Raw genomic sequence first — 41,037 nt, 5'->3', positions numbered from 1 at the left:
AAGTATTAATAGATAAATTCCATTATATTAAGACTAAACTTTTTTTCCTTTAATAGTAAACCTTCTTTCTACTTAGTATGAACTATAAATGAAACCTTTGACTATATAACCGGAGCTTTCGGTTATACAACCGGAGGTTTTGATTATATAATTGAAACTTGCAAATATAGATTTGTCTTGAGTGATACTAATTTTTCTATTAAGACAGAAGCAGTTTATTAATGGGCAAGAAGAAGTTTGCTATTGATAGATTGAGTGGGAACTAATAATACTTGTCGATGATATTCTAGGTATTGTTACATACATTATTAAAAGAAATCGTTTAATCAACAGAATTTAGGAAATTACGACTAACTAATAATCTTATCAGTGATCCGGACTTTTTAGATGATTTCAACTGCATAAATTCTCTTTTGTCAGATATAATATTCCGCTAGATCTACAATCCCTGCTCGCATTGCATATTTGGTAGCTTCATGTACATTGTTTACTCCTAATTTCCGGAAGATATTTTTTCTGTGACTATTGATGGTGTGGAAACTAAGATTCTTGTCAGCAGCAATTTCTTTGGTTGTTTTACCTAATGCAATTTCTTTTAGAATGATTTTTTCCGTTTGGGTTAATAGATGATCTTCTATAGCTGTTGCAGCGGGAGTGTGATTGCCTGAAAGTAGTAAATTACTGACATGATTACAGATATACCTCTGTTTACGCGTGGCGCATTGGATAGCAGTCATGATTTCCTCTTTGGAGTTGTCTTTCATTACTACTCCGAAAGCCATACTACTGAATAATATTTGTCGAAGGAAGTTTATACTTAACTCATCAGAAAATAAAATCCAGTCTACTTCTTTGAACCGTTCTTGTAAAACAATTAACTCATCCGCTCCTGCAAAATCGAATAAGGTATAGTCCAGAATAATCACTGCTTGTGGATGCAATCGTAGCAGTTGAATCAGTTCAACTTTATTGTCAGCTTCCAGAAGGGTGGTTACATCCTTCTGTTTGCTTAATAGGAACATCATTCCTGCCTTACTGATATCCTGGTTATCTGCAATGATATATTCTCTCATAGGAATCGGATAAATTAAAAACTCCGCTACAAATGTACACATTTTGCGTGATTTGTAGCGGAGTAATTATAAGATTCTTATACTTGTATTACCAAGAACGTCCTTTGAAGATATTAGATTGGTTCAGGGGAATAATGTTTCCGTTCAATGTCAGATTGTTATTATTAAAGTTTGGACTGACGGTAACTGAAGCATTGTTGCTACCACTGCTCATGTTTATAAATACTTGAGCCGAGATACCTATACCCTGAACATTGAATGAGCAGAATACATTTCCTTTTTTATCAATATTCATTTTCACATCTGCTGAGTTACCATCTACTGTCACACCACCGATACCATTAGGGCCAGGATATGAGGTGTTGAAAGCCGTTTGTACAGTAGCTCTGTTACCATTCATCAAGACAAAGTTGGTATTGGGGGTAACAAATGCAGTCATACCATTTTTGAAAACAACCTGATTGGCTTCCAGAACAAATTGTTTGTTTTTTAAAGCCTGTATAGCCTCTTGATAGGAAGCCATATCCTGAACTTGTTCTTCAGCACGGAGTTTTGCTCTTTCTGCGTCTCTTTGAGCTTTTCTTTCTGCGCGGCGTGCGGCTGCGTCACTTTGTGCATACATCATTGTGCTTGCACTCACTAATACTAATGCTAATAATGCAATAAACTTTTTCATAACTTTTTTTTGTTTAGGTTTAATACGTTGTCCGTTTATTGCAAAAACAAAGTGTATGCCAGATTGTTCACGAACGTCTTGCTATTTTATATCCGATAGCAGCGACAACGATACTCATTAACGGGCTGATAATGTTGAAAAAACAATATGGAAGATACACAATTGTAGGGACACTCAAAATGGTTGCTTGTGTCATTCCACAGCTGTTCCAGGGAATCAATACGGATGTAACAGTTACTGAATCTTCGGTAGTCCGACTTAACAAACAACTTTCGTATCCTTTTTTATAATATATATTGCGGAATATGTTTCCAGTTAGAATAATACTAATGTATTGGTCGGCAGTTGCCATATTCAGGAAAAGGCCGGAACATACGGTTGAAGCTACTACACCGACAGTATTCTTCATAAACCGAATAAAAAGTGAAGTGATACTTCCCAACATTCCACTTGCTGTCATAGCTCCACCAAAACACATTGCACATAAAATCAACCAAACAGTATTCATCATTCCGGACATACCTCGTGTAGAGATTAAATCAGACAAAATGACATTATCTGTTTGCAAATTTGTTTTTCCGTAGATGGTCATCATAAGTCCTTTATATAAGGATTCAAAATTAGATGTTGTAGCTCCTGTAATTTCGTGTAGTAAATTGGGCTGGAGAATCAATGCAAAAATACCGGCTAGTAAGGTTGATAAGAATAAGGTGATGATGGAGGGAACTTTCCGGGCGATCAAGATTCCTGTTGCTACAGGAACAATCAGTAACCAGGGAGTGATCAGGAACTTTTCTTTCAAGGCAGCTGCTACTTCTGGGATATGTTGAGAGTTGCCTGCATCATGTGAGAAACCGGCTACTATAAATATAATTAAAGTAATGACAATCGAAGGAACCGTTGTGATCATCATATAGCGGATATGCCGAAAGAGAGGTGTATCTGTGACGGATGCAGCTAATATGGTTGTTTCTGATAAAGGAGAAACTTTATCACCGAAGTATGCACCGGAGATAATAGCGCCCGCAATCCATCCTTCTTCGAATCCCTGTGCTTTTCCAATTCCCATCAATGCAATACCAATAGTGGCAATGGTAGTCCATGAACTTCCCGTCATAACAGATATTAGAATGCAAATGATACAGGTAGAAGCAAGGAAGAAACTGGGATGGATAATTTGCATACCATAATAGATCAGGGTCGGTACAACTCCACTGATCATCCAGGTTCCACTTAATGCACCAATAATTAGCAAGATAATAATAGCTGTTGCAACTCCGGCAATGTTATTTGTTATGGCTAGTTCATAATCTTTCCAAGGTATTTTATAAATCGCCATACCTATGAAAATGCAGACAGCAGTAGTGGTGAGCAGCGATATTTGGCTTCCACCATTTAAGGCATCACTGCCAAATGTGTGGATAGTACCAAAAAGTAATATTACCAGAACGATGATGGGTAATAGAGAAACGAGAGGGGAAGGAATCTTCTTCATTCTATTTTTATATCGCTTTATTAATTGAAATTATCTTTGAATTATTTGATATATATGAAATCACTTGTTATTAAGCTTCTATACCGGTGAAAGTTTTCAAGGCATAACCGATCAGGAAACTGATACCAGCCACACTAAAGCTAAGTACGGCCATTTCGGTAAAACGCTTTCGGAAGCTTTCACCACGAGCTACTGAATAATAGTAATTGAATAATGCAATGATAATAAGTGCCATTGTAAGCATAACTCCTAAGGCTAGAATTACATTGTTGATAAGCATGAAAGGAGCAACTAAAGCTGCTACAGTTATCAGGTATGCAATACCAGTATATACAGCAGCTTTTACCGGACGTTTTTTTACATCTCCTTCAGACTTCGTAGAAAGATATTCGGATGAGGCCATGGATAGAGCCGCAGCAATACCTGTTATACTACCTGTCAGTGCAATTAACCGGTGATCACTGAGTGCTAATGTGAACCCGGCTAATGCACCTGTAAATTCTACTAGTGCATCATTCAGACCTAAGACAACAGAGCCCATATATTCCAGCCGTTCTTCATTAATTAGGGAGATTAACTTCTGTTCATGTACTTCTTCGTCACGAGCGAGACGTTGTAGGTCGGGAATATTGGTATATTTATCGTAGTTGTGATGCGCATTTTTTTCGCTTGACTCCATTAATTTAATCGTAAATGTAATGCCCAATATTTGTGCTAGAAAATAAAAGCGGGCAACACGCTTGCGGTCAGGTATCACATCTTTTCCTGTATATTTTTTTAAGATTTCATAATGTGATTTTTCTTCGACCGCAATTTGATGGAGAATTTTACGATTGTTTTCATCCTTTTCGATAGAGGCGAGTCGTTCGTATACTATGCTTTCTGTTATCTCATTTCGTTGAAAGCGGATAAACTTTTCAATGTCTTGTTTGGATACGTTCATCTTATTATGATTTAGTTGTGTAATAACTTACGCTTTTGCCACCAGTAGCATATAAAAAGTATTCCGGTCAGAATCAGCGCTATGGATAGTCCAGTATAAAAGACAGATATGAAACTGTCAGGCAATAAATGCAAACTGCGGATAGTTATGCCTAATGCAATCATGAATGTCATCATAATCCAGCTTTTTACATCGAAAAAAGAAAAAGGGCAGTTTTTATCTTCTTTCTTTTCTTCAATTCGACGGGTATGTTTATAATAAAGCTTTCTGAAAATAAATACAAAGAATAATAAAAAAATGACTGTTGCTTCGCCTATTTTAAACATCCAATCTTGTGTACTATTCATCCAGGTGACAATTCCTATTCGCAATATATTAGTGCCGGCTATAATCCACACAATGCCTGCGGTGATAAGTAAAAACTGTCTATTCACTCCGTATTTCATAGCTTACTTTTATTTTCTTATTAAACGGTTTGATCATCTGTTTTGTTGAGTCATTTCTTTGATACAATCGTAATTAGTAACGAGATACAAGTCAGAAAAGCTCCGATACCAATAACACCATGCCATCCATGAAGTTGCCAGAATGTGCCTGCTAGAAAAGTTCCTGTTGCTCCCCCAATAAAGTACGTGGTCATAAAGATCGTGTTTATTCGGTTGGAAGCACGAGGATTTAGTTCGAAAATACTGGTTTGGTTACTGAGCTGGATACATTGCATACCTATATCGATAATAATAATTCCGGCTATAATACCTATATAACTGTTTTCTCCGATAAAGAATAACAACCAAGAGAATAGAATCAGTCCGCAACCTATAAAATTAAAACGGTGTACGCCTACTCGTTTTACATATTTTCCAACGAAAGAGGCTGTTAATGCACCAGCGATTCCACAGAGTCCCAAAAGTCCAATAGTGTTACTGTTTGCATAAAATGGTGCTCTTCCCATTTTAAAAGCCAGACATGACCACATAGCGAGAAAAGAACCGAAATTTAATGCAGCACGTATGGAATAAATGCTTAGCTGGGGATATTCTTTCAGTAAGGAGAATAGAGATTTCATCAAATCGCTATACTTTCCTTTGAAATTCGGTTGGATATCTGGAAGGATTTTCAATACAATGATTGCACAAACAAGCATCATACCGGCAGCAATGTGGTACATTTCCCGCCACCCGAACAACTCTCCGATAAATCCACTGATAACGCGTGAGGCTAGGATTCCGGTTAAAAGCCCGGAAACAACTATTCCTACGTTTCTACCTTTATTTTCAGGACGGGAGAATTGAGAGGCAATCGGTATAAATATCTGAGGTATCACTGAGCAGATTCCGGTAAAAAAGGAGGCAATGAGTATCAGATGAATATTTTTCCCAAATGCGATGGATAATAGTGAGAGAATAAGAATGGCAAAATTAGTGAGTATAATTTTCTTACGTTGATATAAATCAGCGAGAGGGACGATAAATAATAATCCGATTGCATAACCAATTTGTGTAACCATGGCAATCAGATTCGTTTTGAATTCCGATACACCTAATTCTTGGCGTATCATATTTAGTAAAGGTTGGTTATAATAGAGATTGGCTACCGATATGCCTGCAACAATAGCTAGGGTCCACAGGATAGAAGCCGGTAATCCTCCGTTTTCTTTTAATAGCTGTTTCATTTTGCAAAGATAGTAAATCTGTAGGTCACTCAATAAAGAATGTTGTGGAAACTGTATTTCCTTTGCTATCTACAGCTGTCAATAAATGTTTGCCGGGTGATGGTTGTAACGAGATATTGTGGAAATTTTGTGTCTGAGTTATATAACTGTTGTCAAGATGCCAAAAGATAGTTTCATTAGCATTGGCATGTGCTAATTCTACAGTCATGAATCCTTTACTACCATCCATTTGTTTCGGAAGCTTGATATGCGCATTCATTGATGGATAAATGAACTGCATTGTTTGAATAGCGTCTTCACCACAACCAGCTTTGAAAGGAGGCAACGGTTTGTATTCAGGATGGTGTTGTTTGTAATACCATTCCCATACAGGTGGAAGAGTAAACCATGATTTCTGAATAGTTGGCTCTGTATTAGCACAGTTTTCGTAAACACGGTGACTTTCATCCGTAGATAAGGTGATCTGATGATGATACGGACAAGCTTCTGTTCGTAATCCGATGGGGAGAATTAGGAGAGTATCTGTTTCTTCACAGAATCTTCCTTTCAAATGGCCGGATTGCTTGCACACTTCTGCTTCGACGAAGATTCCGGTAGGACTTGCAAACCAGGATGAAGAAGGAAGAAGGTTAAATATATCGAATAAAACGGGACCGGCAGTTTGTGCACCGACCAAACCGGGTTTTCCTTCTCCGGTAGCATTCCCAACCCATACACCCACTGCATAACGAGGAGTAACACCAACAGCCCATGCATCTCGGAATCCATAACTAGTGCCAGTTTTCCAGGCGATTGTCTGCATAGAGGGTATGGATTTCCAATCAATTTCTTCTGGACGATTTACTTCTGTTAATGCGGATAGTGTTTGCCAGGCAGCACCGGAAGCTTCTTTTAATCCTTCCTTTTGTATGATGAATGGACTTTGCTTATTTTTAGTTTGGTGATTGAATAGTTCGTAAGTGTTTGTTTCTTCTTCACCATTCATTGCAAGTAGAATATGTGCTTTTTCATTTTGGGAAAGTATATTGTATGCATCATCTTTTTGTACAAGTAATATCCGTCCCATTTCGGCATACGCATTCGTCACATCCCATAAAGTAGCTTCTGCACCTCCCAGAATAAGTGATAAACCGTAATGGGAGGAAGGTTTATTGATAGTTTTAAATCCTATTTGTTGCAGAAAATGGTGAAATTTAGGTACTCCATATTTTTGTAACATAGTAACTGCCGGTATGTTTAATGAACGCGCAAGAGCTTCTGAAGCTGGTACAGCGCCTTCAAATTGCAAGCTGAAATTTTGAGGAGTAAATCCATTGATATTGATAGGGATATCCGGTAAAAGTGTGTGTGGTAACAGACTACCTTCTTTTAACATTGCATAGTAGAGGAAAGGTTTTAGTATGCTGCCCGTACTTCTGGGGGCTTGAATGATATCGACCTGATATCCTCCTTTCTGTTGCTCAAAGTGTACATTGCCACAATAAGCGATAACCTGATTGGTGGGAATGTCAATAATTAGAATTGCAAGATTCCGGATATCACTTCGACTGAATTCATTACTCCATCGTTCTGCCATGTCCTCTATTTGAGTCTGGATACCTCGGTCGATGGTTGAACGGGAATATGCTCCATTTCGTTCTTGATAGAAGCGACTAACCAGGTGAGGTGCTATTTGAGGTAATGGGTGTGGTTCGTCCGGAAGCGGTTCACTGATAGCCAATTCGTAGGTTGATGAATCAATTATTTTTTTCTCAAACAGTTGTTTTAATAATCGGTTACGTTTGGCTAACAGAGTGGTTCTTCCTTTTGATAAGTGGATCATGGCAGGTGCATTGGGTAAAACGGCCAACATAGCCGATTCTGCCCATGATAAATCTTCGGCAGAATGTCCGAAGTAACGCCAGGAAGCTGCATCCAGACCTACTACATTACCTCCGAATGGTGCATGTGATATATACATGGATAGAATTTCCTCTTTAGTAGCTCGAAACTCCAGCCGGGTAGCTAAAACCACTTCTATGAACTTTTCGCTGACGGTGCGTGATTTGTTTCTGGCTAACCGGATTGTTTGCATGGTAAGAGTACTTCCTCCACTTACTACGCGTTTGTTTTTTGTATTCTGATAGAACGCTCTTCCGATAGATAACGGATTCACTCCCCAATGATGATAAAAATGTTTATCTTCAAAAGTGATAAGACATTGCTTTATTTTCTCCGGTGTTGTTGCACGTGGAGGAAAACGCCATTGACCGTCAGATGCAATACGGGCTCCCAACAGTTCTTCGTTTCGATCTGTAACGACTGTGGAATAGGGGACATGGAATAATTGTCTGGGTAGGCAGAAGATATATCCGATCACCAGAAGAGTAATGCAACTAAGCATTACTTTCCGAGTGATGGATAAATGTTTTAAGAATTTTATTAGCTTACCTCCCATAAACTACATGTTAGCGGCTGACAGTCGTTCTTCCCGCTTTGGTACGTGCTTGCACAGCTGCGTCGTACATCGCTTCGCATTGAATCGCAGGAAGGATAAAGTTACCTGCATAGGTGGCTTGTAATTTTACAGTAAATGTTTTCTGTTCGCCACGACGCAAATTGAAATAAGTGAGTACCCGGTCATCACGAATATCCTGATAGGTAAATGGACGATTCTTATTTTCTGGGGTACCAGCTGATTCCGTAGTTGCCGGCTCTTCAGGAATAAATATACGCTCATTATATATTTCCCATCCGGATGGTATAATATGTGTCAGGGCTAGATTGTTATAGTCGGAAGTACCACTAATATTAGATACGGAAGTGATAGCCATAAAGTCAGTTCCCTGTTTAATGTTTTCAATGGAAATAGGTAGTCCTTCTGTGCTGACGTATCTCACATCCAGACGAATGTTGTCTGATATAGTAGGTAAAGTATCGTTTACGAGTTGGATACGTGTGATAATATCTGCATTCAGAGCTCCTTTGCCCAGATTTTTGATAGAAACAGTTCCGGACTTCGAAGAAGTAGCAAGCTCTTTCTCAAATACAGCTTTAGCCGATTTTACAGCAGGTTGTTGTTGGCCATTCCATTTCCATGCAAAATCCAGAGTTCCGGATAACTTTTCGGCGAGACGTCCCATTGCCATGAGAGCAAAAGCTGTTGATTGGGTGCTGAACCAATTTTCTTCTGCCAGATTTTGAGATACTTTTTTTGCTTGTTGTAAAGCTTCTCGTTCACGATTCATCAGAAGCAATGTTTCTAGAATCATAGCTTCGTCTCTATCATACGAACCATAAATCTGGTTTGCAGAAGAATAGGGGATTACTGTAGTTTCTGCATTGTATACCAGTTCTTCTGCTGGTTTCATCTTCCGGTTAATGCATAAGCTGCTGCCAGTCTCCATTTTGCCTGAAGAGATATCCCTTTTTGTTCCTTCATTCGGTTCATAGCTCCATACTCCGGTGCATCGGCTAACGCAAGGGTGTATAGCCGGAATGCTTGTTTCAACTCAGATTGCCATAATTGCCATTCACTGGCATCCTGAGGTATTCGCCAATTTTGTGCGGCTGCTCGTTGGAATCGTTTCCATTTGTTAATTACATTTGGATGAACAGCATATCCTTTTTCTTGTGCAAGCGTCAAGAACATTCCAGTGTAAGAAGTAATCCATTCGTCGGCGACAGCATTTCCTGGCCAATACACAAATCCTCCGTTAGGAAGTTGACGTGCGTAAATCTGGCGGATAGCTTCCTGAATATTTGTTTTTATCTTTTCAGTCTCTTTCTCATCCACTGTTTTGAATTGGGAAACAAATAAGAGAGGCAATGCTTTAGATGTTAATTGCTCCGTACATTGGTGTTGATAATTATACAGAAAATCGAATCGACGGCTGATGTCTACTGATGGTATACGAGATACTTCCAGTTGTACATGATTGTTGGCGGATGAAGAGCCTTCTAAGTTATAAGATAGTTCAGCTTCTTTTCCTGTTTCAATCCATTGGCTATTACGTAATGACACCACCGGATTCGGATTTCGTACTTCTATTTCAATAGTCTCCTGAGTCTGTTGCCCTCCACCACTTGCAGTCAGATGAATGGTTGCTTTTCCTGTTTGATTACCTGTTTTCAGTGTGAAGAAGGTTAGTTGATCTCCAGGTTGATTGAATGTAAGTGTTTGTTGCTGTGGACCGCTAATCTGTACACCTCCACCAGAAACTTTTAATGATACGGTTACATTCTTTACCTGATTCTCCATTGCAAAGATATTTACCGGAACGGTAATTTCCTCCTGCGTACTGAGTACTCGTGGCAAACTGGATAGCAACATCAGAGGAGTTCGGACAGATGATGTCTTTTCCGTATTGCCATATGCACCGTCTTGTCCGGCAATCACCATTGTACGTACGGAACCTACATACATTGGAAGTTTCAACGTATGTGTTTGTTGCTTGCTTTTTCCTAAATAGAATGGGCCGATAAACTTGACTACTGGTTTGAAACGATTTGCTTTGGTATCTGCTGGTTTCAGTGTTGCATCACCACCTGTACTGAATAATGAATTGTACTGACCTGCTGAGACTCCCAATACATTATCATACATATCCCAAGTACGGATACCGAGTGCTTCACGTGCATAAAAATCATTCCAAGGATCGGGAGTCTTGAAGTTGGTTAGATCCAGTAATCCGTCATCTACGATGGCTAAAGTGTATGTCATCGGTTTACCTGTTTTCTCACTAATTGTTACATTGAAATCAGTTTCTGGACGTAATACATCCGGCATTTTGATCTGTGGTTGCAGTATGGTTTGACTATTGGTAACGAATACCGGCACAATTCCATACATCCGAATAGGTAGGTCATTGACTGTTTGTGCATGTGGCTGCAACAAACTAATATGTAGATATACATTCGGAGCCATTTCCGGAGTTGTTTTGAAAGTAATTTTGGTATCTCCTTCATTAGATACTTCCGTCCATTTCTGTTGTAAAACCGTAGAACCATTTTCTATGGAAACCAATGCGCGTCCTCCTGCAGAAGCCGGAATAATGGCTGTAACTGTTTCTCCTATTTCATAAGAATTTTTGTCCAATGAGAATGCCAGCATTTTGACTCCACTTGGATTACTTCTATTGGAACGACCCCGCCAGTCGGGCCAATCTACATAGATAGTACCTCCTGTTGCATGTCCGCTTTCTTTGTCTTGTACATATACCAAATAACGTCCCCAATCCGGATAATTGACACGAAATTTAAAGGTTGCTTTTCCTCTTGTCGTTTGTAGATTGCCACTGGCAACAGGAGTAAAAGAACTGCTATTGATGTAGGTCCCAATTGATGCTTCGCTGTTATCCCACCACCAACTCCAGTCAATTCGATATATTTTATATTCCAGATTAGAACGATCCACTAATTGTCCTTGTTCATCGACAGTTACAATATCAAATATATGGTCTTTATCTGTTTCGATATATTTCCCTTTAGGCTGGTTAAGATTAATTCCTACATATGAGTCAAATGGGGAAAATGGAACGCTATGTGTGTAAATACTTGCGTCTCCTCCTGGTTCGAAAACACGAGCGATGAAGGTGGCATTCAACATACCTGGCGCTTGAGTTGCTGCCGGAAGATTTATAGTGAATCCTACCATTCCTTTCTCGTCCAGTACACCGCTGAATACATCAGATTTCATTGTCGTAAAATCTGTTGCTGGATTATTAAAAATATACTGGTTGTAATTCTTGAATTGAGTATTAACCTTAGATAAGGTCATTTCAACTTTGGTTTTTAGCTGGGACGCCTTAGCACCAGTTAGCCATGCAGAGGTAAGAATTGCATAAACTTCCTTATAGGTAGCTTGCAAAATGGTAGGCATAGACAGGTCGATCTTTAATCGGTTGGGCTTTACGGTTTCAATCAACAGGCTCTTGTGAAAGGCAGTTCCTCCCACTTTGACATACGCATTCCATCTTCCTGTCGGATCACTTGTTTGTGTCGGTACATCAAATGTATAAAAACCATTCATACCTTTAGTTGAAACCATTTTGGTGTAAAACTGTCCTTTGGGATTGTAGATTTCCAATGCTACAGGATGTCTGTCAGGGATTCTTTTTTCACGATCTTCCAGAATAAAGGAGATGTGAAGCGTATCCCCTGGTCGCCATACTCCTCTTTCGCCATATATAAATCCTTTTAATCCTTTTTGAATATCTTTGCCTCCTACGTCAAAACGACTGACAGATTGTTCTTCTCCATCTACAACGCGGACGTATGCCTTTTGCTTATCAAATTCTGCAACAGCAATAAAAGGTATTCCTTTTGGAGAAATTTCTACGAATCCTTCCCCGTTTGTTTCTCCTTTCCCTATTGGCTGTAATTGGAAGTTGTATATGGTTACTTCCGCTTTCTTGATGGGGTTAGTGTCTAATATGTTGTTTACAGCAATCCATAATTTATTGAGTGAATTCTTTTTCACAATCATTCCTAAGTTGGAAGCGAAAACGTTACAACTAGCTACACGGTCAGAAATCATATAATAGGATGGGTGACAAGGATTATCACGCTCATTCCATTTATATTGACTCCAATCCATAGGTACACTGCCGTTATAGTAGTAATATGCCTCCGGAGTATCCCAAACAGCTTCTTCTTCGTCGGATAATGTTTCGCTACTGATCCTAGTCAAATCGTTTGCTGCATCATTGTTTGTAAACTGTAATTCTTTATTTTCTCCTCCACAAGGATACGCTGAATACTCCTGGCGGAAAGATAGAATAACCCGATAAATAGCTCCCGGTTCTTGCCGAATCAGTCCGGCAAGATCAATAGAATAGTCTTCCCAACGATGAATGTCTTTCGAAGAATCTTTAGCGAGCCATAGTGTCTTTTTGTAGACCAATCTTCCTGAACGGCGTAATTCATTAGCTGATGAAAGCGAATTTGTCTGCATGAACATTAATACATTATTCTCAAAAATGCGAATAATGTTAATGTCTACTGCGTATAGATTTACAGCACGAAATGGAATAATCAGACTTTTGGAATTGGGTAGGATAGCAGCAGAAGTGCCCATTTCTACCTGTGGTTTTAGATTCTGCTCGCTGAATGAGATCGATTGAGATGTATTTAATGTCTTTCCTTGACTGCTTTTTACTCCTTCATGAATTTTTAAAGTTAGTTGATTTAGTTGATTGGCATCGAAATATATAAAGACTTTATTGTCTTTAATTTGCGAGATAGAAGATGAGATTTTCGGTACTTCAATTAACCCTTTTAAGTCTTGTGTATTGGAAACGGGATCGGAGAAAATAACTTCAATTCCATTTTCCGGTTGGTTGATACGCTTAGCAGAAAGAAAGAGGAAATTACCTTTAGCGGGAATTAATATCTCTTCTTCTTGCATCTGGTCTATGTCGGCTACTTTTCCATTGGCTGTTATTTTTAACTGATAGTCTTCTTGTCTTCTTGGAACTTGGTTAATGACAAATTCGTAGCGGGTAGGATTATCTGTTGCTGTTATTTCAATTGGAGTATTCCCACCATTGCCGATAGTCAGCATTTTATTAACTTCTTCTTTTTTTATAACGTCACTGAAACAGATCGTTCCATTTACGGTGACTACATCCGGTTGAGTAGCGGTGATCGTTATTGATTCTGTATGTAAAGTAAAGTTGCGTTCTTGTACCCGGAATGAAAAATTGAATTTTTTCAAGCGTTTATCCACTTCTACAAAGTTTCCTAATTCAAATATTCCTTCGTAAAATTCTCCGGGTTTTAAGGCTCCTTCTTCGGGAACGAATTCAATGGTATTATTATTAATCCAATATGCTTTTCCTTTTATGGAAGGAGAAAAATGAAAAGGATCATCTTTCAACTCGTTGTTAAGCTCTACCATTGGCAGATCTTGGGTTAGTTCAATTCGTATGGTAGAATTTTGTGAAATTACTCCTCCTGTATATGCATTCACATGCGGAGCATACTCAGCAGAAGGTATAATGTCTTTCTGACTGCTACTTGAACATGAAGATAGGACTAAAATTATCGAAATAAGAAAGAATAGTCCGGCAGTTTTGCTGCATCTAGTTCTGATTAGTTCCATAACGAAGGTGTTTTTAAGATTCAATAAGCAAATATACAGATTTTATGGAAGTTTCTTCTTATTTTTGTATAAAAATAAATTTTGTAATGGGAAGAAAAGAAGAGTATAAAGAAAAGAATCTACAGTTTATTAGTGAACTTTCCCGGCAAGAAGGTATTTGTTCATTGTCGTGTAATATATATTATAAAATATTGGAGAGTAGTACGGCAAATATTTCACCTAATGTACGTAATATTGTAACAGTACATTATAAAGGCAGTTTGATAAATGGCAGAGAATTTGATAATTCTTATGAACGTGGTTGTCCGGAGGCTTTTCGTCTTAGTGATGTGATAGAAGGCTGGCAATTAGCTCTTCAGCAAATGCACATAGGGGATAAATGGGTTATTTATATTCCGTATACGATGGGATATGGGGCGCGTACTTTAGGCCCGATTCCTGCTTTTTCAACATTGATATTTGAGGTTGAATTGTTGGGAATTGCTTGATAGGCAATAAATACTTTTAAGTCTTGGAGTTTTTTAATTGTAAATTGTACTTTGGGCTGAACTTAGGGTGTTGATTGATTAAAATCAGGAGTTGGTAATATAAAGAAATAGTCTGCTTTTTATTAAATATTAAGTAAATGGTTTTATTTCAGTGATAATAATAAGATGTTAATGCTTTTTTGTGTTATTTTTATATTTCTTTATATAAGTAGACTTTCATTTTCTTACCAATTGCCGTACATTTGTTGCGTAGCTACTAATAGGCATAAAAGTATGAAACACGAATTTGCTAAGATATTTAAAAAAGACCACATATTTCTAGGATTGTCTGGAAGTTCAATATTGAATTTTATACCTTATTATATATAATACTTTGAATAACTAAATAGAAGTAATATGAAAATTAAAGTTGGACTGATCGGTTTCGGTCGCATGGGACGATTTTATTTAGAAGAAATGCTAAAGAGTGGTCGATGGGAAGTTGCATACATTTGTGATGTAAGTGCTGATTCCCGTGAACTAGCTAAAGTACTCTCACCAGAATCTAAAGTTGTAGCTGATGAACAAGTTATATTTGATGATGAAAGTGTGCAAGTAGTTGGACTTTTTGCATTAGCAGATTCTCGTAAGAAGCAGATTGAACGTGCTATTCGTAGTGGAAAACACATTATTTCAGAGAAACCAGTTGCAGACACGGTTGATAGAGAATGGGAGGTTGTAGAACTTACGGAAAATACTGACCGTCTTTCTACCGTTAATTTATATCTTCGAAATTCCTGGTATCATCGGGAAATCAAACAATTTATAGACAGAGGTGAAATCGGTGAATTAGCAATTTTACGTGTTTGCCACATGACTCCCGGATTAGCACCGGGTGAAGGACATGAATATGAAGGGCCTGCTTTCCACGATTGTGGTATGCATTATGTAGATATCGCTCGCTGGTATGCTGGTTGTGATTATAAAACATGGCATGCTCAAGGTATCAATATGTGGAATTATAAAGATCCTTGGTGGGTACAGTGTCATGGAACTTTTCAGAATGGAGTAGTTTTTGATATCACACAGGGATTTGTATATGGGCAGTTGTCTAAAGATCAAACCCATAATTCATATGTGGATATCATCGGAACAAAAGGCATAGCCCATATGACTCATGACTTTCAAATGGCAAAAGTTGATCTTCATGGGGTTCATGAGACTATTCATTTGGAGAAACCTTTCGGTGGGAAAAACATCGATGCTTTATGTGATTTATTTGCAGATTCTATAGAAACAGGAATACGTAATCCTCAATTACCGTTCATGCGTGATTCTGCCATTGCTTCAGAATATGCCTGGACTTTTTTGGAAGATGCTCAAACACATGACTTGCCTTCTATTGGTAATCTGAGGACACTGGAAAAAATTCGCGAACGTAGAAAGAATATGAAAAATGGATATGGATTATTGCAGAATAATAATCTAGAATCTATAATTAATCCTTAATACTATAAATTATGTCAAACATTTCGAGAAGACAATTTATCAAAACGGGAGCTGCAGCGTTAGCAGGTATATCTATTGCTCCTAACATTATTTTAGGTAAGAGTCATGGCCATGTGTCGCCAAGTGATAAAATTAATATTTTAGGTGTCGGGATCGGAGGTCGCGGTGCTAGTGTGCTGAATGGTTTGTCAAGTCAAAACATTATTGGCCTTTGCGATGTAGACTGGAACTATAGCGGTCATGTATTCAAGAAATATCCGAAAGCAAAACGATTTCGTGACTATCGTATTATGTTCGATAAGTTAGGAAAATCTGCGGATGCTGTAATGATAGCAACACCTGATCATACTCATGCTATCATTGCGTCGGAAGCTATTATGATGGGGAAGAACGTTTATTGCGAGAAACCACTAACTCATACGGTATATGAATCACGCTTATTGACAAAATTGGCTGAAAAATATAATGTAGCTACACAAATGGGTAATCAGGGCTCTTCTGCACCGGGTGTTCGTAAAGTCTGTGAATGGATATGGAATGGTGAAATTGGAGAAGTCACTAAAGTAGAAGCGTTTACAGACCGTCCTATCTGGCCACAGGGACTCAATCGTCCGGAAATAAGTCAAGCAGTTCCTGAATCATTGGATTGGGATTTATTCCTTGGCCCGGCTCAATATCGTGATTATAATTCATGTTATACTCCATGGAACTGGCGTGGTTGGTGGGATTTTGGAACAGGTGCATTAGGTGATATGGCTTGCCATATCCTTCATCCTGTATTCAAAGGATTGAAATTAACTTATCCTACTAAAGTACAAGGTAGTTCTACATTATTGTTATCTGATTGTGCACCAAGTGCTCAGATGGTGAAATATACTTTCCCTGCTCGTGATAATATGCCGAAGGTAGCAATGCCGGAGGTTGAAGTTATTTGGTATGATGGAGGTTTAAAACCAATGCGTCCTGAAGGATTGCCTGCACACAAAGATCTGAATGATCATGGTGGTGGTGTCATTTTCCATGGAACAAAAGATACTCTTATCTGTGGTAGCTACGGTATTAATCCATGGTTGTTGTCAGGAAGAAATCCAGATTCTCCAAAGGTGTTACGTGAAATTCAGGAATCTCACGAAATGGATTTTGTACGTGCATGTAAGGAAAGACCGTCTAATCGTATACAGACTGCATCTTCGTTCAGCGAAGCAGGTCCTTTCAATGAAATGGTAGTAATGGGTGTACTTGCTATCAGATTGCAGTCGCTCAACCAAGAGTTGCTGTGGGACGGACCGAATATGACATTTACCAATATTGATCCGAATGCTACTGTTCGTTCTGTCATTAAGGATGGTTTTACTATTAAGAATGGTCATCCAACCTTTGATAAAACTTGGACAGAACCAGTTAATGCGCAGGCTTTTGCTCAAGAACTGATTAAACATACATATCGTGATGGGTGGAAATTACCTGATATGCCTAAATAATAAAAAAACTAACTCAAATATTAATTTAATAAATTGAATTCATGAAAAATCTGTTTTATCCTTTAGCTTGCTGCGTAATTGCCGGTGCATTGACATCTTGTGGCAGTGGCAAGAAAAATGCTAATACTCAAGAAGAACAATCATCAGATATGGTGACCCTTGGGTATTCAAAATCATTGAAAGCTGCTGATACTGACAGTCTACAATTGCCGATAGATAAAGATGGTTATATTACTATTTTTGATGGAAAAACTTTTAATGGCTGGCGTGGCTATGGTAAAGATAGAGTTCCATCTAAATGGGTTATCGAAGATGGTTGTATTAAGTTCAACGGTTCTGGTGGTGGAGAAGCTCAGGATGGCGATGGTGGAGATCTTATCTTCGCTCATAAATTTAAAAACTTTGAATTGGAAGTAGAATGGAAAGTTTCTAAAGGTGGTAACTCTGGTATCTTCTATCTGGCTCAGGAAGTAACTTCTACTGATAAGGATGGTAATGAGAATTTGGAGCCTATTTATATTTCAGCTCCTGAATATCAGGTGTTAGATAATGCAAATCATCCGGATGCAAAACTTGGTAAAGACAACAACAGACAATCGGCTTCTTTGTATGATATGATTCCTGCTGTTCCTCAAAATCAAAATCCATTTGGTGAATGGAATAAAGCGAAAATTATGGTATTCAAAGGAACTGTAGTTCACGGTCAGAATGATCAAAACGTTCTTGAATATCATTTATGGACTCCGAAATGGACTGAAATGCTTCAGGCAAGTAAGTTTAGTGAAGAAAAATGGCCTTTGGCATTCCAATTGCTGAATAATTGCGGCGGTGATAATAGAGAAGGATTTATTGGGTTCCAAGATCATGGTGATGATGTTTGGTTCCGTAATATTCGCGTTAAAGTTCTCGATTAATAAGAACAATTAATCTATTAGGATAACTTCATTGAAGGATATATTTTGATATTTCTTCAATGAAGTTATTAATATGGAGTAATGATTAAATATTTCAATAATGAAATTTAGATATTTACTTATATTAGTGGCTTTTTTGATTGCATGGCCTCAAGTACTGGATGCAAAGAAAAAAAAGGAGGTTACTCTTACTTATTCAAAGTCATTGAAAGCTGTCGATACTGAAAAGCTGCAATTACCGATAGACAAGGATGGTTATATTACTATTTTTGATGGTAAAACTTTTAATGGTTGGCGTGGCTATGGTAAGGACCGAGTTCCATCTAAATGGATTATCGAGGATGGTTGTATTAAGTTCAACACTTCTGGTGACGGTGATGGTGGTGATCTTATCTTTGCCCACAAATTTAAGAACTTTGAATTGGAAGTAGAATGGAAAATTTCAAAGGGAGGTAACTCAGGTATTTTCTATTTGGCTCAGGAAGTAACTACTACTGATAAGAATGGTAATGAGGTTCTGAACCCAATTTACATTTCTGCTCCTGAGTATCAGGTGTTGGATAATGCAAATCATCCGGATGCAAAACTTGGTAAAGACAACAACAGAAAATCTGCTTCTCTGTATGATATGATTCCTGCTGTTCCTCAGAACCAAAAACCATTTGGTGAATGGAATAAAGCCAAAATAGTTGTACACAATGGAACTGTAGTTCATGGTCAGAATGATCAAAAAGTTCTTGAGTATCATTTATGGACACCACAATGGACTGAAATGCTTCAGGAAAGTAAGTTCAGTGAAAAAAGATGGCCTTTGGCATTTCAAATGCTGAATAATTGCGGTGGTGACAATAAAGAAGGATTTATTGGATTCCAAGATCATGGTAATGATGTTTGGTTTCGTAGTATCCGCATAAAAATTCTTGATTAACAAAGATAATTAATTAACAACTTCGTTGAATATCATATATAGATAGTTATTCAATAGGGTTATATCGTTTTATAATTAAACATTTTAAACCATGAAATTTAGATATTTGCTTATATTATTTGCTTTTTTGATCGCTTTGCCACAAGCAGTAGATGCAAAGAAGAAAAAAGATGTTACTATCCAACTTTATTCAGTTAGAGATTTGATAAAAGAAGGATCGGATTTTAATGCTTTATTAAAGAAACTGGCTAAGATGGGATATTCAAGCGTAGAAGCTGCCAACTATAATGATGGTAAGTTTTACGGTTTGACTCCGGAAGACTTTAAAAAAGCCGTTGAAGATGCAGGTATGACTGTTTTGTCTTCACATTGTTCAAGAGGTTTGTCAGATCAAGAATTGGCTTCCGGCGATTTTTCTGAATCACTGAAATGGTGGGATCAATGTATTGCTGCTCACAAGGCTGCTGGAATGAAATATATTGTAACTCCTTGGTTAGGAGTACCTAAAACAGTCAAAGACTTGCAGACTTATTGTAATTATTTCAATGAAATAGGAAAGAGATGCAAGGAGAATGGCATGTTATATGGATACCACAATCATGCTCATGAATTTGAGAAAGTAGAAGGTAAAGAGGTAATGTATAACTACATGCTCGAAAATACTAATCCAGATTATGTCTTTTTCCAAATGGATGTATATTGGGTAGTAAGAGGTCAGAATAGTCCGGTTGATTATTTCAAAAAATATCCGGGACGTTTTAAAATATTACACATCAAAGATGATCGTGAACTGGGTCAAAGTGGTATGGTAGGATTTGATGCTATCTTTAAGAATGCAGCAACTGCTGGTGTTCAGAATATTGTAGCTGAAATTGAAAGATATAGCTGCCCGGTGGAAGAAAGCGTCAAAGAAAGTATTGACTATCTGTTGGATGCTCCTTTTGTAAAGGCTTCATATCGTAAGTAATATTAATGATGTAAAAACGAAAAATCCCTATAGTTGAAAGACTATAGGGATTTTTTATTGGTAATAGACTAAGCTTTTGTTTTTTTTGAATGCTCGTTTTGATCTAGTTCCTTAATTTCTTTATTTAGAAAAACAGAAAGTATTGTTCTCACAATAACCACTCCACCTAAGATGGCTAATTCGTCTAAAGTTGGATCTACTACAGTTTTTAAAATATCTGAAGCAATAAGAAACTCTAATCCAAGTAGAAGATAACTACCAAAATCAGTACGTAATTCCCGGATGTTATTAAGGGAGTATGTACCGTTGAATCGTTTTATTTCATTGTATAAAAAAGCAATAAAGCCAACAAATACTCCATAGGTGACGATCAGTAAGCTGATAACACTGATAATCGTAGCTAACATATTTAAAAAAGTGAGTAGCATCGTTCATGATGTTTAGTTATAATATATCAACAAATGATGCATTACAATAGTTCTTATTTTCTTTTATACTTTTCTGCTACCTAGTAAAATCTTATAAGTCGGTAGAATCTAGCTCTGAAATATAATAGCTGAAAAAGTCATGATTTAGTATTTGGCTTATTCGTAGTAAAAGTTCCGTATCTATACTTTTTCTTTTAAATATAGAATATACATTTGTCCTATCGCAATAGAGTTTGTTTGCAAACCATGTGACAGGGCGATCTTGACGATGAAGCTCTGTTTCAATTATTTTACCAATGTGTATCATTTGCGTAGTATTGTGTTCCATATAAATTTTATCCCCAATTTTTAGACTTTATATACTCTTTTAGGTTCACCCTTTTGATTTCTTCACCAAAAATAATGTATTAGTTTAGGGTATAAAAATAAAAAGTGTCTCATTTCAAAAATGAGACACTTTTCTATATGCTTGTAAATGAGATATGTGAGATGAATTATTGTTTAATTGAATGGTTTTCAATGTATTTTGATGGCGATACACCATATTTGTCTGAAAAGTTACGATAGAAGGTCGCACGTGAAGTGAAGCCACATAAATACATTAATTCCTTCACGTTTTTATTGGAGTTTTCTGCCACCAATTGCTTAAAATATTCTAGTCGTCTATAATTGATGTATTCTCTAAAACCTGTAAAACCTCCACTTTTGATTGCTTCTGAAATGGAATGTTTTTTTTCACCCAACAAATTAGCTAAACAATCTATATTATAATTCTGATCTGTAAATGGGTGTTCTTCTTTAAAGTATGTTTCAATTGTTGTGAAAAGTGGCAATGTTTGAGGTAACTTTGTATATGACTCTTCTTTGTTCATTTCACAAATCATATCGATATGGTCAGAAAATGGATTCTCGTAGCGTAAATATTGTATAGAAAATAAGATAGTGAATATAATGGATATAATTCCGAATAAATTGAATATAAATTCATTGATATTTAAGGTAAACAGTATGTATATACCCAGAAAAAGAAATAGGAATGCAATGAATGCATACATGTTATTGTTAATCTTGCGGTAGGTTTTATTGCTGATTATTGGATAGACTAGAAAAGTCAGTGGAATGAAAATTGAGAGCAGGAATATGATTAGTCTTAATTTTATATCCAGTTCTCCCATATTGGGAATAATTTCATTTAAAGAATTAATAGGAGTGATTTTTCCATTGAAAAAGAGATAGCATAATCCTACGGTTATAATAATGATGGGGGGAAGTAAGAAAGTGAATATTCTTAAATGGTTAAAATATCCGGGGGATAATGATATGATCGGAAAAAGACACACAATGCTGGCTAATGAATACCATTTAAGCATTTTCTCGATATTGAGGAGGTCGGTAAATTTATATGTGGGAGTATCTGTGACTATCATTAGCCATCCAATATTTTCCCATGACATCACTGCGCCAATGGCAAATGCTATTATTCCCCAATAAAGTCTTTGATAGTTGTCTTTTGCTCGAAAAATGAGTATTACTCCCATTGCAAGAGCAATTAGGTCGAATGTAAGTTCAATAGATAAATATGTTGTTCCCATGAATAAAAAATAGGAGAGTACTTTTATGAAAGAAAGTACTTTCCTCTACGGATTTATACCAAATATGTTAAAGAGTTTGTCTCCAAATTTTTAAATAATGCTTCTGAATAAGGCGTGTCATTAAGAAATATTCAGAATCTTAAATTCTTAGCAAAGATAGTGAATTTATATTCTTCTTAATCTGAATGGTATATCAATAATTTATAAATTGTTGTTTTTGCCATAAGGATGGATTAATTGAAAACAGGAATTTGATGTAATTATTATTATGTTGATGCATAATTGGAAATAAGAAGTGCATCTCAAAAATGTTTTTATATAGCTTTTGAGATGCACTTTATTTTGATACAATTTCTTCTTTTATTATAGCATCAATTCTTCGTTCAGTCTTATCTGTTTGAAGAATGTTGTATTGTTTTGAACTTACTATCTTTTCTTATTGATTTTACAGAACGATAATCATAGTCTTCATTGTATTCGTAAGTCATATAGATAGTGCCTCCGTTGGTTTGGTTTCCTGTGTAGGAATAAGTACCTCTTTCTTCCTCTTTATCCCATGCAGATGGATTCTTACCGTCTGCACTTGCAGAAGTTCTATAATACAACTGAAATGTTTTGTCTGCTTTGAGTTCAATTTTATTGTTATAATATTTGTTGCCGTCTTTTTCCCAATCAGACATCACATAAGCTCCTACAGGAAATTCTCCTTTTGATTCATAATCACAATAAAAAGTCTCATCATAAGCCATAAACTTACAACGGTTTCCGGTGAATGAATAAGCAAATTTTACAATATTTTCTGTAACTCTAGAACATGCCTGTAATTTATCAAATGCGGCTATAACATCGGATTCTTGCATCACTTCATAGGGTAAATTATTGTATAATCTATATGCTTCATCCACCATTTTAATCACTTCATCGTAATTTTCTGAACTAATTTGATTTGGACTAGGTAATGTATTGGTTTTTTGTATGAATTTTGCTTTTAATTCATCGATACTGATTACTTTTAGTGTTATAACCTGAGAGATTGAAGGGAATTCTGCAGATGAAATGGTGATATTGATTGTGCTACCTGCTGTGAGTGCAGGATTGATCATAAATGTTATGTTATGTTTATCTTTAGTAATTTCACCTTGTGCCCAAGTTTCCAGATTATCATATGTAAAGTTTACATCACTATTCGTAGCTTCTTCACCACTGGCGTCTAATCCAATAGCATATAAGTAAAATGGATTCTCAGAATTTGTAGTAACATAAATTAATCCATCGACTGGCATAGGATCAAATCCTAATTTAGAGGTTGCACGATAAGGTTTGGCTATTAATTGATTGATGGCATTAATTAACGCTTGGTATGCATTATAAATTTCTGTGGGAGTTGGATTCTGAGAAATAGCAACTACTTTAGCAGCTTGTAGTTTGCTGTACATAGCTTCGTAAGATTCATCTTCGTAATTATTATCATTCAACTGAGTAGCTTCTATAATTAACTCATTTAATGATGTAAGAGTTATTTCTGTCCATTTGGCATAGAGAGTAAGATCTTTTGTGATTGGAGTACTGAAATCGTATACATTTGTCAAAGCAGCATCAGTGTACCATCCTTCAAAAGCGGCTCCTTCCTTTGTTGGGGTAAGTGGCTTAATTGCACATCCGCCTTCTGCTACACCTTGAGGTCTATAGTATTACCTCCATTAACGTTGAAGATGACTGTGTAATCGACTTGTTGCCATTTAGCATAAAGAGTGATATCTTTCACTACTATATCACTTTCGAATTTCCATATATTAGTATAATTGGGTTCTTTATACCAACCAACAAAGATTGATTTGTCTTTAGTAGGAGCAGTGGGCTCTTTTATTTTTGCCCCATCGTTTACAGTTTGTGGGCTTACATTACTTCCTCCTTGTGAGTCAAATGTAACAGTAAACTGTTCGGGTAGTTTGTTGTCATCATCACTTCCACAGCTTGCTACAATAATTGTAAGTAAAGCAATGACGCATACTTTTGAAAAATAATGTTTAATTGTTTTCATTTCTATTTTCTTTTATTTTAGTAGTTAGTAAAAACTTTGTTCAAGAAGGAGATCGTTGTATGTTACAGAAGAGCCATTTAAATGTGAGTAGATGACTTAGATCATGCAAAATACTTAACTTGCTTGTTCTTTTTTGTGTCACAAAGGTAGTCTGTATGAGAAAAGAAATGTAAAATTACCGTAGCGAAATTTTAGACATATTTGTAGAATATAATTCACGAATTTTTCCAGTTACTTTAATTGTCTTTTAGGAGCTTGGAAGTGTCTTTTAGGACTTATGATTGGATTTTGAAGAATTTATAATTTAATATCGGTCGGATAATTCTTTTTGATAATAGAGAAAGAAGTCATACTTAAGAATTCTAGAGATACGTAATAGTAACTCAGAGTCAATACTTTGTCGATTGAATATTTTATAAATATTTGTTCGGTCACAATATAGTTTTTGAGCAAACCAAGATATTGGAATTTTTTGCTTGTAAACTTCAGCTTCGATAAGTTTTCCTATGTGTATCATGATAAAAAAGGCGGAACCATTCAATACTTACATATGATCTGAGGTACCGCCAAGCACCGTGTCCATCAATAAGTACGAATAGTTCACGCCCATAGAGCGCGAACTTTCAGTGACTTATTCCCTGGACTTCATTTTGGCGGTTTTCAGATCGGAGAATAAGAGCTAAAAGCTCATTTTTTAATAAGTAGGTGAATGGAAACTCTATTCCATTGGTTTTCTATTTTAAATAAAAATAGGAGAATGGCATTAAAATAGCTATTCTCCTTATATAAAAGTAACTTAAATTACTTAGACAAAGCCTGAGCTACGTCTACAGCACAAGCTACTGTACAACCTACCATAGGATTGTTACCAATTCCCAAGAATCCCATCATTTCTACGTGAGCAGGAACTGATGAAGAACCAGCGAACTGAGCGTCAGAGTGCATACGACCCATTGTGTCAGTCATACCATAAGAAGCAGGACCAGCAGCCATATTATCTGGGTGAAGAGTACGACCTGTACCACCACCGGAAGCAACTGAGAAATATGGTTTACCTGCAAGAACGCGTTCTTTCTTGTAAGTACCAGCAACCGGATGTTGGAAACGAGTTGGGTTAGTAGAATTACCAGTGATAGATACATCCACACCTTCTTTCCACATGATAGCTACACCTTCGCGAACATCATCAGCACCATAGCATTTTACTTTTGCACGAGGACCGTCAGAATAAGCGATTTCGCGGACAACTTTCAGTTCACCTGTGAAATAATCAAACTGAGTCTGAACATAAGTAAAGCCGTTGATACGAGAGATAATCTGAGCAGCGTCTTTTCCAAGACCGTTCAAGATACAACGCAATGGTTCTTTACGTACTTTGTCTGCTTTTGCAGCAATTTTGATAGCACCTTCAGCAGCAGCGAATGACTCGTGACCTGCCAAGAATGCGAAACATTTAGTTTCTTCACGCAGCAACATAGCAGCCAAGTTACCATGACCGATACCAACCTTACGGTCGTCGGCTACAGAACCGGGAATACAGAATGCTTGCAAACCGATACCGATAGCTTCTGCTGCTTCAGCAGCGTTTGTGCAATGCTTTTTCAGTGCGATTGCAGTACCTACCACATATGCCCATTTTGCATTTTCAAAACAGATAGGCTGAGTTTCTTCACAAGTTTTATAAGGATCAAGTCCGGCAGCTTCGCAGATTGCGTTAGCTTCTTCGATGTCTTTGATGCCGTTAGCGTTCAAGGCAGCAATAATACCCTTGATACGACGGTCTTGGCTTTCGAATTTTACTTCTCTAATCATAGTTTTTTCCTCCTTATATTATTCGTGACGTGGATCAATATGTTTAACTGCTCCCTGTTCTGCTGTTACACGTCCGTAAGTGCCGGTAACTTTCTTCAATGCTTCGTTAGCATCGGTTCCTTTCTTGATTTCATCCATGAATTTACCCATGTGAACGAATTCATATCCACAGATTTCATCATTCTTATCCAAGAAGATATTTTTGATGTAACCTTCAGCCATTTCAAGGTAGCGAGGACCTTTAGCCAAAGTACCGTAAAGAGTACCTACTTGGCTACGCAGACCTTTGCCTAAATCTTCCAGACCAGCACCGATGATCAAACCACCTTCAGAGAAAGCGGACTGAGTACGTCCGTACACGATCTGCAAGAATAGTTCACGCATAGCAGTATTGATAGCGTCGCAAACTAAGTCTGTGTTTAATGCTTCAAGGATGGTTTTACCCGGAAGGATTTCAGCAGCCATAGCAGCTGAGTGAGTCATACCAGAGCATCCGATAGTCTCCACTAAAGCTTCCTGGATGACACCTTCTTTAACGTTTAGTGTTAGTTTGCAAGCACCCTGTTGAGGAGCACACCAACCAATACCGTGTGTCAAACCTGAAATATCAACAATTTCTTTTGATTTTACCCATTTGCCTTCTTCGGGTATGGGAGCCGGTCCGTGATTAGGGCCCTTCTTTACAACACACATGTGTTCCACTTCGTGTGAATAAGTCATAATTAGCTCTTTTTTAAATGATATAATTAAAAATACGTAGTCGTGATTCTCTAAATCGCCCACAAAGTTAGTTGATTTATTTGTTTCTGCAAATTGCCATTTATTACTTTTTTGTGAAAAGCAAGAAATAGGTTTACGTTTCTCTTTCGTTTGCAAAGTCGGGATTGCATTTCTGAAAGATTGAAACTTATTGAACTATCTGTTTACGAGGTTGTTGTTATTTGAAAATTAAATCTTATGGAACTAAATCAGGTAGACACACATTATTTAATAGCTGCGATTTGCGTAATTTCATCCGCGTTGATTTTTTATACGATTGGTGTTTGGGGAGAACGTTTTCAAAAGAAACTAAAATTTTGGCATATTGTTTTTTTTCTATTGGGATTGGTTGCTGATACGGTTGGGACTAGTCTGATGGAACATATAGCAGAACTGGCTCATTTGCATGATGAAATTCATATGGTGACGGGAACAATTGCTATTCTTTTGATGTTTGTCCATGCTTCGTGGGCGATATGGACTTATGTGACGGGGTCTGCTAAAGCTAAACAGCATTTCAATCGCTTTAGTATTGTTGTGTGGAGTATTTGGCTTATACCTTATTTAATAGGAGTGTATTTGGGAATGCATTTGCATGAATAAACAAGTTTCCCCAGACGTACATCTGGGTAGTCTTCACATGTACGTCTGGGGATGTCCCGGATGTACGTCTCGGTAATCCCTGGATGTACGTCTGGGGAAAACTGTTTTAGTAAGATTATAGGAGTATCGTTATAGGAAATAGAATAAAAATTCGTAGCTTTGTTGCAAAACTTATAGGACAGAGCTATGATAGAGATTACAGATGCGGCTTTACAGGCTGCCGCAGGTGAAGGCATGGATGAATTTATCCAAGTATTCACAGATAAATATAAAGAAGTGATTGGCGGTGAATTGACTGCTGAAACAATGTCTTTGTTGACGGGAGAGCAACATTCGTTGTTGGCTTATCAGATTTTACGTGAGGAAATAATGGTTGGCGGATTCTGCCAGTTGATTCAAAATGGTTATGGAGGATATATTTTTGATAATCCATTTGCAAAGGTGATGCGTTTGTGGGGTGCTGATAGTTTTTCTAAATTAATATATAAGGCCAAGAAGATATATGATGCCAATCGTAAGGACTTAGAGAAGGAACGAACCGATGATGAATTTATGGCAATGTATGAGCAATTTGAGGCTTTTGATGATCTGGAGGAAGAATATCTGGACATGGAAGAACGGGTAACTGCAACGATTGCTAGTTATGTAGATGATCATTTGGAACTTTTTGCAAAAATAATAAAGTAGTGGATGCAGTATTTTTTAAGTGATAGCATTTATTAATTGTGAATTAGAATTTATATCTTTGCAAAATCTAAAAATATGTTGTTTATGAAACAAATGAAATTTTTCTTGGTGACCTTAATGGTTGTTTTAATGGGGGTATCTGTTACTTCTTGTTTGAAGGGTGATGATAATACTGAGGTACAGGCTTATACTGTAGCAAAAGTAACGGATAATATGTTTGCCTATGTATCTTTTCTGGATATCAGTGGATATAAAATGATTTCAAAAAATATTGTGACAGAACTATCCAATGTAAATTCTGGTGATTTTATATATATGTTGTATACTTATGATACGAAGACTGATGTGGATCCGAATTCTCAGACTATCAATATAACAGTCAATGCAGCACAAAAGATTTCAGGGAATAGTGTTAACGGTATTACAGAGGAAATGGATGCGGATGATACCTATGCATCTGATAGACCTGTTATAGAGATTTCGAATGAATATTCTAAGCCGCTAATGTTTGATAATTATAATTTGGTTATACCTATACAGTATTATGCTAAAGAAAATATTGATAAACATAAGTTTAGTTTGGTATATTATACTGATAAATTAAAGGGTAAGGAAGAGAACGCAGGTTTGACTTTGTATTTGCGTCATCAATCGGAAGAAACAGGAGAAAGTCTTAGATATTTTTCTTATAGAACTTTTGATTTAAAAGAGGTTCTGTCTGCATATAAAGAAGAATATGGAAGTTTTCCGGCAAATATCATTATTCGAATAGAGAAAAATTCTCTTTCAAATGGAGAAGTTCCGACAAAAACAACTCCAGTTTCATTTGAATATAAATATAACGACAAACTTTGAATTACAAAGAATTATTTAACATCGCAATGAAATTGATTTCCTCTCCAGTCAAAGCTTGGGAGGGAATTTTTATGGAAAAGGATAGGCGAAAGGTATTTATTACCTTTGTCTATCCTATGATAGGTTTATGTGGTTTGTCTGTTTTCATTGGTTCTTTGCTGACCAATGGATGGGGAGGACCTCAAAGTTTCCAGATAGCTATGACTAATTGTTGTGCTGTAGCTGTAGCCTTATTCGGTGGTTACTTTTTGGCGGCTTATGTTATTAATGAGATGGGGATCAGGATGTTTGGTATGTCGGCAAATATCTCATTGACACAGCAGTTTGCCGGATATGCGCTTGTTGTACCTTTTTTGCTACAAATCGTAACTGGCCTTTTACCTGATTTTAGAATTATTGCCTGGTTGTTGCAGTTCTACATCGTTTATGTGGTGTGGGAAGGTGCTCCTATAATGATGAGAGTGGAAGAAAAACAACGATTGAAATACACCCTTTTGTCGTCTCTATTGTTAATACTATGTCCGACAGTAATTCAATTTGTGTTCAACAAACTGACGGCTATACTTAATTAATATGCAAAGATGAAACAACCTCCTGTAAATATAAAGAATAAACGTGCTACGTTTGATTATGAATTGGTAGATACCTATACAGCAGGTATTGTACTGACAGGTACAGAAATCAAATCTATTCGTTTGGGTAAAGCTAGCCTAGTAGATACATTTTGTTATTTTGTGAAAGGCGAACTGTGGGTGAAAAATATGCACGTTGCCGAATATTTCTATGGATCGTACAATAATCACACAGCACGTAGAGAAAGGAAGTTGTTATTGAATAAAAAAGAAATAGAGAAACTTCAGAGGGGAACTAAAGATCCCGGATTTACTATTGTCCCTGTACGCCTGTTTATCAATGAAAAAGGTTTGGCGAAACTGGTTGTAGTTGGCAAAAGGTAAGAAAGAATATGATAAACGCGAATCAATAAAAGAAAAAGATGACCGCCGGGACATGGCAAGAATGTTTAAGCGGTAAGATATATGAGATTGTAGTCTAGGATAGGCTATTCTTGGACTGTGAGCAATGAATGGCAGAGTGCTAATAGGTATTAAGTGAAAAGGTAACAATGAAAAAGACAATTTCTCAGATTGTACCTGAGCGAATCCTGATTTTGGATGGAGCGATGGGTACAATGATTCAACAATATAATCTTAAAGAAGAAGATTTCCGTAGTGAACGTTTTGCGCATATTCCCGGCTTGTTGAAAGGGAATAATGATTTGTTGTGCCTGACCCGTCCTGATGTTATTCAAGATATTCATCGTAAATATTTAGAAGCCGGTGCGGATATTATTGAAACCAATACATTTAGTTCTACTACAGTTTCTATGGCTGATTATCACGTAGAAGAATATGTGCGTGAGATGAACTTGGCAGCAGTGAAGTTAGCTCGTGATTTGGCTGATGAATATACGGCAAAGACTCCAGATAAGCCTCGTTTTGTGGCAGGTTCTGTGGGACCTACTAATAAAACTTGTTCCATGAGTCCGGATGTGAACAATCCGGCTTTCCGCGCTTTGACTTACGATGACTTGGTTGCATCCTATCAACAGCAAATGGAAGCAATGCTCGAAGGAGGTGTTGATACAATCCTGATTGAAACGATCTTTGATACGTTAAATGCTAAAGCTGCTATATTTGCTGCCGAACAGGCTATGAAAACGGTGGGAATAGAAGTGCCTGTCATGCTTTCAGTTACTGTATCCGATATTGGTGGGCGAACATTGTCCGGACAAACCTTAGAAGCCTTTCTGGCTTCGATACAGCATGCCAATATTTTCTCCATTGGTCTGAACTGTTCTTTTGGGGCTCGTCAGCTAAAACCTTTTTTGAGACAATTGGCTGCGCGTGCACCTTATTATATTAGTGCATACCCAAATGCCGGACTTCCAAATAGTCTGGGGAAATATGATCAGACTCCTAAGGAAATGGCTCATGAAGTGAAAGAATATATTCAGGAAGGACTGGTTAATATCATAGGTGGATGTTGTGGTACGACAGATGCTTATATTGCTGAATATTCAGCTTTAATAAGAGACGCCAAACCTCATATACCTGCTGCTGCACCCGATTGTATGTGGCTTTCTGGATTAGAACTGTTGGAGGTAAAACCTGATATAAACTTTGTGAATGTAGGTGAACGCTGCAATGTTGCCGGTTCGCGTAAGTTCCTTCGTCTCATTAATGAAAAAAAATATGAAGAATCTCTTGCCATTGCTCGTCAGCAAGTAGAAGATGGAGCATTGGTAATTGACGTTAATATGGATGATGGCTTATTGGATGCTAAGACGGAAATGACAACTTTTCTAAATCTAATCATGTCTGAGCCCGAAATAGCGCGTGTCCCTGTAATGATCGATTCTTCTAAATGGGAAGTTATTGAAGCCGGATTAAAATGTCTGCAAGGTAAATCAATCGTTAATTCGATTTCTTTAAAAGAAGGGGAGGAAAAATTTCTGGAACATGCACGTATCATCAAACAATATGGTGCTGCGGCTGTAGTGATGGCTTTTGACGAAAAAGGACAGGCTGATACAGCAGCGCGTAAGATAGAAGTTTGTGGACGGGCTTATCGCCTTTTAGTAGATAAAATAAATTTTAATCCTCACGATATTATATTCGATCCAAATGTCCTTGCTGTTGCTACGGGGATTGAGGAGCATAACAATTATGCTGTAGATTTTATTGAGGCAACTGAATGGATAAAGAAAAACCTTCCAGGGGCGCATATTAGTGGTGGAGTAAGTAATCTTTCTTTCTCGTTTCGGGGTAATAATTATATTCGTGAGGCAATGCATGCCGTATTCCTTTATCATGCTATTCAGAAAGGTATGGATATGGGAATTGTAAATCCTGGAACATCTGTTCTTTATAGTGATATTCCGGCTGATGTTCTAGAAAAGATAGAAGATGTTGTATTGAATCGTCGTCCCGATGCAGCCGAACATCTTATTGAATTGGCTGAATCTTTGAAGGAAAGTATGTCAGGAACTTTGGGACAAGCAGTTGCTAAACAGAATGCATGGAGGGAAGAAACTGTGCAAGAACGTTTGAAATATGCTTTGATGCAAGGAATTGGTGATTACTTGGAACAAGATTTAGCAGAGGCATTGTCTCTTTACGATAAGGCGGTTGATGTAATTGAAGGTCCGTTGATGGATGGAATGAATTACGTTGGTGAACTTTTTGGCGCTGGTAAAATGTTTCTGCCTCAGGTTGTAAAGACTGCTCGTACAATGAAGAAAGCTGTTGCAATCTTACAACCAGTTATTGAAATGGAGAAAGTGGAAGGTACCAGTTCTGCCGGAAAAGTGCTGCTTGCAACCGTAAAAGGTGACGTACATGATATTGGAAAAAATATTGTGGGAGTAGTCATGGCTTGTAATGGTTATGAGATTGTGGATTTGGGAGTAATGGTTCCTGCTGAAACAATCATTCAACGTGCAATCGAAGAAAAAGTGGATATGATTGGACTGAGTGGTTTGATTACTCCTTCTTTGGAAGAGATGGCACATGTAGCTGCTGAATTAGAGAAAGCCGGTTTGGATATTCCTCTTCTTATTGGAGGAGCCACTACTTCTAAGATGCACACTGCATTGAAGATTGCGCCGGTTTATCACGCTCCGGTAGTTCATCTGAAAGATGCTTCTCAGAATGCTGGTATAGCTGCCCGATTATTGAATCAGCAGTCAAAAGTTGAATTGGTTGATGAATTAGAGAAAGAATATCAGCACCTTCGTGAAAAGAGCGGTATGTTACGTCGTGAAACCGTTTCATTAGAAGAAGCACAGAGAAATAAGTTGAATTTGTTTTAGTGTATAAGCAGTAATGAAAAAGATTTTTTCTTTCCTATATATTATGATGGTATTAGCTGCTATGATCTCTTGTTCTTCATCCAAAGAATGTAAAGAGGGAGCAGTGACAGGAAATCCTACCTTAGATAATATTTTTGCTCGAAAAAGTGTGCGTACTTATTTGGATAAGGGAATAGAGAAAGAAAAAATAGATTTAATGCTTCGTGCCGGTATGGCTGGACCTTCAGGAAAAGACACTCGTCCCTGGGAATTTATTGTAGTGTCCGATCGCGCTATACTCGATTCAATGGCTGCTGCCCTTCCGTATGCCAAAATGCTGACACAGGCACGTAATGCGATTATTGTTTGTGGAGATTCTACACGTTCGTTCTATTGGTATCTTGATTGTTCGGCTGCTGCCCAAAATATATTGTTGGCAGCTGAAAGTATGGGATTGGGTGCTGTTTGGACTGCTGCTTATCCTTATGAGGATCGGATGCAGGTGGTTCGGAAATACACAGCATTACCCAAAAATATTCTTCCTCTTTGTGTCATACCTTTTGGCTATCCTGCTACAAAAGAGCAGCCGAAACAGAAGTATGATGAGAAAAAGATACATTATAATCTGTATTAGTAAACAAAAGTTTTGTTTTTTCAATAAATTCCTTACATTTGCGTTCTAATTAATTAATATCTGATACGCAAATGTTTGGAATAGATGACCCCTTGATTATTTTACCCTACTTCCTTTCGGTAGTATGTGTGATTTTTGCTGCCTGGTTCGGGCTGAAATATTGGAATAAAGACGACGAAAAAGACAAAACACGATGAATACATTTACACTTGGCTTGATTGTGATAGCCTATCTGCTGTCACTAGCTTATCTCGGCTTTTTGGGGTATAAGAAAACTACGAATGCCAGTGACTATCTGGTAGGAGGAAGACAGATGAATCCGATTGTGATGGCGCTTTCGTATGGAGCGACATTTATTTCTGCTTCCGCTATTGTAGGCTTTGGTGGTGTTGCTGCTGCATTTGGAATGGGGATTCAGTGGCTTTGTTTTCTGAATATGTTTGTTGGGGTGATTATTGCTTTTATCTTTTTTGGTTTACGAACCCGGCGTATGGGAGCTAAACTAAATGTAAGTACTTTTCCTCAATTGTTAGGACGTCATTTTCGTTCGCGTAATATACAGGTATTTATTGCTGCCGTTATTTTTCTGGGAATGCCGCTTTATGCTGCTGTGGTCATGAAAGGAGGGGCTGTATTCATAGAACAAATTTTTCAGATAGATTTTAACGTATCATTATTGATATTTACATTAGTCATTGCTGCCTATGTGATAGCAGGAGGTATGAAAGGGGTAATGTATACCGACGCATTGCAAGGGGTTATTATGTTTGCTTGTATGTTGTTCCTGTTGTTTTCTTTATATCAGATACTTGATATGAATTTTGTTCAGGCAAACAAAGAATTGGGTAATATATCACATTTGGTACCAGATAAGTTTAAGGCGTTGGGACATCAGGGGTGGACAGCTATGCCGGTGATGGGATCTCCCCAATGGTATTCGTTAGTTACTTCTTTAATTTTGGGAGTTGGAATTGGTTGTTTGGCCCAGCCGCAATTAGTAGTCCGTTTTATGACTGTGGAGAGTAGCAAACAGTTAAATCGTGGAGTTTTTATAGGTTGTTTCTTTTTGATTATTACAGTAGGTGCTATTTATCATGCGGGCGCATTGAGCAATCTTTTTTTTCTAAAGACTGAAGGTGCAGTTGCAACTGAAGTAGTGAAAGATATAGATAAAATTATTCCTTATTTTATTAATAAAGCAATGCCGGATTGGTTTGCAGCACTTTTTATGTTGTGCATTCTTTCGGCCAGTATGTCTACTCTTAGTTCTCAGTTTCATACAATGGGAGCCTCTGTAGGGTCCGATATTTATGGTACTTACAAACCACGCTCACGTGGTAAACTGACGAATGTCATTCGTTTAGGAGTACTTTTTTCTATTTTGGTAAGCTATATCATTTGCTATATGTTGCCGAATGATATCATAGCTCGCGGTACTTCTATTTTTATGGGAATTTGCGCTGCTGCTTTCCTCCCTGCCTACTTTTGTGCACTCTATTGGAAGCGTGCAACAAAACAAGGAGTGATGGCAAGTTTATGGGTCGGAACTATTGGGAGTCTTTTGGCTCTTGTATTCCTGCATCAAAAAGAATCTGCTGCATTAGGTATCTGTAAAGCTATATTTGGTCGTGATGTATTGATTGAAACTTATCCGTTTCCTGTGATTGACCCAATATTATTTGCATTGCCGTTATCTGTAATAGCAATTATTCTGGTTAGTTTGCTGACCTATAAAAAATAAATGGTGTACCAATAATTTTGAAAACTTTATTCTTGATACCTAAATTGATCTTACGATTTAATTTTTTTCTTATAAGATTCAAATCGTGACATTATATTACGCACAAAGTTATAAGTCTCAATACCGCGGAAATATCCGTTTTTGCAGACAGGATCGGTGAAGTATTCCTCATTACTTTTAAGAAGGATGAAGTTTTCAACATTATCTTTCCAGACTAATTTGTTTTTACCGTATTTCTCAGCTAGTGCCATTGCGTCATAGATATGTCCCAACCCAGCATTGTAAGAAGCTAAGATGAAGTTCAATCGTTCCTGTTTATCAGGAATCATACTGAAACTGCGGTCAGTAGCCATGATATACTTAATAGCGGCTTTAATACTTTCTTCCGGGTTTTGTTCTTTACCAGGAGGTACTCCCATAGCGCGTGCGGTAGCAGGCATTAATTGCATCAATCCTTTTGCACCGGCCCAAGATACTACAGTCGTATCAAAATTAGATTCTGTATAAGCAAGTGATGCAAGCATACGCCAATCCCATCCAATTTCTTTGGAGTATTTTTTAAATAATGGATCAAAATGAGAAATCTTTCCTTCTTTTAATGAAGGATAGGAGAGTGGGGCATCATTTTACTATTTTCGAAATAACGTTTCATACTTGCTGTATAAGCAGGAGAAGTCATATTTTCTTTATGCCATTTATTAGCTGCTGCTGCTAGTTCGGGACTATCCTTTCTTACTGCCCATGAAGAACGTTGGTCAAAACTGATAGAAAGATTGATATTGAGGTTAGGATAATAAGTTTTGTTTAATTTTGCCAAATCATTATCTGAAACAGTGTATGGAATTTTTCCTTGGGCAACTTGGGTGATCAAGTCTTCCGTAGTAATACTGTCATTGGTTACTTTATGAATCAAGATTCCACCGCCTAATTCATTATTTAGATTAACCAATCGGTCGTAATATTTTCCGGGTTTAACATAGATGTTTTTTCCTATAAGCTCTGTTACATCTTTTAGAGGTTTTTTCTTTCCATTCCCTTGTTGCACAATGACTTGATGAGTAATCACATCTTCACCACAATAAATTAGACTATCTTTCCATTCTTTGGTTATTGGTAAATTATAAGCGATCATATCACCTTCACCTGCCAATAGTTTTTGTATTAATTCGTGGACATTATTAGCAACTTCGATTCTGAGCTTTACTCCCAGACTTTTAGCAAACTGTTCGCTAAGTTCATATTGAAATCCCATTTCTTGACCACGATAAATGAAATAGGAAGTAGAACTATAAAGTGTCAATACTACCAACTCCCCACTATCTTTTATTTGTGTAAGATCACGATCGTTCCCTTCTTCTTTGCTATGATGATTCTTCCTACATCCGGAGATGCAACAAACAAAGATGAGAAACAGTGGTAAGAAGAGCGACTTGGCACTTAGTTTGAGTTCCTTAACTTTCATTATTCGTTTTTCAAATGTTTCTGGATATACATGGTCAATATATCAATAGCAACTTGATTGCTACCACCTTCCGGGACAATCAAATCTGCATAACGTTTGCAAGGCTCGATAAATTGCAAATGCATTGGTTTTAAAACTCTTGTATAACGTTCCATTACAGCTTCTGCTGTGCGACCCCGTTCGATGACATCTCTTTGGATCACACGAATCAGTCGCTCATCAGGATCAGCATCTACAAATATCTTAAGGTCCATCATATTGCGTAGTCTCTTATCACAAAGCGCAAGTATACCTTCAACAATTATGACTTCTCTTGGTTCAATATGAATCGTTTTAGATTGACGGGTACATGTCAGATAGGAGTATGTAGGCTGTTCTATACTTTTACCCTCCTTCAACATCATGATATGTTTGGAAAGCAAACTCCAATCGAAAGCATCTGGGTGATCGAAGTTGATATTCTGACGCTCTTCGACGGGAACATGGCTACTGTCCTTATAGTATGAGTCTTGCGGTAACAGTACTACTTCTCCTACAGGAAGACTCTCGATAATTTTCTTTACGACGGTGGTCTTTCCAGAGCCAGTTCCACCTGCTATTCCGATAATTAACATCTCTTTATAGTATTATTTGAACTAAAAAAAGTAATTTTGCATTATTAATGCGATTCTTTAATAGGACAAATATAGAAACAATTCATTAAAATAACAACGTAATGGTAAAGCACATTGTATTATTTAAGTTAAAAGATAATGTTTCTGAGGCAGAGAAACTAGTCGTAATGAAAAAATTTAAGGCGGCTATTGAAGCTCTCCCTGCTAAAATTTCTGTGATTCGTAAAATTGAAGTTGGATTGAATATCAATCCGGATGAAACCTGGAATATTGCTCTCAACAGTGAATTTGACACACTGGAAGACGTTAAGTTCTATGCAACGCATCCTGATCATGTTGCTGCCGGAAAAATATTGGCGGAAACAAAAGAAAGTCGTGCATGCGTGGATTATGAATTCTAACCTTTTTATAAAGATAAAAATGAAAAAGCTATTTTCTTTACTGTTCCTCTGTTTGGTAATAGGAATGGTACAGGCTCAGATACAGGAACCTATAAAGTTTAAGACAGAGTTGAAAACTTTGTCCGGTACAGATGCGGAGATTGTCTTTACAGCGGTAATTGATAAAGGATGGCATGTTTATTCTACGGATTTAGGCGACGGCGGCCCTATTTCTGCAACATTTAATGTTGATAGTAAATCGGGTGTTGAAGTTGTAGGTAAACTGAAACCCATAGGTAAAGAAGTGGCGGTTTTTGATAAGCTTTTTGAAATGAATGTGCGTTATTTTGAGAATACAGCACAGTTTGTTCAAAAAATAAAATTAACAGGCGGAGCATATTCTATTGAGGGGTATATGCAATATGGAGCTTGTAATGACGAAAACTGTTTGCCTCCTACTGATGTTCCGTTTAAGTTTTCTGGTGAATCAAAAGTTAAGAGTACTGCCTCTGAAACTCCTGTTGTAGAACCTGCAAAGCAGGAAAAAAAAAATGATGTAACAACTAAAGAAGAAGTTAAAGATACCGTTGCAATGATGGAATTGGTACCGGCAACTGTTGATTCAACAAATGCCGTATCGCCTGCCGTTGCAGCATCTGATTGGTGGAAACCGGTAATCAGTGAATTGCAAGCTTTAGGTGAGGAGCATAGCCAGAAAGACTCTTCATGGATTTATATTTTCGTAACTGGTTTCTTGGGTGGATTATTGGCTTTGCTTACTCCTTGTGTGTGGCCAATCATTCCAATGACTGTTAGTTTTTTCCTGAAACGTAACAAGGATAAGAAGAAGGGTATTCGTGATGCGTGGACGTACGGTGCATCAATCGTAGTGATTTATGTAGCATTAGGTGTAGCTATAACGTTAATCTTTGGTGCTAGTGCTTTAAATGCTTTATCCACGAATGCGGTATTTAATATATTCTTCTTCTTGATGTTGGTGGTTTTTGCAGCTTCATTTTTTGGAGCTTTTGAAATTACCTTGCCATCGAAGTGGAGTACTGCGGTAGATAGTAAAGCGGAATCAACAACTGGATTATTGAGTATCTTCCTGATGGCTTTTACTCTGTCATTAGTATCTTTCTCTTGTACTGGTCCGATTATTGGCTTTTTGTTGGTGGAGGTTTCTACGACGGGTAGTGTTGTAGCTCCTGCTATTGGAATGTTGGGATTTGCTATTGCATTGGCCTTGCCGTTTACATTGTTTGCTCTTTTCCCGTCTTGGTTGAAGTCAATGCCTAAGTCGGGTGGATGGATGAATGTTATTAAAGTGACTTTAGGCTTTTTAGAATTGGCTTTTGCTTTAAAATTCTTGTCTGTTGCCGATCTGGCATACGGTTGGAGAATACTTGATCGTGAAACCTTTTTAGCTTTGTGGATTGTGATTTTTGCATTACTCGGTTTTTATTTGCTTGGCAAAATCAAATTCCCGCATGACGATGATGGCAATAAGGTTGGCGTAAGCCGCTTCTTCATGGCTCTTGTTTCTTTGGCTTTTGCTATATATATGGTACCGGGATTGTGGGGAGCACCTTTAAAAGCAGTAAGTGCTTTCGCACCTCCTATGCATACGCAAGACTTTAATTTATATGGAAATGAAGTACATCCTAAGTTCAAAGATTACGAGAAAGGTATGGAATATGCCCTTCAACATGGTAAGCCAGTTATGATTGATTTTACCGGAAACGGTTGTGTTAATTGTCGTAAGATGGAGGCTGCCGTATGGACTGATTCTAAAGTGAGCGACATCATTAATAATGATTATGTATTGATATCATTGTATGTGGATGAAAAAGAAGCATTACCAGAACCAATTAAAGTTGTTGAAAATGGTAAAGAGCGAACGTTGCGTACTGTTGGAGATAAATGGAGCTATCTGCAACGTGTGAAGTTTGGCGCTAATGCTCAACCTTTCTATGTTTTACTGGATAATGAAGGTAAGCCGTTGAATAAATCATATGCTTACGATGAAGATATTTCACAGTATATTAATTTCTTGAAAACAGGTTTGGATAACTATAAAAAAGAAAAGAAATAATATCCTTAATATATTTACTTAAAAACGAGACTGTAAGAAGTCTCGTTTTAATGTATAAGGGCATGTCAAAAGTAAAATCTGCTATCATTCTGACATGGATGACGGGATGATAGACTTATCAGACTTTTGACATACTTCTCATTTTATTGGGAGAATACTTATCAGTTTATCTATATCTGTTTCAAAGCATAGGTACTTCAATAACCAGAGGTTGAGTTCTATATCTGATTTCATCGTAAATTCCTTTTTCAGATTTATTTCAGAATTATGTTTTTTCTTTGTCGAATATAAATTTATTATCTTTGTACTTTCTAATCTGATAAATGATGAGTAAAATATTTATGCTTAGAATGCTGGTAATTGTGTGCCTTGTCGGAATAGTTTCTACAGCAAGGGCTCAAAAAAATGATTTTACTACATGGACAAAGTTAAAGTTAAATCATAAAATAGATTCTCGATTTTCAGTTTTAGGTGCTCTTGAGCTTCGTACAAAAGATGATATGGGGATGATTGATCGTTGGGGAATTGCTGCGGGAGGAGAATATAAAGTTTCTTCTTTATTGAAAATGGATCTAGGATACGAACTTCATCATCGAAATTTAGGCGATTTGGACTGGAAATTTAGGCATCGTTATTATATGGGTGCTACAGTCAGTTTTCGCTATCAATGGTTAGCTGTCTCTTTAAGAGAAAGATTTCAACAGACTTTTGATCGTGGTAATACAGAATCTCGCTTACGATCCCGTTTAAAACTTGCTTATTCTCCCTCAAAAGGGATTGTTTCTCCTTATTTTTCTATTGAAGTTTACCAAAGTTTAAATGATGCTCCTTTTTGGCGAGCAGCTCGTACTCGTTATCGTCCTGGATTTGAGATTGATTTGGCTAAACGTTGGGTGTTGGATACTTTTTATTGTTATCAATATGAATCTCCGAAAGGTAAGCATATTGTTGGAGTCGAAGTAGGTTATTCCTTTTAAAATATTAAGACTGCTTATATAATAATGTGTGGTTCTCATTCATCTCTCTTTTTATATTAATTATTAATGAATTGATTTTTTGTTAGTTACATATAAATAATAACTTTTTTAAGGATAATATATTCAGTTTAAAATAATAATACTTACTTTTGTTACAGCACTTCATACTGATGTGCTGATATTTTATGATTCAACAGATACAACAGACGTGTTGTATGATACCTCATGACCGAAGCGAATACTTCCTTTTATGTCTTACCTTCTGCTTAATCAGGAATTTAAAAATTAATTATTAAAAG

The 41,037-nt window shown here is 37.1% G+C and carries 30 protein-coding genes and 5 pseudogenes; 19 read left to right on the top strand and 16 right to left on the bottom strand.

The features are described from left to right. Window positions 1–416: 416 nt before the first annotated feature. The 8 genes and pseudogenes from JCM17102_RS16010 to JCM17102_RS27990 form a co-directional block, all read right to left on the bottom strand. Window positions 417–1,073 carry a response regulator transcription factor gene (locus JCM17102_RS16010; RefSeq protein ID WP_025075908.1) on the bottom strand — a complete coding sequence of 219 codons (657 nt, stop codon included), beginning with the start codon at window positions 1,071–1,073 and terminating at the stop codon, window positions 417–419. Between the two features lie 88 nt (window positions 1,074–1,161). Continuing rightward, window positions 1,162–1,749, bottom strand: coding sequence for a DUF4251 domain-containing protein (locus JCM17102_RS16005; RefSeq protein ID WP_025075907.1), 588 nt, complete (start codon window positions 1,747–1,749; stop codon window positions 1,162–1,164). Between the two features lie 67 nt (window positions 1,750–1,816). After that, the gene (locus JCM17102_RS16000; protein WP_025075906.1) at window positions 1,817–3,244 is read right to left on the bottom strand and encodes a Na+/H+ antiporter NhaC family protein; all 1,428 of its coding nucleotides are present in this window, start codon (window positions 3,242–3,244) and stop codon (window positions 1,817–1,819) included. A gap of 70 nt (window positions 3,245–3,314) precedes the next feature. Beyond that, the gene (locus JCM17102_RS15995) at window positions 3,315–4,187 is read right to left on the bottom strand and encodes a VIT1/CCC1 transporter family protein (protein ID WP_025075905.1); all 873 of its coding nucleotides are present in this window, start codon (window positions 4,185–4,187) and stop codon (window positions 3,315–3,317) included. A gap of 11 nt (window positions 4,188–4,198) precedes the next feature. Continuing rightward, window positions 4,199–4,633 (bottom strand): hypothetical protein, encoded by a 435-nt coding sequence (locus tag JCM17102_RS15990; protein WP_025075904.1) that lies wholly within the window; start codon window positions 4,631–4,633, stop codon window positions 4,199–4,201. Between the two features lie 50 nt (window positions 4,634–4,683). Then, window positions 4,684–5,859 (bottom strand): MFS transporter, encoded by a 1,176-nt coding sequence (locus tag JCM17102_RS15985; RefSeq protein WP_025075903.1) that lies wholly within the window; start codon window positions 5,857–5,859, stop codon window positions 4,684–4,686. 25 nt (window positions 5,860–5,884) lie between these two features. Further along, the gene (gene pbpC, locus JCM17102_RS15980; RefSeq protein WP_025075902.1) at window positions 5,885–8,296 is read right to left on the bottom strand and encodes a penicillin-binding protein 1C; all 2,412 of its coding nucleotides are present in this window, start codon (window positions 8,294–8,296) and stop codon (window positions 5,885–5,887) included. 10 nt (window positions 8,297–8,306) lie between these two features. Further along, window positions 8,307–13,942 (bottom strand): annotated as a pseudogene (locus JCM17102_RS27990) (alpha-2-macroglobulin family protein). A 23-nt stretch (window positions 13,943–13,965) separates the two neighbouring features. Between JCM17102_RS27990 and bamJ the strand changes: the two are divergent. The 6 genes from bamJ to JCM17102_RS15945 all read left to right on the top strand — a co-directional run bounded on the left by bamJ (window position 13,966) and on the right by JCM17102_RS15945 (window position 20,208). Then, window positions 13,966–14,430 carry a BamJ family beta-barrel-assembly machinery protein gene (gene bamJ / locus JCM17102_RS15970; RefSeq protein ID WP_486599254.1) on the top strand — a complete coding sequence of 155 codons (465 nt, stop codon included), beginning with the start codon at window positions 13,966–13,968 and terminating at the stop codon, window positions 14,428–14,430. A gap of 396 nt (window positions 14,431–14,826) precedes the next feature. Beyond that, entirely contained in the window at window positions 14,827–15,918 is a 1,092-nt protein-coding gene (locus JCM17102_RS15965) for a disaccharide 3-dehydrogenase (RefSeq protein WP_025075900.1), read from the top strand. A gap of 11 nt (window positions 15,919–15,929) precedes the next feature. Then, complete coding sequence (locus JCM17102_RS15960) at window positions 15,930–17,399, top strand: glycoside 3-dehydrogenase (protein ID WP_175551335.1); 1,470 nt, start codon at window positions 15,930–15,932, stop codon at window positions 17,397–17,399. A gap of 41 nt (window positions 17,400–17,440) precedes the next feature. After that, entirely contained in the window at window positions 17,441–18,313 is an 873-nt protein-coding gene (locus tag JCM17102_RS15955; protein WP_025075898.1) for a 3-keto-disaccharide hydrolase, read from the top strand. 100 nt (window positions 18,314–18,413) lie between these two features. Beyond that, window positions 18,414–19,241, top strand: coding sequence for a 3-keto-disaccharide hydrolase (locus tag JCM17102_RS15950; protein ID WP_081800227.1), 828 nt, complete (start codon window positions 18,414–18,416; stop codon window positions 19,239–19,241). A gap of 91 nt (window positions 19,242–19,332) precedes the next feature. Next, complete coding sequence (locus JCM17102_RS15945) at window positions 19,333–20,208, top strand: sugar phosphate isomerase/epimerase family protein (protein ID WP_025075896.1); 876 nt, start codon at window positions 19,333–19,335, stop codon at window positions 20,206–20,208. 68 nt (window positions 20,209–20,276) lie between these two features. Here the strand turns inward: JCM17102_RS15945 and JCM17102_RS15940 are convergent, their stop codons facing one another. The 6 genes from JCM17102_RS15940 to JCM17102_RS15915 all read right to left on the bottom strand — a co-directional run bounded on the left by JCM17102_RS15940 (window position 20,277) and on the right by JCM17102_RS15915 (window position 26,801). Further along, window positions 20,277–20,636, bottom strand: a complete 360-nt coding sequence (locus JCM17102_RS15940) for a DUF1622 domain-containing protein (protein ID WP_025075895.1) — start codon at window positions 20,634–20,636, stop codon at window positions 20,277–20,279. Between the two features lie 494 nt (window positions 20,637–21,130). Further along, a complete protein-coding gene (locus JCM17102_RS15935) occupies window positions 21,131–22,228 on the bottom strand; it encodes a helix-turn-helix transcriptional regulator (RefSeq protein ID WP_025075894.1) in 1,098 nt (365 codons plus the stop codon). Window positions 22,229–22,617: 389 nt separating this feature from the next. After that, entirely contained in the window at window positions 22,618–23,880 is a 1,263-nt protein-coding gene (locus tag JCM17102_RS15930; RefSeq protein WP_081800226.1) for an InlB B-repeat-containing protein, read from the bottom strand. A gap of 17 nt (window positions 23,881–23,897) precedes the next feature. Then, window positions 23,898–24,269, bottom strand: a complete 372-nt coding sequence (locus tag JCM17102_RS15925; protein WP_025075892.1) for an InlB B-repeat-containing protein — start codon at window positions 24,267–24,269, stop codon at window positions 23,898–23,900. 801 nt (window positions 24,270–25,070) lie between these two features. Next, on the bottom strand, window positions 25,071–26,081 hold the full coding sequence (locus tag JCM17102_RS15920) for a GGGtGRT protein (protein WP_025075891.1): 1,011 nt from the start codon (window positions 26,079–26,081) through the stop codon (window positions 25,071–25,073). Between the two features lie 18 nt (window positions 26,082–26,099). Further along, window positions 26,100–26,801 carry an iron-sulfur cluster assembly scaffold protein gene (locus JCM17102_RS15915; protein WP_005677723.1) on the bottom strand — a complete coding sequence of 234 codons (702 nt, stop codon included), beginning with the start codon at window positions 26,799–26,801 and terminating at the stop codon, window positions 26,100–26,102. Between the two features lie 237 nt (window positions 26,802–27,038). Here JCM17102_RS15915 and JCM17102_RS15910 point away from each other — a divergent pair, with 237 nt between their 5' ends. The 9 genes and pseudogenes from JCM17102_RS15910 (at window position 27,039) to JCM17102_RS15870 (ending at window position 35,210) form a co-directional block, all read left to right on the top strand. Beyond that, window positions 27,039–27,443 (top strand): HsmA family protein, encoded by a 405-nt coding sequence (locus tag JCM17102_RS15910; RefSeq protein WP_025075890.1) that lies wholly within the window; start codon window positions 27,039–27,041, stop codon window positions 27,441–27,443. A gap of 186 nt (window positions 27,444–27,629) precedes the next feature. Continuing rightward, window positions 27,630–28,130, top strand: a complete 501-nt coding sequence (locus JCM17102_RS15905) for a DMP19 family protein (RefSeq protein ID WP_025075889.1) — start codon at window positions 27,630–27,632, stop codon at window positions 28,128–28,130. 84 nt (window positions 28,131–28,214) lie between these two features. Further along, entirely contained in the window at window positions 28,215–28,985 is a 771-nt protein-coding gene (locus JCM17102_RS15900; protein ID WP_025075888.1) for a hypothetical protein, read from the top strand. A gap of 26 nt (window positions 28,986–29,011) precedes the next feature. Further along, window positions 29,012–29,557, top strand: a complete 546-nt coding sequence (locus JCM17102_RS15895; protein WP_025075887.1) for a Yip1 family protein — start codon at window positions 29,012–29,014, stop codon at window positions 29,555–29,557. Window positions 29,558–29,566: 9 nt separating this feature from the next. Further along, window positions 29,567–30,017: pseudogene (smpB, locus tag JCM17102_RS27985) on the top strand (SsrA-binding protein). Between the two features lie 91 nt (window positions 30,018–30,108). Further along, a complete protein-coding gene (gene metH, locus JCM17102_RS15885; protein WP_025075886.1) occupies window positions 30,109–32,856 on the top strand; it encodes a methionine synthase in 2,748 nt (915 codons plus the stop codon). A 13-nt stretch (window positions 32,857–32,869) separates the two neighbouring features. After that, on the top strand, window positions 32,870–33,469 hold the full coding sequence (locus JCM17102_RS15880; protein WP_025075885.1) for a nitroreductase family protein: 600 nt from the start codon (window positions 32,870–32,872) through the stop codon (window positions 33,467–33,469). A 71-nt stretch (window positions 33,470–33,540) separates the two neighbouring features. Continuing rightward, complete coding sequence (locus tag JCM17102_RS31840) at window positions 33,541–33,666, top strand: symporter small accessory protein (protein WP_235016769.1); 126 nt, start codon at window positions 33,541–33,543, stop codon at window positions 33,664–33,666. After that, a complete protein-coding gene (locus JCM17102_RS15870; RefSeq protein WP_025075884.1) occupies window positions 33,663–35,210 on the top strand; it encodes a sodium:solute symporter family protein in 1,548 nt (515 codons plus the stop codon). Before JCM17102_RS31840 ends, JCM17102_RS15870 begins: the two co-directional genes overlap by 4 nt. Before the next feature lie 50 nt (window positions 35,211–35,260). Here the strand turns inward: JCM17102_RS15870 and JCM17102_RS27980 are convergent. Both JCM17102_RS27980 and udk read right to left on the bottom strand, forming a co-directional pair. Further along, window positions 35,261–36,672, bottom strand: a pseudogene (locus tag JCM17102_RS27980) (MltF family protein). Then, on the bottom strand, window positions 36,672–37,286 hold the full coding sequence (gene udk / locus JCM17102_RS15860) for a uridine kinase (RefSeq protein ID WP_025075883.1): 615 nt from the start codon (window positions 37,284–37,286) through the stop codon (window positions 36,672–36,674). The pseudogene JCM17102_RS27980 and the gene udk overlap by 1 nt, the downstream one beginning before the upstream one ends. A 101-nt stretch (window positions 37,287–37,387) precedes the next feature. Here udk and JCM17102_RS15855 point away from each other — a divergent pair, with 101 nt between their 5' ends. From JCM17102_RS15855 to JCM17102_RS15845, 4 genes and pseudogenes are all read left to right on the top strand, one after another. Next, entirely contained in the window at window positions 37,388–37,687 is a 300-nt protein-coding gene (locus tag JCM17102_RS15855; protein ID WP_025075882.1) for a Dabb family protein, read from the top strand. A gap of 19 nt (window positions 37,688–37,706) precedes the next feature. After that, window positions 37,707–38,160: pseudogene (locus JCM17102_RS32555) on the top strand (protein-disulfide reductase DsbD domain-containing protein); the annotation flags it as partial. Window positions 38,161–38,243: 83 nt separating this feature from the next. After that, window positions 38,244–39,761, top strand: a pseudogene (locus JCM17102_RS15850) (protein-disulfide reductase DsbD family protein); the annotation flags it as partial. A gap of 326 nt (window positions 39,762–40,087) precedes the next feature. Beyond that, complete coding sequence (locus tag JCM17102_RS15845; protein ID WP_025075880.1) at window positions 40,088–40,738, top strand: DUF2490 domain-containing protein; 651 nt, start codon at window positions 40,088–40,090, stop codon at window positions 40,736–40,738. Window positions 40,739–41,037 lie beyond the last annotated feature (299 nt).

Origin of the sequence: Bacteroides faecichinchillae JCM 17102 (assembly GCF_000614145.1) — a bacterium.
Classification (GTDB): Bacteria; Bacteroidota; Bacteroidia; order Bacteroidales; family Bacteroidaceae; genus Bacteroides; species Bacteroides faecichinchillae.
Note: the sequence above shows the minus strand (reverse complement) of the source record. Positions and strands in the feature narration are given on the sequence as shown.

Excerpts from the sequence above, each read along its gene's own strand:
- JCM17102_RS16010 (WP_025075908.1), bottom strand. The coding sequence starts at position 1,073 with ATGAGAGAATATATCATTGCAGATAACCAGGATATCAGTAAGGCAGGA.
- JCM17102_RS16005 (WP_025075907.1), bottom strand. The coding sequence starts at position 1,749 with ATGAAAAAGTTTATTGCATTATTAGCATTAGTATTAGTGAGTGCAAGC.
- JCM17102_RS16000 (WP_025075906.1), bottom strand. The coding sequence starts at position 3,244 with ATGAAGAAGATTCCTTCCCCTCTCGTTTCTCTATTACCCATCATCGTT.
- JCM17102_RS15995 (WP_025075905.1), bottom strand. The coding sequence starts at position 4,187 with ATGAACGTATCCAAACAAGACATTGAAAAGTTTATCCGCTTTCAACGA.
- JCM17102_RS15990 (WP_025075904.1), bottom strand. The coding sequence starts at position 4,633 with ATGAAATACGGAGTGAATAGACAGTTTTTACTTATCACCGCAGGCATT.
- JCM17102_RS15985 (WP_025075903.1), bottom strand. The coding sequence starts at position 5,859 with ATGAAACAGCTATTAAAAGAAAACGGAGGATTACCGGCTTCTATCCTG.
- pbpC (WP_025075902.1), bottom strand. The coding sequence starts at position 8,296 with ATGGGAGGTAAGCTAATAAAATTCTTAAAACATTTATCCATCACTCGG.
- JCM17102_RS15965 (WP_025075900.1), top strand. The coding sequence starts at position 14,827 with ATGAAAATTAAAGTTGGACTGATCGGTTTCGGTCGCATGGGACGATTT.
- JCM17102_RS15960 (WP_175551335.1), top strand. The coding sequence starts at position 15,930 with ATGTCAAACATTTCGAGAAGACAATTTATCAAAACGGGAGCTGCAGCG.
- JCM17102_RS15955 (WP_025075898.1), top strand. The coding sequence starts at position 17,441 with ATGAAAAATCTGTTTTATCCTTTAGCTTGCTGCGTAATTGCCGGTGCA.
- JCM17102_RS15950 (WP_081800227.1), top strand. The coding sequence starts at position 18,414 with ATGAAATTTAGATATTTACTTATATTAGTGGCTTTTTTGATTGCATGG.
- JCM17102_RS15945 (WP_025075896.1), top strand. The coding sequence starts at position 19,333 with ATGAAATTTAGATATTTGCTTATATTATTTGCTTTTTTGATCGCTTTG.
- JCM17102_RS15940 (WP_025075895.1), bottom strand. The coding sequence starts at position 20,636 with ATGCTACTCACTTTTTTAAATATGTTAGCTACGATTATCAGTGTTATC.
- JCM17102_RS15935 (WP_025075894.1), bottom strand. The coding sequence starts at position 22,228 with ATGGGAACAACATATTTATCTATTGAACTTACATTCGACCTAATTGCT.
- JCM17102_RS15925 (WP_025075892.1), bottom strand. The coding sequence starts at position 24,269 with ATGAAAACAATTAAACATTATTTTTCAAAAGTATGCGTCATTGCTTTA.
- JCM17102_RS15920 (WP_025075891.1), bottom strand. The coding sequence starts at position 26,081 with ATGATTAGAGAAGTAAAATTCGAAAGCCAAGACCGTCGTATCAAGGGT.
- JCM17102_RS15915 (WP_005677723.1), bottom strand. The coding sequence starts at position 26,801 with ATGACTTATTCACACGAAGTGGAACACATGTGTGTTGTAAAGAAGGGC.
- JCM17102_RS15910 (WP_025075890.1), top strand. The coding sequence starts at position 27,039 with ATGGAACTAAATCAGGTAGACACACATTATTTAATAGCTGCGATTTGC.
- JCM17102_RS15905 (WP_025075889.1), top strand. The coding sequence starts at position 27,630 with ATGATAGAGATTACAGATGCGGCTTTACAGGCTGCCGCAGGTGAAGGC.
- JCM17102_RS15900 (WP_025075888.1), top strand. The coding sequence starts at position 28,215 with ATGAAACAAATGAAATTTTTCTTGGTGACCTTAATGGTTGTTTTAATG.
- JCM17102_RS15895 (WP_025075887.1), top strand. The coding sequence starts at position 29,012 with ATGAAATTGATTTCCTCTCCAGTCAAAGCTTGGGAGGGAATTTTTATG.
- metH (WP_025075886.1), top strand. The coding sequence starts at position 30,109 with ATGAAAAAGACAATTTCTCAGATTGTACCTGAGCGAATCCTGATTTTG.
- JCM17102_RS15880 (WP_025075885.1), top strand. The coding sequence starts at position 32,870 with ATGAAAAAGATTTTTTCTTTCCTATATATTATGATGGTATTAGCTGCT.
- JCM17102_RS31840 (WP_235016769.1), top strand. The coding sequence starts at position 33,541 with ATGTTTGGAATAGATGACCCCTTGATTATTTTACCCTACTTCCTTTCG.
- JCM17102_RS15870 (WP_025075884.1), top strand. The coding sequence starts at position 33,663 with ATGAATACATTTACACTTGGCTTGATTGTGATAGCCTATCTGCTGTCA.
- udk (WP_025075883.1), bottom strand. The coding sequence starts at position 37,286 with ATGTTAATTATCGGAATAGCAGGTGGAACTGGCTCTGGAAAGACCACC.
- JCM17102_RS15855 (WP_025075882.1), top strand. The coding sequence starts at position 37,388 with ATGGTAAAGCACATTGTATTATTTAAGTTAAAAGATAATGTTTCTGAG.
- JCM17102_RS15845 (WP_025075880.1), top strand. The coding sequence starts at position 40,088 with ATGAGTAAAATATTTATGCTTAGAATGCTGGTAATTGTGTGCCTTGTC.